The 48,664-nt window shown below is 32.2% G+C and carries 48 protein-coding genes and 2 tRNA genes; 9 read left to right on the forward strand and 41 right to left on the reverse strand.

Annotation, left to right across the window (positions count from 1 at the left end; genetic code table 11):
• Positions 1-336: 336 nt before the first annotated feature.
• Together CD035_RS08530 and CD035_RS08535 are read right to left on the reverse strand one after the other, a co-directional pair.
• Positions 337-819 carry a DUF456 domain-containing protein gene (locus tag CD035_RS08530; RefSeq protein WP_048541239.1) on the reverse strand — a complete coding sequence of 161 codons (483 nt, stop codon included), beginning with the start codon at positions 817-819 and terminating at the stop codon, positions 337-339.
• An 11-nt stretch (positions 820-830) separates the two neighbouring features.
• Positions 831-2,042 carry a sugar efflux transporter gene (locus CD035_RS08535; RefSeq protein ID WP_048541241.1) on the reverse strand — a complete coding sequence of 404 codons (1,212 nt, stop codon included), beginning with the start codon at positions 2,040-2,042 and terminating at the stop codon, positions 831-833.
• Positions 2,043-2,176: 134 nt separating this feature from the next.
• On the opposite strand from CD035_RS08535, the gene CD035_RS08540 reads away from it, so the two are divergent.
• Positions 2,177-2,824, forward strand: a complete 648-nt coding sequence (locus CD035_RS08540) for an MOSC domain-containing protein (RefSeq protein WP_048541243.1) — start codon at positions 2,177-2,179, stop codon at positions 2,822-2,824.
• A gap of 54 nt (positions 2,825-2,878) precedes the next feature.
• On the opposite strand, the gene CD035_RS08545 is transcribed toward CD035_RS08540, so the two are convergent.
• Positions 2,879-3,754, reverse strand: coding sequence for a LysR family transcriptional regulator (locus CD035_RS08545; RefSeq protein WP_048541244.1), 876 nt, complete (start codon positions 3,752-3,754; stop codon positions 2,879-2,881).
• A gap of 162 nt (positions 3,755-3,916) precedes the next feature.
• On the opposite strand from CD035_RS08545, the gene CD035_RS08550 reads away from it, so the two are divergent.
• On the forward strand, positions 3,917-4,738 hold the full coding sequence (locus CD035_RS08550; protein WP_048541246.1) for an undecaprenyl-diphosphate phosphatase: 822 nt from the start codon (positions 3,917-3,919) through the stop codon (positions 4,736-4,738).
• A 76-nt stretch (positions 4,739-4,814) separates the two neighbouring features.
• Here CD035_RS08550 and CD035_RS08555 read toward each other — a convergent pair whose 3' ends face one another.
• From CD035_RS08555 to CD035_RS08565, 3 genes are all read right to left on the reverse strand, one after another.
• Entirely contained in the window at positions 4,815-5,354 is a 540-nt protein-coding gene (locus CD035_RS08555; RefSeq protein WP_048541247.1) for a ribonuclease FAU-1 family protein, read from the reverse strand.
• A 203-nt stretch (positions 5,355-5,557) separates the two neighbouring features.
• Positions 5,558-7,450, reverse strand: coding sequence for a DHA2 family efflux MFS transporter permease subunit (locus tag CD035_RS08560; RefSeq protein ID WP_048541248.1), 1,893 nt, complete (start codon positions 7,448-7,450; stop codon positions 5,558-5,560).
• A gap of 12 nt (positions 7,451-7,462) precedes the next feature.
• Positions 7,463-8,110: an HlyD family secretion protein gene (locus CD035_RS08565; RefSeq protein WP_025907364.1), complete on the reverse strand. Its 648-nt coding sequence runs from the start codon at positions 8,108-8,110 to the stop codon at positions 7,463-7,465.
• 209 nt (positions 8,111-8,319) lie between these two features.
• Between CD035_RS08565 and CD035_RS08570 the strand changes: the two genes are divergently transcribed.
• On the forward strand, positions 8,320-8,871 hold the full coding sequence (locus CD035_RS08570; RefSeq protein ID WP_048541250.1) for a TetR/AcrR family transcriptional regulator: 552 nt from the start codon (positions 8,320-8,322) through the stop codon (positions 8,869-8,871).
• Between the two features lie 96 nt (positions 8,872-8,967).
• On the opposite strand, the gene CD035_RS08575 is transcribed toward CD035_RS08570, so the two are convergent.
• A complete protein-coding gene (locus tag CD035_RS08575) occupies positions 8,968-10,482 on the reverse strand; it encodes a phospholipase D-like domain-containing protein (RefSeq protein ID WP_048541251.1) in 1,515 nt (504 codons plus the stop codon).
• 127 nt (positions 10,483-10,609) lie between these two features.
• On the opposite strand from CD035_RS08575, the gene CD035_RS08580 reads away from it, so the two are divergent.
• Positions 10,610-11,719, forward strand: a complete 1,110-nt coding sequence (locus CD035_RS08580; protein ID WP_048541252.1) for a 5-methyltetrahydropteroyltriglutamate--homocysteine S-methyltransferase — start codon at positions 10,610-10,612, stop codon at positions 11,717-11,719.
• A 57-nt stretch (positions 11,720-11,776) separates the two neighbouring features.
• Here the strand turns inward: CD035_RS08580 and CD035_RS08585 are convergent, their stop codons facing one another.
• The 3 genes from CD035_RS08585 to CD035_RS08595 all read right to left on the reverse strand — a co-directional run bounded on the left by CD035_RS08585 (position 11,777) and on the right by CD035_RS08595 (position 13,752).
• Entirely contained in the window at positions 11,777-12,256 is a 480-nt protein-coding gene (locus CD035_RS08585) for a cupin domain-containing protein (RefSeq protein ID WP_048541254.1), read from the reverse strand.
• A gap of 12 nt (positions 12,257-12,268) precedes the next feature.
• Positions 12,269-12,982, reverse strand: a complete 714-nt coding sequence (locus CD035_RS08590; RefSeq protein ID WP_048541255.1) for a YebC/PmpR family DNA-binding transcriptional regulator — start codon at positions 12,980-12,982, stop codon at positions 12,269-12,271.
• Between the two features lie 122 nt (positions 12,983-13,104).
• A complete protein-coding gene (locus CD035_RS08595) occupies positions 13,105-13,752 on the reverse strand; it encodes a Bax inhibitor-1/YccA family protein (protein ID WP_048541258.1) in 648 nt (215 codons plus the stop codon).
• A gap of 309 nt (positions 13,753-14,061) precedes the next feature.
• Between CD035_RS08595 and CD035_RS08600 the strand changes: the two genes are divergently transcribed.
• Complete coding sequence (locus CD035_RS08600; RefSeq protein ID WP_048541260.1) at positions 14,062-14,874, forward strand: LysM peptidoglycan-binding domain-containing protein; 813 nt, start codon at positions 14,062-14,064, stop codon at positions 14,872-14,874.
• A gap of 579 nt (positions 14,875-15,453) precedes the next feature.
• Here the strand turns inward: CD035_RS08600 and CD035_RS08605 are convergent.
• The 7 genes from CD035_RS08605 to CD035_RS08635 form a co-directional block, all read right to left on the reverse strand.
• Entirely contained in the window at positions 15,454-16,452 is a 999-nt protein-coding gene (locus CD035_RS08605; protein WP_048541261.1) for an inorganic phosphate transporter, read from the reverse strand.
• 13 nt (positions 16,453-16,465) lie between these two features.
• Complete coding sequence (locus tag CD035_RS08610) at positions 16,466-17,083, reverse strand: DUF47 domain-containing protein (RefSeq protein WP_037590003.1); 618 nt, start codon at positions 17,081-17,083, stop codon at positions 16,466-16,468.
• A 209-nt stretch (positions 17,084-17,292) separates the two neighbouring features.
• The gene (locus CD035_RS08615; RefSeq protein ID WP_048541262.1) at positions 17,293-19,227 is read right to left on the reverse strand and encodes an FtsX-like permease family protein; all 1,935 of its coding nucleotides are present in this window, start codon (positions 19,225-19,227) and stop codon (positions 17,293-17,295) included.
• Positions 19,217-19,978 (reverse strand): ABC transporter ATP-binding protein, encoded by a 762-nt coding sequence (locus CD035_RS08620; RefSeq protein WP_048541263.1) that lies wholly within the window; start codon positions 19,976-19,978, stop codon positions 19,217-19,219. Before CD035_RS08620 ends, CD035_RS08615 begins: the two co-directional genes overlap by 11 nt.
• A 49-nt stretch (positions 19,979-20,027) precedes the next feature.
• On the reverse strand, positions 20,028-21,089 hold the full coding sequence (locus CD035_RS08625; protein WP_048541265.1) for a sensor histidine kinase: 1,062 nt from the start codon (positions 21,087-21,089) through the stop codon (positions 20,028-20,030).
• A 1-nt stretch (position 21,090) separates the two neighbouring features.
• On the reverse strand, positions 21,091-21,774 hold the full coding sequence (locus CD035_RS08630; RefSeq protein ID WP_048541267.1) for a response regulator transcription factor: 684 nt from the start codon (positions 21,772-21,774) through the stop codon (positions 21,091-21,093).
• A 9-nt stretch (positions 21,775-21,783) separates the two neighbouring features.
• Positions 21,784-22,710, reverse strand: a complete 927-nt coding sequence (locus CD035_RS08635; RefSeq protein ID WP_048541268.1) for an NAD-dependent epimerase/dehydratase family protein — start codon at positions 22,708-22,710, stop codon at positions 21,784-21,786.
• A gap of 118 nt (positions 22,711-22,828) precedes the next feature.
• Between CD035_RS08635 and CD035_RS08640 the strand changes: the two genes are divergently transcribed.
• Complete coding sequence (locus CD035_RS08640) at positions 22,829-23,332, forward strand: GNAT family N-acetyltransferase (RefSeq protein ID WP_048541269.1); 504 nt, start codon at positions 22,829-22,831, stop codon at positions 23,330-23,332.
• A gap of 44 nt (positions 23,333-23,376) precedes the next feature.
• Here the strand turns inward: CD035_RS08640 and CD035_RS08645 are convergent, their stop codons facing one another.
• The 5 genes from CD035_RS08645 to CD035_RS08665 all read right to left on the reverse strand — a co-directional run bounded on the left by CD035_RS08645 (position 23,377) and on the right by CD035_RS08665 (position 28,091).
• On the reverse strand, positions 23,377-24,411 hold the full coding sequence (locus CD035_RS08645) for an alpha/beta hydrolase (RefSeq protein WP_048541270.1): 1,035 nt from the start codon (positions 24,409-24,411) through the stop codon (positions 23,377-23,379).
• Positions 24,412-24,458: 47 nt separating this feature from the next.
• Positions 24,459-25,523 carry a YkvI family membrane protein gene (locus tag CD035_RS08650; RefSeq protein WP_048541271.1) on the reverse strand — a complete coding sequence of 355 codons (1,065 nt, stop codon included), beginning with the start codon at positions 25,521-25,523 and terminating at the stop codon, positions 24,459-24,461.
• Between the two features lie 134 nt (positions 25,524-25,657).
• Complete coding sequence (locus CD035_RS08655) at positions 25,658-27,088, reverse strand: MDR family MFS transporter (protein WP_048541273.1); 1,431 nt, start codon at positions 27,086-27,088, stop codon at positions 25,658-25,660.
• A gap of 73 nt (positions 27,089-27,161) precedes the next feature.
• Positions 27,162-27,659, reverse strand: a complete 498-nt coding sequence (locus CD035_RS08660) for a hypothetical protein (RefSeq protein WP_037590018.1) — start codon at positions 27,657-27,659, stop codon at positions 27,162-27,164.
• Positions 27,660-27,776: 117 nt separating this feature from the next.
• Entirely contained in the window at positions 27,777-28,091 is a 315-nt protein-coding gene (locus CD035_RS08665) for a CHY zinc finger protein (RefSeq protein WP_048541275.1), read from the reverse strand.
• Positions 28,092-28,228: 137 nt separating this feature from the next.
• Between CD035_RS08665 and CD035_RS08670 the strand changes: the two genes are divergently transcribed.
• Together CD035_RS08670 and CD035_RS08675 are read left to right on the forward strand one after the other, a co-directional pair.
• Positions 28,229-28,528, forward strand: coding sequence for an ArsR/SmtB family transcription factor (locus CD035_RS08670; protein WP_025907403.1), 300 nt, complete (start codon positions 28,229-28,231; stop codon positions 28,526-28,528).
• Positions 28,529-28,547: 19 nt separating this feature from the next.
• Positions 28,548-29,492, forward strand: a complete 945-nt coding sequence (locus CD035_RS08675) for a cation diffusion facilitator family transporter (RefSeq protein WP_048541277.1) — start codon at positions 28,548-28,550, stop codon at positions 29,490-29,492.
• 307 nt (positions 29,493-29,799) lie between these two features.
• Here CD035_RS08675 and CD035_RS08680 read toward each other — a convergent pair whose 3' ends face one another.
• From CD035_RS08680 to CD035_RS08695, 4 genes are all read right to left on the reverse strand, one after another.
• A complete protein-coding gene (locus CD035_RS08680; protein WP_048541279.1) occupies positions 29,800-30,681 on the reverse strand; it encodes a nuclease-related domain-containing protein in 882 nt (293 codons plus the stop codon).
• 92 nt (positions 30,682-30,773) lie between these two features.
• Positions 30,774-31,508, reverse strand: a complete 735-nt coding sequence (locus tag CD035_RS08685) for a metallophosphoesterase family protein (RefSeq protein WP_048541280.1) — start codon at positions 31,506-31,508, stop codon at positions 30,774-30,776.
• Positions 31,509-31,526: 18 nt separating this feature from the next.
• Complete coding sequence (locus CD035_RS08690; RefSeq protein WP_048541281.1) at positions 31,527-32,174, reverse strand: SDR family oxidoreductase; 648 nt, start codon at positions 32,172-32,174, stop codon at positions 31,527-31,529.
• A gap of 14 nt (positions 32,175-32,188) precedes the next feature.
• Positions 32,189-32,722, reverse strand: coding sequence for a CHAP domain-containing protein (locus tag CD035_RS08695; protein ID WP_053076875.1), 534 nt, complete (start codon positions 32,720-32,722; stop codon positions 32,189-32,191).
• A 179-nt stretch (positions 32,723-32,901) separates the two neighbouring features.
• On the opposite strand from CD035_RS08695, the gene CD035_RS08700 reads away from it, so the two are divergent.
• A complete protein-coding gene (locus CD035_RS08700) occupies positions 32,902-33,861 on the forward strand; it encodes a hypothetical protein (RefSeq protein WP_048541282.1) in 960 nt (319 codons plus the stop codon).
• Between the two features lie 50 nt (positions 33,862-33,911).
• On the opposite strand, the gene CD035_RS08705 is transcribed toward CD035_RS08700, so the two are convergent.
• The 15 genes from CD035_RS08705 to CD035_RS08775 all read right to left on the reverse strand — a co-directional run bounded on the left by CD035_RS08705 (position 33,912) and on the right by CD035_RS08775 (position 48,607).
• On the reverse strand, positions 33,912-34,568 hold the full coding sequence (locus CD035_RS08705) for a haloacid dehalogenase type II (RefSeq protein ID WP_048541283.1): 657 nt from the start codon (positions 34,566-34,568) through the stop codon (positions 33,912-33,914).
• Between the two features lie 143 nt (positions 34,569-34,711).
• Positions 34,712-35,566, reverse strand: coding sequence for a Cof-type HAD-IIB family hydrolase (locus CD035_RS08710; RefSeq protein ID WP_048541285.1), 855 nt, complete (start codon positions 35,564-35,566; stop codon positions 34,712-34,714).
• Positions 35,567-35,642: 76 nt separating this feature from the next.
• Positions 35,643-36,422, reverse strand: a complete 780-nt coding sequence (locus CD035_RS08715; protein ID WP_048541287.1) for an ABC transporter ATP-binding protein — start codon at positions 36,420-36,422, stop codon at positions 35,643-35,645.
• A 104-nt stretch (positions 36,423-36,526) separates the two neighbouring features.
• Complete coding sequence (locus tag CD035_RS08720) at positions 36,527-37,312, reverse strand: VOC family protein (RefSeq protein ID WP_048541289.1); 786 nt, start codon at positions 37,310-37,312, stop codon at positions 36,527-36,529.
• Between the two features lie 133 nt (positions 37,313-37,445).
• Entirely contained in the window at positions 37,446-37,895 is a 450-nt protein-coding gene (locus CD035_RS08725) for a GNAT family N-acetyltransferase (protein WP_048541324.1), read from the reverse strand.
• Positions 37,896-37,917: 22 nt separating this feature from the next.
• Positions 37,918-38,526, reverse strand: a complete 609-nt coding sequence (locus CD035_RS08730; protein ID WP_048541291.1) for a DedA family protein — start codon at positions 38,524-38,526, stop codon at positions 37,918-37,920.
• Positions 38,527-38,769: 243 nt separating this feature from the next.
• Entirely contained in the window at positions 38,770-41,154 is a 2,385-nt protein-coding gene (locus tag CD035_RS08735) for a heavy metal translocating P-type ATPase (protein WP_048541293.1), read from the reverse strand.
• A gap of 13 nt (positions 41,155-41,167) precedes the next feature.
• Positions 41,168-41,470 (reverse strand): metal-sensing transcriptional repressor, encoded by a 303-nt coding sequence (locus CD035_RS08740; protein WP_048541296.1) that lies wholly within the window; start codon positions 41,468-41,470, stop codon positions 41,168-41,170.
• 360 nt (positions 41,471-41,830) lie between these two features.
• Positions 41,831-43,633, reverse strand: coding sequence for a glutamine--fructose-6-phosphate transaminase (isomerizing) (gene glmS, locus CD035_RS08745; protein ID WP_048541298.1), 1,803 nt, complete (start codon positions 43,631-43,633; stop codon positions 41,831-41,833).
• A gap of 471 nt (positions 43,634-44,104) precedes the next feature.
• On the reverse strand, positions 44,105-45,457 hold the full coding sequence (gene glmM / locus CD035_RS08750) for a phosphoglucosamine mutase (protein ID WP_048541300.1): 1,353 nt from the start codon (positions 45,455-45,457) through the stop codon (positions 44,105-44,107).
• 21 nt (positions 45,458-45,478) lie between these two features.
• Positions 45,479-46,414 (reverse strand): CdaR family protein, encoded by a 936-nt coding sequence (locus CD035_RS08755; RefSeq protein ID WP_048541305.1) that lies wholly within the window; start codon positions 46,412-46,414, stop codon positions 45,479-45,481.
• Positions 46,415-47,221: a diadenylate cyclase CdaA gene (cdaA, locus tag CD035_RS08760; RefSeq protein ID WP_025907437.1), complete on the reverse strand. Its 807-nt coding sequence runs from the start codon at positions 47,219-47,221 to the stop codon at positions 46,415-46,417.
• Positions 47,222-47,363: 142 nt separating this feature from the next.
• Positions 47,364-48,269, reverse strand: a complete 906-nt coding sequence (gene rocF / locus CD035_RS08765) for an arginase (protein ID WP_048541307.1) — start codon at positions 48,267-48,269, stop codon at positions 47,364-47,366.
• A 186-nt stretch (positions 48,270-48,455) separates the two neighbouring features.
• Positions 48,456-48,528 (reverse strand) — tRNA-Lys (locus tag CD035_RS08770).
• Positions 48,529-48,532: 4 nt separating this feature from the next.
• A tRNA-Gln gene (locus CD035_RS08775) sits at positions 48,533-48,607 on the reverse strand.
• Positions 48,608-48,664 lie beyond the last annotated feature (57 nt).

Below are 48,664 nucleotides of genomic sequence, written 5' to 3' on the forward strand. Positions count from 1 at the left end.
GGGTGATCACTTGGCTTAATTAGGGAGTTAAGCTAAGACTTGGACGATCTCTTGGCTTAATTAGGGAGTTAAGCTAAGACTTGGACGATCTCTTGGCTTAAGTCAGTAGTTAAGCAAAGACTTGGATGAGTTCTCGTGTGTTTACTTCTCCTTTAACTCACATCTTTCCACATCCATATTCAACAACACTCTGCACCATACCCAATACACCTTCGCCCCCATAGGTCCATACTCAACAAACCTCCACACACAAAAACAAACCCTTACCCCCATATTCCTCATTCCACAAAAAAGCCTGATACAGCTATTGAACTGTACCAGGCCATCCCTACTATATTAAATAATAATATCAATAAAGAACCATATGATCATGACTACCATAATCAATGCTTTTGCTATTGAGCTTGTTAAGAATCCAAGTAATGATCCTACACTTGCATTTGTTGCAGCTGCGATATCACCTTTTTGAATAATTTCTGTTACAAATACTAATACAAATGGAACGATTATGATTCCAAATGGAGGAAATACGAAACAACCGATGATGACACCGACTGCTGCCATTGTTTCTCCTAATTTAGAACCTCCAAATTTCTTAACGAAATAACTATTCATAATAATATCTGACAAGATCATAAATATTGTAAATACAATCATTACTACCCAAAATATCCAAGACAATTTGCTTGAATCAATTGCAAAGTGATAAATGAAATACCCTACCCATATAAATAATACGGATGGAATAATAGGTTTAACTAATCCTATAAATGCAATTACAAACATTAAAATAATTAATATCCAACTTATTGCTGTCATTTTTATATCTCCTAACTTACTTTAGTTTCGTTATGTGTCGTATGTTCTACTGTGAATATAAGTAATACAAATGCTACTGCTATTGATAAACTTGAAACAAAGAATACATTGCCTAGTCCAACTATATCGCTCATAATACCACCTAATAAATTTCCACCTAACTGCCCGATGACCATTGCATTGGCAAACAATGTCGATGCGTATCCAGGAAATTCTGGTAAAATATCTTGAAAATAACTAATACCTAAGCCTAGTAAAATAGCTAAGAAGAATGCTAACGCTAGTTGTCCTATTAACATTGCTACGAAACTATCAAACACCCCGATGCTAAAGTAATAACCGAATCCAAAAATAGAACCAACCATTAATAATGTTTTTGTTTTGAACTTACTTGCAATAATACCAAGTATAATCATAAACGGCACTTCTAATCCCGCACATAAACTTGCTAAATATCCGACATGTGATTCATTATCTTTAAGATATTCTGTTACATATAATGGCATATTCAGCGTATACATCCACTGACCAACATGTAACAAAATGAATGCTAAGAATGGTATTAATAATGTCGGTTCTTTCATTAAGTTTGGTGCTTTCTTTTCTGTAAAATTACCGATAGCATTTTTAATAACTTTTTTCGGTTCTTTATAAAATATAATTAATAATACTAAAACTGTTAAAAATAGTGCCACCGTTCCACCAAACAATCCATCATATCCAAAGGTACTTAACAATACTGTACCAATTAAAGGACCAAATAAAAATCCTAATGAAAATGTAGAACGTAGAACTGTATTAGCAAATATACTTCTATCTTTATAAGCTGATTCATTAATTGATTCACGTGCTGAGGCATACATTTGAGGCATTGCTGGTGCAGCTAAACCTTGGAACATTGCGTAAAGTGCAATAAACACCCAAATTGTATGTATGTAGAAATAAATGGAGAAACATAATGCACCCATAATAAGAGCGGTAATGATAAGATATTTACGATTAATTTTGCCACTATCTGAAAATCTAGCAACAATAGAGTTCACTGTAAATGAAGCTCCTGCTGCAAGCGCCATTAACAACCCATATTGTCCTTTCGTCATGCCTAAATGTTGCGTCGCATACAACACTAGGAATGGAACAGTAATCGCAACTGCCATACCAAGTAAACCCATATTTGCTGTAAAGAGTTTATAATTTTTTATTTGAAATAATTTCAAAAACATGAATTCACAACTTCCTATATTTTATTATATGCTTGTACTTTAAAGCTTATCCTCTGCTACGTCAATGCTTTATTGCTATAATTCACATTAACCGGTAAAATCATTATTAAATATTGAAAAAAGGAGTCATTCTAGTGAATTACAAAGTAGATTATATATCAGTCGGAAAAATTGCTAACATCACATTTAGCGATCAAAAATCTAAAAAAACTGCCATTTTCAAAGAACCTTTTAAAGATAAAATGTACTTAACACATACAGGCTTTGTTGAAGACGAACAGCAATACAAAGGACACGGTGGACCTGAAAAAGCACTCTGTTTTTACAGCAAAGATAACTACGCATATTGGGATGACATTATTGATTTGTTACCAAAGTATGCAATTTTCGGAGAGAATATAACCGTTTCAGGTTTAACAGAAAAAGATTTAAACATTGGTGACACGTACGAACTTGGTGAAGCAATCATTCAAGTTTCATGTCCAAGACAACCTTGCGCTACAATCGCACAACGATATGGCATTAAAGATTTAGTTAAACGCATGGCTGATAGTTATAGAACAGGCTGTTACTTTAGAGTTTTAAAAGAAGGTTACGTTGCACAGAATGACAATATGAGATTAATTGAGCAAACTGAGCCTAAACTATCCATTTATGAATTGAATGAAACACGATTTAAAGATAGTAAAAATCTACAACGTATTGACAATATTTTAAACCACGAAGCGATTAATGATGAAACTCGTGAAATATTTACGAAGTTAAGAAAGCGTCTGTCATAGAAATCAATATAACGAAAGCAGAAAAGAAATCCATACAGATTTCTTTTCTGCTTTTTATTTTTTTCCTATCTCAAGTTGATTAATATAGTTCTTTAAGACTTCTATGAATGATTTCACTTGTGGTAATTGTAATACGTTATGTTCATAACATATATATGTAGATCTTGTCAGTGGTTTACGCATGACATTTAATTTCTTGATTTCAAATTTATTTGTATCGATATCACCTATAACGAGTTCAGGTAAGACTGTTACACCTACACCATTTAATAATAATGCTTTACATGTAGCGATTTGATCGACTTTAATCAGTGCATGGTATTCTTGTTGTAAGTAATCTGTATACCATTCTTCTATTTGTTTTAAGTAAATGGGTTCTGCTTGAAACTCGATCATTGGTAAAAGGTGTAGATCTTGTTTTCTATTTTTAGGATATATAAAGTAATGCTGCTCATTAAGTAGGAGATCATTTTGAACATTCATAACTTCGTTGCCTCTTACGACCATGATGTGAAAGTCATTCTGATATTGTTTAATGTGTTCACTTGAACCAATTTGTAATTGTATATCTACATTAGGATATAAGTGCGTGTATTCTCCTAATACTTGTGGGAGAATGGTCTGTCCAATTAATGAAGATACCCCTATTGAAATGCTACCATTTACTTCGCCTATTTTAGAACTGATTTTATCTAATAATAAACGTTCTTCTTTTAACATTTTTCGAGCGTGCTCAATTACAAGTGAACCTTCATTTGTTGTAATAAGTTGCTTCTTTGTTCTTATAAAAATATCTATACCGAAAAAGTTTTCAATTGTTTTTAACCTTTGACTTACTGCCGGCTGAGATATATATAGAATGTCTGCTGCCTTCCTTAATGTCTTTACGTCTTCTAATGTTACCAGTAACTTATAATCGTCTACTTTCAATTGACACACACTCCTTACTTTCATTATATTATAACACGATTTGCATACACGACCACGCCTACAACTTTAGACCGAAATATAAATTTTTTTATTTCATAAATTGAAAGTCGATTCATAATTCGTTATAGTTGAGCATGTACATTAAATAGGAAGGATCATATCATGCTTATTATAGAAATTATTAAATATGTTTTTCTTGGGTTACTTCAAGGTATAACTGAACCGATTCCGGTTTCTTCAAGTGGACATCTTGTGATGGCACAAGAATTTTTAGGTTTACATACGGACGGTCTAACGTTTGAAATTGTTGTAAATACTGCTTCATTAATTGCCGTGCTTATCTTATTTAGAAAAGATATTATCACGCTTATTGTTGATACACTTAAATATATTAAAGGTGACCGTACCGAATCTATTAAGAAAAATTTCCAACTTGCTATGTACTTAGTCATTGCAACGATTCCTGCAGGTGTTCTAGGTATTATCTTTAAAGATATTATTGGAGATACTAAAAGTGTGATTATGGTAGGTATCATGCTTATCGTCACTGGTATCGCATTGTGGTTTATTAAGAATAAACGTGGACAAAAGCTTGAAAAAGATTTGTCACTTAAAGATGCTATTATCGTAGGTTTATTTCAAGCAGTTGCCTTAATACCTGGACTAAGTCGAAGTGGTGCAACGATTGTTGGTGCATTAGGTGTAGGTATGAACCAAAAAACAGCATTTAAATTCTCATTCTTACTATATATCCCGGTAAGTTTAGGTACAGCTTTACTTGGTATTAAAGATATTGTTGAAACACCCCCCGATACATCATTGATGATTTCATATGTATTTGCATTTATTGCATCTCTTGTAGCAAGTTATTTCTCTCTAAAATGGTTACAAGGCATTATGGAACGTGGTCAATTAGGTATCTTTAGTAAATATTGTTTCATCGTAGGTCCATTAGCAATTATACTAGCGCTAATCTTCTTATAATAAAAAAACGAGGAATTCCAACTTTAAAGGGATTCCTCGTTTTTATATAGAAATATGCCATAACATTGTGGTTAAATCACTTCGCATTCATAATTTCGTGAAAACAATATCTGATTTTCTTTTCAATTCCTTTGAAATCCGTCTCTAATTTAAACATAATTTCATGAGCTGTAACATATGCCTTATGGAATTGGGCTTTGGATATTTTCTTCTCTTTAAGCATTCTTTCTAAATCATCTTCATCAACAAGTTCATATTCACCCGACTTCGGTATCACTAAAACATCAAGACATAAATCTAATGTTCTAGCATTTCCAAGTTGTGTGATATTCCTCAAATTCACATCAAAATAGTATTGTACTGGTTTATTTTGTTTATCGTACATTACAGTAATACTATACGGCTTCTTTTCAGGTAAGATTTGCATCCACTTATATCCATTATCCGCAACTGTAATTTCCCTGCCGACCACATTTACTTGTAAGGGCTCTTTTACTTGTACCATTGTTACTAATCCTACAAGCCCTTGAAAATGATTGGTGTCCAATACAACTTCTTTATATTCGCGATTAAGGAGACGTCGCCAATGACGTTTGTCAATATACTTAACTTTCATAAGTTACCAACTCCTTTTTTACATTATATAAAAAACCATGTCTAATTCAAAGCATTCAATATAGAATTTCATAAATTAAATTACTATTCTAAAAAAACACTACAAGAAACAGTGCTGTTTCTTGTAGTGTTTAAACAATTAAACATTAATATATAATTTAAAAATACAAAATGAATTTATATTTTTATATCTAGGAGTCGTTACTATTCTTTTGATAAATAATGAGATTTACCTTTTAAGAATAAACTTAAAATTAAAGCAATCACACTGAATAAAGTTGCAATCCAGAATGCATCGTTAATACCTTGAACTGTAGCCAGTTTGTTGAAGAATGTAAATAGTGCAGTTGTACCTGCTTCTTCTCCGCCAACAGATTCTGATAAAGCTTTAATTTGTTCTTGTATCATTGGATTTGTTGAATCCATATTATCTGACATATTTGCCAAATGTGTTGTCGTATTTTGAGTCATAACTGTAACAAGAATGGCTGTACCGATTGACCCTGCTAATTGTCTTACAGTATTACTAATTGCATTACCATGCGGAATTAATCGTTGTGGTAATGAATTCATTCCTGCTGTCATAATTGGCATCATGATGAAACTCATACCAAATGAACGGACAATATAAATAACAAGTATTGTTGTATATGGTGTATCCATATTTAACTGTGTCAATTCCCAAGTAGCAAATGTCATAATTGTTAAACCAATTAAAGCGAGTGGTTTAATACCAAATGAATCTAACATTTTACCAGCTATAGGACCCATGAAGCCCATTATAAGTGAACCCGGTAATAGTAATAACCCTGAATCTAGTGGTGTGAAACCACGTAAGTTCTGTAGGTAGATTGGTAATAAAATCATACCACCGAATAAACTCATTGTTACGATAACGTTAATGATTGTAGTCAATGTAAAGCCTGAATATTTTAATGCTGACATATCAAGCATTGGATTTTTCATTCTGACTTCACGAATAACAAATAATGCTGTAAAGATTACACCGATAATCAATGATAATGAAACTGTTAAAGAAGTCCATCCATCGTTACCCGCTTCACTAAATCCATAAAGCAATAATCCAAATCCTAAAGTACTAAAGATAATACCTTGAACGTCTGGTTTTGGATTAGATGTTTTTTGATAGATTCTAAACCAGAAGAAACTAATAAATATTGCCACTAAACCAATCGCAAACATACCATAGAACATGATGTTCCAATGATAATTTTGGACAATCCAACCTGATAATGTTGGTCCAATTGCTGGCGCTAGAATAAACGCAATACCTAAAGTACCCATTGCCGCACCACGTTTTTCTGGTGGGAATATTGTCATAAATACATTTGAACCTAATGGCATTAACACACCTGCACCAACTGCTTGGATAACACGGCCTGTCATCATCATTGGGAAGTTAAATGATAGCGCACATATAATTGATCCAATCGTAAACAGCGTCATTGCTATAAGAAATAGTCTTCTGTATGAATATTTACTTATTAGAAATGCACTGATTGGTATTAGAATACCATTCACTAACATAAATCCTGTCATTAACCACTGTCCTGTAGACGCTGAAATACTAAACTCATTGTTAATAACCGGTAAAGCAACATTTAATAATGTTTGGTTTAAAATAGCTATAAACATACCAAACATCATCGCAACTAAAATTTTGTTTCTTGAAATACCTTTGCCATATACGAAATTGACATGATGTTTTTTAATTTGTTCATTAATTGGTTCGTCTTCGTTTAATTCCATACCACGATCAGATAATTCAGTATGCTCATGTGATTCATCTGAATCTTTATCCTGACCTTCAGAAGACATATTGTTAGAAGTCGTTTCATTCATCTCTGAATCAGATGACTTACGTTCAGCTTCCATTTTCTCAATATTTGAACGTACTATTTGATGATCAACATCATCATCTTTTGATTTCAATTGTGTTTCTTTATTCTCTGTTGTTTCATCAGTTACTTGCTTAGAAACTGATTTACTTTTTTTGCGTTTTAAAACAAATGCATTAATTCCAATCCATAATAGGATTGCTACAATTATATAAGCCACCGTAAAGGTTGATGTCATAATACACCCTCCTTAATTCTTGTGGATTCGAACTTCAACATTCATTCCTGGAACAACATTTGTTGATGGCTTAGAATCAAATGTGATTTTCACTGGAACAACTTGTGTCACCTTTGTATAGTTTCCATTACTATTTGATGAAGGCATCAATGAGAAACTTGATGCAGTTGCTAATCCAACTTGAGACACTTTACCTTTAACACTAGCTTCTTGTCCGTCGATATACACGTCAACAGCTTGTCCTTTTTCAACATCTTCTACATCTGTATCGTCAATGTTTGCTGTTACATATAAATCATCAAAGTTATATGCATATGCAATTGGTGATCCAGCTTGAACTAAACTGTTTTCTGTTGCAGAAGTTTTTACGATTGTACTTTTAGATGGTGCTTTAATGTCCATTTCTTGAGACTGTCCATCTTCACCTTTACCAGCTACTTCTCCGATTTTGTCGCCTTTGTCATAAGTTTTACCTTCTTTAGCGTCGAAGCTTGTTAAGTTACCTGATACTGGGCTAGCAATTTTGATTTGCTCACCGTCAACTTTTGCATTTTCTGTTTTTACATAATCTGTTGCTTCACTATAATAATGGAATCCTACTAGACCGATAGCCACTAAAATTACTATAGTGATAACATTTACAAGCACTATTTTTTTCATTACTTTATTTCCTCCAAATTTCAATGATTTATTCATTATACGGCTCTAGAATGATGATTTAAACCAACAAATTAAATAAGTTTGTCGGGTTAAGATGACGGAAAAATCAGATAATTATTCATAATATCTACATATTTAAATGGTATATGAATGTATCTTTGAACGGCTTTTTGTTAAAATATTAGGTATGTATTTATTCGAGGTGACCTATGAAAAAACATGCGAGACAACTAATCATAAGTAATATGGTTTACTTATTAGAACATTATCATTTTGATGAAATCACAATAAAAATGTTATGTGCAGAATGTGGTATCAATCGTTCAACATTTTACGCACATTTTAAAGATAAATATGAAACGTATGAAGAAATTAAACAGTTTCATATGACGAACTATGAAACATTAATGGATAATATAGAGCGATCTATTCTTGAAACCCCTGATAAAAGAAGAAAGTATGTTAAACAGTACTTTACGAATGTCTTTTACTACATATCAAGACATCAGAGATTTTTCACAAGCGTCTTCGTTGTCCATCCAGAAAAAGAACTCATCATCAGTTTTATCAAACTTATTAAATTAAGATTTGAAAAATTGATTACACAAATAGGTACACTTCAAGACGTCAATTTCTTCCTAGACTATACAGTCGGTGGTCAAATCGCTACCATTTATAGTTGGCTAAAAAACGGCTGTGTAGAGAAACCAGAAAAAATGGCAGATATTATGTATCGGAACATTATTAAGATTAATAGATAATGATGCAATCTCTCTGTCTTCGTGCGTTATACCCTGCTCTTCCTACTTATCAAAAAAGACATTCACCTTAACGATGAATGTCTTTTTTATATACTGTTAAAAGCTTGATAAACCTGTACTTTCTTGAATTCTATATAATACTTTTTTCCAAAGTGCTTCGTCTTTGAATTCATCGTATTGTGCAGTCATATCGTGTTCACTATTATTCCAAGATTGTTTAAAGTTATTGGATAATTTTTTAAAGGCTGCATCATTTTGTTTACCTTTAATGATGATATCTGATTCTAAATTATAATCTCCAATGTTTCTTCTTGTTAAATTGGATGACCCTAATATCATTGTGGCACGATTGTTTTCATTTTGCTCAAACAACATATATTTAGAGTGATATTGTTCGCCATTTGATCGAGCCCATCGTACTTTAATGCTTCCTTTTGAGCGATTGATTAATTCACTTGCAACCGGCTTATTTGGTACGCCTGGCTTTTCTTTACCAAATGCTTCTTTATTAATATCAAGTATCAATTTGATATCTATATTTCTTTTAGAAGCTTTAATCAACTCATCAATCACATCTCTGTCTGAAAGATAAAACATACCTATTGAAATATGGTCTTTAGATTGTGCTTTTTTAATATTTTGAATGACTTGATTTTTAATTTTACCTTCAGTTGCTAATTGCACACTATACTTCGCGTTATCATTCCAGCTATTGTTTTTAATTTTGAAATCACTTGGTGAGTATCGACCACCACTCATATTCGCAACTGCAATTTCTGATTTAATAATTGCATTTTGAATTGGACCTGATACTCTAACTCCAACATTTTGATGATAACCACTTGGATCATGTGGATTACTAGATAAGATCATGCCATGTTTTTCTGTAACTAAAGTCTTTCTATGATTTGCTTTCATATTTAAAATATTTAAATAACCTCTAATCGTAACGTCTGGTGCTTCAGGGCTTAATGGATTACTTAACTTACCATTTTCACTATTACCAAACCATTGGAAAAATGTTCGATACATACCTGAATAAATCAGGTTAGAATCTCTTAATTCATTAAGATTTGTATAATAGACGTCTATATTATTGGCTTTTAAATTCTTAATATTATCAGGCGTGTATGAACCGTAGAATGAATTAATCGGATCTGTGATCACAATAATTCTCATATCTGGGTTTTCTTTTTTCTTATCAATTAAAGATTGCGTAAGACGTTTAGATATTTTTGGATAAGTCTTATCTCCCGTTTGATAATGATTAAATAAGAACATATCCATAATAATAAAATCATCCGCTTCTTTAATCGTCTCATTTACTTTATCAAATATTTCTTGATTGTATTGCATCTTATTCCCGTTTTTATAAGTGACATCTGTTAATAGTTCCACATGGTCTGTCATCGTTTCTGAGCTCAATTTTGAAACGCCATGTGGTAAAGGTTTAAACACATGATAAATACTCATAGCTATCACAATTCCAATAATCAATAAAAGGAATCCATAAATATATTTCTTTTTATTTTTACGCTTTGACTTATCATTTTTCTTTTTTCTTTTTACAGACTGACTTTTCTTTTTGATATTTTTCTTTTTATTAGCCATGTGTTTAATCCCCTCCTTTTTATTTATTATATCAAAACTAAATTGACATCGATGTATTACTTTGGTATTTTTAATTAATATTGAATTTTTCAGAATTTTTAGAGTATATATACAGGAGTGAAGTAAATTGACAGAACAATTAAGACCTTTCCGTGCCGACCATGTAGGTAGTTTACTAAGAACTGAGCCTTTAAAGAAAGCTCGTCAACAATTTTCAGAAGGTACGATTACACAAGAAGATTTTACGAAAGTAGAAGATCAAGAAATTAATAAAATTATTGAAAAACAATTAGAAGTCGGATTAAAAAGTATTACAGACGGTGAATTCAGACGTTCATATTGGCATTTTGATTTCTTAGAAAATTTAACAGGCGTAGAAGATTATGAACCAGAAATTGGTTTAACATTTAACGGCGTAGAAACTAAAAAACATGACGTAAGAGTTGTAGGAAAAGTCCAATACAACCCAGATCATCCTCACTTCGCTCATTTTGATTATTTACATAAGCAAGTAAACGGAAGAGCTGTTAGTAAAGTATCTATACCAAGTCCAAATCAGTTATTCCATCCAAACATATTAAACCATGACATCTACCCAGATATTTATGATTACGCGAAAGATGTTTCAGAAGCGTATCGCCAATCAATCCTTAAATTCTATGAATTAGGTTGTCGCTATTTACAAATTGATGATGTATATTGGGCTGGATTAGCAGCAACAAAACAATTAATTAAAAATAGAGAGCGTTCTGAAGAAGAAAAAGCAGAAGCTATCAAACTAGCAGCAAAAGTTGTCAATGATGCATTAGCTGATTTACCAGAAGATTTATTGATTACAACTCATATTTGCCGTGGTAACTATCAATCATCATGGGCAATTACAGGTGGTTATGAACCAATTGCGAAAGAACTATTCACTGAAAAGCTACAAGGCTTCTTCTTAGAATATGATGACAATCGTTCAGGAGACTTTGAACCATTAAGACACTTTGATAGAAACGATGCATATATTGTATTAGGTTTATTCACATCAAAAACTGGTGAACTTGAAGACAAACAAAATATTCTTGATCGTTTAAACGAAGCAACAAAATACGTTTCGAAAGATCAATTATGCTTAAGCCCTCAATGTGGTTTCGCTTCGACAGAAGAAGGAAACATCTTATCTGAAGATGATCAATGGCGTAAATTATCTTATGTTATCGAAACTGCTAAAGAAGTATACGGAGAACTATAATTCCACAAAGAAATCCCAATCCGACACATTCGGATTGGGAATTTTTTATATTAAGCTTTAAATTGTTTCGAAAGCGTATTTTTCAATTACTTCTTGATGCTGTGGATACTGTTCAATCAATTGAGCCTGTGTAAACAGTTCGAATTTTTCAAACTGGAATCCTGGTGCGCACATACAACCTACAAGTGCATAGTCATTGTCACCTTCAACAGTTGAAGCAAATATAACGCCTTTTGGTACGAGCGCTTGTAATACATCTCCCTCTTCAATATTTGGGCCGACTTTCACTTTTTCATAATGACCATCCGGATAAATCATATGCACAGTCAATGTTTGTCCTGCATGATAATACCATACCTCATCAGATTCTATTCTATGAAAATGCGAAATATTATTTTTTTCTAATAGAAAATAAATACTTGTATATAACGCATTGCCATCATTTAAAGCATGTTCTGATTTAATCGTTTCATGATAGAAACCACCTTCAGGATGTGGTATTAAATTGAGCACGTTTATCCATTTCTCTTTATTCATCTAAACACTCCATTACAAGTCAACATTGTGGAATACTTGTTGTACGTCTTCTAAATCCTCAATTGCATCGACTAATTTTTCAAACGTTTGTAAATCTTCTTCTGATAATGTTACTTCTGATTGAGCTAACATTGAAAGTTCAGCAACATCAAAATCTTCTACGCCATTTGCTTTAAGCACATTTTGAACTTGTGCAAATTGATCTGGTTCTGCGTATACAATTGTTAAATCTTCTTCTTCGATAACATCTCTCACATCTAAATCTTCTTCTAATAATAGTTCGAAAACTTCATCAGCAGATTTCCCTTTAAATGCGAATACAGCAGTATGATTGAACATGTATGCAACTGAGCCTGATACACCCATATTACCACCATTTTTACCGAACGCTGCACGTACATCACTTGCTGTACGGTTTACGTTATTTGTTAATGCATCAACAATTAGCATTGAACCACTTGGACCGAAACCTTCATATCTTAACTCATCAAAGTTTTCTTCTGATCCGCCTTTAGCTTTTTCAATTGCTCTATCTATAATATGTTTAGGAACAGAATAAGTTTTAGCTTTTTCTAATACAAATTTAAGATTTTGGTTTGATTCTGGATCAGGTTCACCTGATTTAGCAGCTACATATATTTCTCTACCAAATTTAGCATAGATTCTACTTGTATTTTTGTCTTTTTGGGCTTTTTTATCCTTAATATTATTCCATTTACGTCCCATATTTCCATCTCTCTTTCAAGTGAGTTATTTAACATACCTATTATACAATAATGATTACATCTGGCAAAGTTTACAAATCAAAAAATGTCTGAGACACGATAATTGCCTCAGACTTGTTATGTTTAATCTTTTAAAATACTTGCGAGTCTTAAAATGTGCATGATGATGTTGAGTAAATTAATAAACAAATTAAAGCCCATCTCTCTTGGAGAGAAGTTCCCTAATTTCATACGGTTAAAATCATACACAGTATAAAGTAGAAACAGTCCAATACCTATTACAGATAATACTGTATGGAAAATAGGATTATGGATGAATATACCTAATAAACTTGCGAAGATTAATGCGATTAATGTTACAAATAAATATTTTCCTAAACCTGACGCGTCATCAATCATAAAGTAACCGAGTATACCAAAAGCAGCAAACGCGCCAATTGCTAATGCAATATTGCCATAAAAGGCTTGTGTACCTAATGCGCCTAAATAATACATAAAGGCCGTATATGAAATTACACCGATAAAGAATGCATATATATTTGAAATTAGGCCGCCAAATTTTCTAGACGATTTTACAAATAACGAAATCATAATGAGTACAAATAACCCAATTGTAATTGGTAAGTGTAATGCAGGTGGTACGAATTGACCTACATATGTGCCAACTCCAAAGATTATCCAATAATATAAGAAGTATAGCCATGTTTTTCTAATGGCGGAACCATGAGTATCTGTTTGTTGATAAGATGCATATTGGTTATCATAATTCATCTTTAATCATTCCTTTTTATAACGTAATACCAACATTTTACATGCTATTTCTCTATATATCAAACGTCATGTCTTCGATAAATTGTAACATTCATCATACATACATAAATTACCATATTCCATATAGAAGCGTTCACAACGGTTTTAGCGAACTTCAATCAATGTAAAAAAGCAAAAAATAATTATTGTGTTTTTATTACAAAGTGATTACATCTCGTACATACAATATTATTTTTGTTACCATTACGTGTATAGAAGAAGGTTCATTTTAGTATTCTGTTTTTATATATACCTAAGGAGGATAAGCCTTTGAAAAAATTTGCATTCGCAGTAACAGCTGTTTCTGGTGTTGCAGCTATAGCAGCTCATAACGACGCCGAAGCTTCAACTCAACATACTGTAAAAAATGGTGAATCTTTATGGATGATTGCAGACCAATACGGTGTATCTGTAAATCAACTGAAATCAAGTAACAATATTTCAGGAAATATGATTTTCCCAGGACAAGTCATTACTGTAAACGGTAGTAGTTCAACAGGAGGAAGCGGTTCACAAGAAACGTCAGCATCTTCAGGCTCTACTTACACAGTTAAAAGCGGTGACTCATTAGCAGTAATCGCACAACAAAACGGTGTTACAGTTGACCAATTAATGAAATCAAATAATTTACAAGGTTATATTATCTATCCTGGTCAAACTTTAAAAATTGCTGGTGGAAGCGGTAGTGACACTTCAACTGCTCCTTCAAATAACACACAACCTACTCAAACAGGTGGCAATCAATCATTCAATGACCAAAACTTATATGACTGGGGTCAATGTACATATTATGTATTTGATCGCAGAACACAAGCTGGTAGTTCAATCAGCACATACTGGGGAGATGCTAAATATTGGGCAGGCGCAGCACAAGCTGACGGTTTCCGAGTAGACGGCACACCTGAAGTAGGTTCAATTATGCAATCTACAGCAGGACAATATGGTCACGTATCATATGTAGAATCTATTAACGCAGACGGAAGTCTATTAATTTCAGAAATGAACTATAATACGCCTCCAGGAGTTAAAGATTACAGAACAATCCCAGCATCACAAGTATATAACTATTCATATATTCATTAATAAAAAAACCAGTTCAGAAGATGAACTGGTTTTTTCTATGCAGAAAACTAGATTGTGGTTGTTAGAGTTCGCTAACTATCATTATTCTGAATTGTGGTAATTAGAATCCGCTAACTTCCATTATTCGGAATTGTGGTAGTTAGATGAGCACTCATTTAGAGACATTTCTCAGAATTCTGTCTCTAACAACGCCTCTTACGGACATTTCTCGGAATTCTGTCCCTAACGACACCTCTTACGGACATTTCTCGGAATTCTGTCCCTAACAACGCCTCTTACGGACATTTCTCGGAATTCTGTCCCTAACGATACCTCTTACGGACATTTCTCAGAATTCTGTCTCTAACAACGCCTCTTACGGACATTTCTCGGAATTCTGTCCCTAACGACACCTCTTACGGACATTTCTCAGAATTCTGTCCCTAACGACACCTCTTACGGACATTTCTCGGAATTCTGTCCCTAACTCAGAACAACTCCCCACAAAAAATTCACCTATCAATTAATTACGCCTATCCTTCTCAGTTTTTCCATACAAAAAACATCCAAACTTAACGAGTTGGATGTTTTGATGATTTATTATACGAATAAAGCACAAATATGATAAATAATGAAAGAAAGGATAATTGATACTGGTAAAGTTATAATCCAAGTAATAATCATTCTTTGTGCTGTTGTCCATTTAACACCTTTAACACGTTGTGACGAACCTACACCTAAAATAGATGAAGATACGACGTGTGTAGTTGATACAGGTAAGTGAATGAATGTAGCACCAAAAATAACGAATGCTGATGATAAATCAGCTGCTACACCGTTAGCTGGACGGATTTTCATAATGTTTCCACCAACTGTTTTGATAATTTTCCACCCACCTACTGCAGTTCCAAGACCCATTGCAGTAGCACAACTTATTTTAACCCATAATTCAATATCTGTTGTAGATTGCATATTAGCTGAAATAAGTGCCATTGTAATGATACCCATTGCTTTCTGAGCATCATTTGTACCGTGTGAGAATGCTTGTAAAGCTGCTGTACCAATTTGGATAAATCTAAAATTTCTATTAGTTCTTGTTAAATTATTATTTTTAAATACGACTTTGAAAATAGAATATACAATAAAACCAACTATAAACGCTAAAATTGGTGATGCAATTAAAGCTAATATAATTTTTGAAAATCCTTGGTAATGTAATATTCCAAATCCTGCAGAAGCAATAGCTGCACCTGCAATTGACCCTATTAATGCATGTGAAGATGAACTTGGAATCCCGAAATACCAAGTAATAAGGTTCCATGCTATAGCAGAAATCAATGCTGCTAAAATAACGATTGAACCATTTTCTAATTTAAACGGATCGACAATATCTTTAGCAATTGTTTGTGCTACACCAGTTGCCATTAATGCCCCAACAAAGTTCATAACCGCTGCTAAAATAATTGCATGTCGTGGTTTAAGTGCTTTTGTAGATACTGCTGTAGCGATTGCATTGGCTGTATCATGGAAACCATTAATAAAGTCAAAAAGTAACGCACACACAACAATAGCTACGGTAATAATGAGTAAACTATCCATTTTTTAAAACTCCTTAGCTATTTTTCATAATAATTTGTTCTAATTTGTTTGCTACTAATTGACATTTATCTGCTACATCTTCAAGAGATTCATAAATATCTTTAATTTTTATTAATGTTACTGGATCTGTTTCACTATTGAAAATATATTTAATAGATTGTCTTAAAATACCATCACAATTCGTTTCATATTCTTTAATATTGATAGAATGTACACGAATGTGTGAGAATTTCTTCTCAGCTACTAAAGTCACGGCTATTTCAATTTCTTTAATTGCTGCTTGTATATTTTTCACGAATTCTGCCATGTATTCATCTGAATAACTGATAGAGTACATTTCAAACATTGCTGAAGTTTCTTCCATTTCATCTAATACATCATCTAATGCATCACATAATTCTAAAATATCTTCTCTTTCAATAGGTGTAATGAAAGTTTGATTTAAATCAGTAATCATTTGGTGCATAAGATCATCACCATTAGACTCATAGGCTTTAATTTTATCTGAATAAGCTTTTAAGTCGAAATCTGAATCAAAATCCATTTCTCCAAATTCAACTGATGCGCGACTTAAATTCTCAGCTATAGCTTCTAACTGAATACCAAACTTATCCTTTTTCTTATTAAACATTAGTAATCCTCCCAAAATTTACATCATAATTTATGTAATTACTCTTTCATTGTACTCTTTCAAAATGAATTCGACCACAGTTTATTAATTTATTTTTGAAAATTTAACTTGTCTGTAAACTTTACGTAAACACAAAGTTCACATTGGTACTTTATAACACAAAAAAAGGCTAATGACAAGCACTAGCCTTTATTTTAAATATTTAATTTTTAAAGTACTCTTTGAATCACGCGTTTAGAGTGGATATATGCTAAGAAGGCAAACAGAATATAAATTAATGAATAAAGTGACATCACAATAAGCACTGGTGTATAGAACGATTGTCCCATAAAGAACCAAGCTGATTTAGCCGCGAAATATCCATGACATAATCCAATGATTAATGGTAACGCAAAGTTAAAGCCAATTTTTAGTGCGATACCTTTAGACATATCTTTAGATGTATAACCTAACTTTCTTAAGATAATATAGTTTGATGTTTCATCTTCTGTTTCGTCAATTTGTTTAATGTAAATGATACATCCTGTAGAAAGTAAGAATGCAATACCTAAGAAACCAAGAATGAATAGCATAACACCGAGGCCACTTTTAGAATCATTGTAAATCTCGTAATAAGACATTAAAGAATCCGTTTCACTTTTCACCTTACTAAAGATTTTTTCTGCTTTCTTAACATCTTTATCATTTGTTAAGTTCACACCATATTGCTGATTCAAATCATCATTTTTAGGTTCATGCTTTTTCATTTGATCAAATGTGTGATCTGATACAACATAAACAGGTGCATTATAAGTTATTATTGTAGCCAAATACGATTCTTTGCTAATAGATTTCATTTTAAGATGATGTGTTTGATTGTCCATTTTGTAAGACATTTTTCCTTCATCATTAACAGTAATGACTTTATCAAGAATATCACTGTATCCTACGATTGCTACTTCATCATCTTTCAATTTTAAATCTTTAAATTCAGATGCTTTAGCAACTGTTGAAGGTGAATCAGGAGCTTTACCAGTTGTTTCATCAGCATTCTTCAGCACTTTTCTATCATCAATGATATAACGCGTGACGCCATAATTACGCTCTTTATATTGGATATGTTCAGCATCTAAGGCTTTTTTAAATTGTTGATTAGCATCTTTATTTACAAAAATATAATCGTCTGGTGCCGAACTTCGAGCTGTTTCTTCGGCATTGTAATATTGTACGTAACTTAACGCTAGTAGACCAACTGACATAGCTGACACAATTGCGATAATTGTAAGTGATAAAGCATTTGTTTTCATTTTGTGCATAATAGATGAAGTTGAAACAACATCTGTTACGCTCAACATACCTTTTTTATATTTACGAATAGTATTAAATATCAGTGAAATTGAACATCTGAAGAGCAAGTATGCACCCACTATTGTTAAGAATAAAATTGTAAGCATCCTTATATATAATGTTGTCATCCCAGCACTACTGAGATTATCGAACATGACACTTGATAAATAGTAACCACTTATAATCATTACGATACCAATTGCACCAAAAATTAATTCATATAGTTTAATTTTCTTAATTTTAGTATCTGTAGCATTATATTCATGCATAAGTGCTAAAATTGTTTTTCTCTTAATAAATATTGCATTTTGAAAAGCGATAATGATATAAATCGCGATCATAAGTACAATAGTTTGAATGAATGCTTCTATGCTAAAATTCAAATGCGCTTCTTGTTGGATGCCGATGATTTTATATAAAATCATCAATAATATTTTAGATGAGAAAAATCCTAAAATAGATCCAATCACAGCTGTTAATGTGAATAATACAAAGTTTTCTAAAGCAAATATTTTAAAGACTTCACGCTTAGTCATACCAATTAATTGGTACAACCCAATTTCTCTAGATCTTCTCTTTATAAAGAGTTTGTTGGCATAAAGTAGAAATATAACGATGATAATTGTCAGTATTGTTACACCTACTTTAATAGCAGCGCCAACTCTTATACCAGATTGAACACTATTTAAATCTTCAGAGTATCTTAACGTAACAAATCCGAAAAAGAGCATGACACTCATTGTTATTGAAAAGACATACATACTATAATGTCGAATGTTGCGTCTTAAATTCTTAATAACAATTTGATTAAAGCTCATTTACAACACCACCTAACACACTTTGTGTTTTGATGATTTCTTTGTAAAATGTCTCTCTATCATCGTCTCCTTTATAAAGTTCAGAGTAGATTTTACCATCTTTTAAAAATATGACTCTATTTGAATAACTTGCTGCTGATGAATCATGTGTAACCATTACAATTGTTGATTGTGTTGTCTGATTCATTTGATTTAATTTGTTCAGTAAATCTGATGCAGATTTAGAATCTAATGCACCTGTAGGCTCATCAGCAAATATAATTGATGGCTGTGCTATAAAAGCCCTTGCTGCTGAAGTTCTCTGCTTTTGACCACCAGAGATTTCACTAGGATATTTATTTTGTATATCTAAAATACCTAAAGCTTTACTAATTTCTTCAAATCTAATTTGAGCTTCTTTTTTAGAAACTTTTTGAATCGTTAATGGTAACATAATATTTTCTTGCACGGTAAGCGTATTAAGCAAATTATATTCTTGGAATATAAATCCGAGCTCTTTTTTTCTGAAATTAGACATTTGTCTATTATTCATGTTTTGTAGTTGATGACCATTTATTTCAATTTGCCCTGTTGTCGCATAATCAATGGAACTTAATACATTTAAAAGTGTCGTTTTTCCTGAACCAGATGGGCCCATAATACTAATGAATTCACCTTTTTCAACAGTCATATCTATTTGCTTCAACACTTCTTGTTGATTTTTTTTAGAACCATAAACTTTAACGAGTTGTTCAGTTTTTAATATACTCATATTCAAAACTCCTTTGAAATTTGTTTATGATTCCATAATATAGCCTTTTTTACGATTCTTCCTTTGATTCATCGTACATTTTTAAGTTTGATGTGACATTATTGTCACTTGCCTGTTCTATTGTTGTTAAATCATTTGGTTGAGGAAAAATAAGCAATACAGTCGTACCTTCTCCATGAGTAGATTTAACATTGACTTTAATACTTAATCCTTCAGTAATCTCTTTAACTAAATAAAGACCCATTCCTGTGGCTGTTGACTCACGTCTATTAGTCGTCGAAGTAAAGCCCCTTTCAAAAATACGTGGTAAATCTCTCGCTTTAATACCTCGCCCAAAATCTTGAATTTTCAAGTATGTTTGACCATGCTGCTCATAAGTTGAAATGATAATATCTTTATTCTCAGTATATTTCAGAGCATTACTTATCAGCTGTCTAATGACAGTACGACACCATTTTTCATCTGTATATACTTTTTCATCTTCAATTTGAATGTCATACCCTATGCCTTTTGCCATGCTGATATTACGTGCATGTTGAATTTCTTTAATAACCATCTCTTTTAAATCATAATGACCAAAATAAAAATCATTACTTTTAGAGCTTAAACGTCTAATATAAAGTTGCTGATCCAGTAAGTAGTCGATTCTGCTCCACTCATATAATAAATTCTTTTTTAGAGCTTGTTCTTCGATTTGATCTAATAATAATTTCATTGCCGTGATGGGCGTTTTGACTTCATGTATCCAATCTAATAAATCATTTTTAGTCGCTTGTATTTCTTTATTTTGATTGTGAATAGTACGTCTCGTACGCTCATCATAAAGTTGAATATAATCAAAAACAATCTTTTCATATGTTGATTGATTCAATTCTTTATGTTCAATTTCTTTAATCGGCATATCATTTTTTAATGCGCTATAAAATCTTGTTTCTCGCGTGTAAATCAACCATATAAACACGATAAAAATAATCAAATTTATACCAATTAAGTATAAAGCGCTTTTAAAAGAAAAGGCTACATCTAACCAACTCGTCAACAGTATGGTAGCTTGCATAATTATAAACAGTAATATCCAAATCCATCTTTCTTTCAGAAACGACTTGATCATTTTATCCCTCCGGCTCGTGCGCTATATAGCCTTTACCTACTTTAGTTTCAATTAAATCATTGAATCCAATTTCAGTAAGTTTCTTTCTTAATCGATTAACATTAACGGTTAATGTATTGTCACTCACAAATTGTTCATCATCCCATAAAGCAGTGATAATCTTATCTCTACTCACGATTTCATTTTTATGATTCAACAGAATTTCTAAAATAAACATTTCATTTTTAGTTAACGAAATTTCAATGTTATTCTTTTCAATAATATGTTTACCGTAATCCACTCGCGCTTTATGCCATAATTTGATTCTAGGCTCATCTTTATTATATTGATAAACTCTTCTATAAATTGCTTGTAGTTTAGCAACTAACACTTCCGTGTGAAATGGTTTCTGTATAAAGTCATCAGCACCCAGTTCCATACTCATGACTTGGTCCATCGGGTGATCCCTTGAAGATAAGAATACAATCGGTATGTTAGACTGTTTTCTTATCGCACGACACCAATAGAACCCATCATATTGAGGTAACTGTATATCTATAATGACCATGTCTGGTTGCAATATTTTATATTCTTCAAACACGGCACCAAAATCATTTATGCCATGTACTGACCAATCCCATTTTTCTAGTTGTTGCTTCATAGCATTAAATAAAGTTTCATCATCTTCAATTATTAGTAATTCCATACTATCCCTCTACTTTGTATATTTTTTAACTTCTCCTGCTATACTGCGTAGTTGAAAATCTTTAATTCTACAATCAACTTCGAATCCCTTCATCGTTACATTATGAATAGGTGCTTGTGATAAATAATATATACTCCACGGTAATCTTGGTACGTAATTAAATAAATGAACTATAAATTCATTTTTTAACTTTAACTTTCTAAATTCTAACATGCCATTATCTTCATACAAATCTACAGTAAGTGAACCGCCAATAACTTTGAACTGTATAATATCTTCATCAATATTTGGATGTACTCTTTTTAATTTTAATAATGGTTTACTGCGATGTTGAAAATAAACATAATAAATATCTCCAATTAATTCTGTTCTTACTAACGTTCCACTAGTCTCTTGTAACCACTGGAAATAGTATTTCACAACATCCTCTAAATCCCATTTATATGGAATAGGCATTCTATCAACGCTTCTAACGTCATCAATTTTAGACTTCTGTAATTCTATCGATACAGCTGGTCGCTTAATAGATTGTTCTGTCACTTGAACTTCAATACCGGTTGAACTTAATATTTCCATCGTTTCTATATCAAAAGGCGAACCTTTAATGTATATAATTTTTTTAACATTATTTACTTTACATGCTTTCGCCATATTATGACTCGCAATGATGTTTAAATTACGGGCAGTACTTTGTGTTAACTTTGCTGATTTCTTGTTTGGATCTAAATAATAAATTGCAATATCTATATTTTTCAATGCTTCAATCATATCTTTAAGTACAAAAATATCACATTTTCTCCAAGTAACTTCATCATCTATCATCATATCTGATTCATACTTTGTAATCGTATAAAGATTTCCGATATCTTTTAACGTACTGATTAAATGCTTGCCTATATACCCTGATCCACCTGAGATGAGTACATTCGCTTTCATTTTAAGCACTCCTTTATATTCGGACTTTACATATGTGTTATACTGTTTATAAATTATTGTTTAATTAACATAAATATACCACTGTTTGTAATTTATAAATAGAAATAGGAGACATTTTATGAAAGAAATCATACGCGAAATTCGAATAAATGATGTTGAAGACTTTAATAAATTGTTAGATAGCGTGATTAACCAATCCGAATATTTACTATTTAATCCAGGTGAGCATCAAATATCTATACAGAACCAAACTTTATTTCTAGAAGAAATGATTACGACAAGTAACTCTACAATCATTGTTGCGGAATTAAATGACACATTAATTGGTTATGTAACTATTCAAGGTGGCAAAACGAATCGAAATCGTCATGCTGCTAAAATTGCAATGGGTCTACTCCCGACATTTAGAAATAAAGGAATTGGATATAAACTATTACAAGAAACTGAAGCTTGGGCAGTGAGAAGACAACTGCATAGACTAGAATTAACAGTCGTTACGGAGAATGAACCTGCATACCGATTATATGAGAAATTTGGTTTTAAAGTAGAAGGAAAGAAAGAACAAACATTGTATTTTAATGATAAATATTACGATGAATTTATGATGGCAAAACTATTATAAAAAAGGCAAACTCATCACGTATTTCGCGTAGTTTGCCTTTTTTATTATTCATCTTTTTTAATTACTGTTTCAGAATCTTGGTTTGCATTATTTTCATATGGTGACTGTTTCGTATTAGCCCCTAGAAACATCATGACATTATTGTAATTCTTCTTAGATTCCTTCAAGTTCATATGGAATTGGTATTGATGACGTAAACCGTGTGTACCATCAAAGAATGTTGTAGTCGTTTGAACACCTTGCTTTTTAAGGACTTCATCAAATTCTCTATTTTGTGGATCAAATGGGTCAGCATCTCCAACCGTTAAAAATGTAGGTGGATAATCTTTTGTCACTTGATCAACGGTAGATAGTTGATTAATTCTCGCAAAGTTCTGTTCCCATTCCTTAGTACCCGTATAACTCGTCATAAATAAATCAATTCTAGGAAATTCTGTAGCTCTCACCGTTTGCATATTATATAACCCACCAAAAAGAATGGCAGCTTTTAAATAGTCTTTTTTAATACTTGGCTTCATACGCATTTGTTGTTGCAATTTATCATTTGTTTGTAAAGCCACATATTGACTGGCAATTTGAGCACCTGCAGAATCTCCGCCATATACGATTTGTCTGTAATCGATATTAAATTTATTTCTATGTTTTAATGTATATTTTGTAGCTTGATCTAATTGCTGTATTGGTGTCGGATATTGGTAATCAGGTGCTAAAGCATAATTAACATTTACGATGATATATCCTTTTTCAGCAATTTGTGCTAAGTATGGATTCTTATGTCTTTTGTCTCCCGCAATAAAACCACCACCATGCGTCCAAAAAATAACTGGCAATTTCTCACCTTTTTTCATTTTTGAAGGCATAATAATATCCATTTGACTATTTGGTGCACTGTGTCCATAAGATACATCACGTATCAATTTTACTTTCTTATTGTTTAGTAATAATTGATTGGCTCTTTGAGCTTGTAATTGTGCTTCCCTTTGTTTATGTTCCTGATATTTGTTATAACCGTAAAATCCACTTACAACAACGATAATCGCTACAATCAAAATAAACAATCGTCGTTTTTTCCTTTTCATATGTTCACTTCCTCATGTAAGAAGATAGTTTAACATATTCAATTATTTTATGCGATATGTTCTTTGTTATCTCTTTTACGACTAATATATTTAACAACAATTGCAGCACAAATCACTAAACCTATAACACCCATAGCTGGATATAATTTATCAATAAGTGATGAAAAACCTACAAAGCTTAAGCCATAAGCGAGAACCATAGATATCGTCAATAATACAACGTATTTTTTAGAAAACGGTACAGTAAATCTTGCCGTAAATGAGTACATAAGTCCTAAAATCGTGTTGTACATAACCATAAGCATAATCACTGATAATGCAAACCCAATAATAGGTGAAATTGTTCTAGCGAGTTCTAACGTTGGTATCTCAATATCTTTAATATTAGGATATTCAACTAATAATCCAGCATTGATAAGTGCTAATAATATTAAATATATAATACCACCAATGATGCCACCTAAGCCTGAAATACGTCGCTTATCAGCATCTCCACCAATGGCAATTAATGTACTAAATCCTACTGAGAACGCTAAACCACCATAAATAAATCCTTGAACAATTCCCCAGAAAAGACTTGGTGATTCAACCGTATCGTTAATTTCAGAAATGCCTACTTGGCCATTCACAAAAAAGTAACCTGCTATTATTAATATCACAATGATTAAAAATGGTGTGACGACACCTAGTGCTTTTACAATTTTATCGAAGTCTAATAAAAGCGTGATATATATAACAATACACATAATTAAAGCGCCTAACCAAGTTGGCACCCCAAAGCTTTCATTAAATGCTGATCCTGCGCCAGCTATCATCGTTACTGATATACCAAATAAGAAAAATATTAATACATAATCTATAACGATACCTGCTTTACCAAATAAATAGTTAATTGTTGAGCTATGATCATCTGCATCGAGTGCCGTACCAATCTTGGCTACTTGTCTACCAAAAAACGCCAACATTATACCAGATATAATAACTCCTATATACCCGTATAAACCATAGTGGGTAAAGAATTTCATTACCTCTTGCCCTGTCGAGAACCCTGCACCAACAACGACCCCAACATAAGCAAACCCTATTTTTGTTGCTTCTTTCAAATTTGACACAAACTTTCCTCCTCATAATTTTGTTCAACATAATGATGTATACCCACTATTCACAAAATTATTCCAAAAAATTAGCGGGACAGAAATCTAATTTGTACAAATTAGATTTCTGTCCCGCTTTCTCTTTAATATCTTTATGAATTATCTTTAATTGATTGACTATAATTTGCTCTTGTAACTGTAAAGCCAACAATAACTGCTAGTGCAAGTAAAATGATACCAAACCAGTATGACTGATGAATACCTTGTGTCATAGCATGATTGATTTGATCAACTGTAGGGTTCTTAATACCTTCTAATGCTGCTCTTTGTCCACCGTTCATAATACTTACAAAAATCGCAATACCTAATGCGCCACCAATTGGCTGTAACATGTTAGATACAGCCGTACCGTGTGGATACATTTCTTTTGGTAAAGCATTCAATGCATTTGTATTAGCTGGCATCAATACTGCAGAAATACTAATCATTAATATAATATATACAACAACAAATATCCAAACCGAAATACCTGGATGAATTGTTGAATAAAATATTGATACACATAACAATATGATTAAACCTGGTACAATAAGTTTTCTAGGACCAATTTTATCAAATATGGCACCCATAAAAGGTGACAAGAAACCATTTAATAAAGCACCTGGTAATAAGATCAGTCCAGCAACTTTAGCACTGAAACCCATAGGACCTTGCAAATACATTGGCATTACAATTTCAGAAGCAAACATTGTCATAATAACGACTACGAAAATGATAACGCCTTTAGTATAATTGTGATATTTAAACACTTTTAAATCTAATAAAGGTTCTTCTAATTTAAGTTGTCTAAAGACAAATAGTATCATTGTAATGATACCGATGATGAGTGTGATATATATTGAAGGACTTGAGAATCCGCCTTCTGTACTACTCACAGAAGAAACACTATATATAATTGTTGCAATACCAATTGTTGATAAAATGATTGAAAAGACATCAATTTTTGGTCTTGTAACTTCTCCAACATTTTGTAAATATCTATATGCGAATATAAACGTAAATAGCATGAATGGGATAACGATTAAAAATAACCATCTCCACCCTAAATAATCAACAATAACACCTGATAATGTTGGACCTAATGCAGGTGCAAACATAATGACTAATCCGAATTGCCCCATAATTTTCCCGCGTTCATTTTCATTATAAAGCATGAGCATTGCATTCATGACAGTTGGAATCATAAGCCCCGTTCCAGCTGCTTGAATCATTCTTCCTACTAATAACATTGGGAAATTAATAGCTAACCCCGCAGTTAAAGTCCCGATAGAAAATATTGTTACTAACCCTAAAAATAACCGTCTCGTTGTAAACCATTGATTTACGACTGCAGACAATGGTGTTAGTACACCCATTACTAACATGAAACCAGTTGCCATCCATTGGACAGTTGGTGCATCAACATCAAATACTGACATTAATTCTTTTAATGCAATATTTAAGAGTGTTTCATTTAAAATCATGAAAAATGTACCAACTAAAAAGACAATCATAATTATTTTTCTTTTAAACTGATTCTCCATTTTTTTCTCCTAAATTTTATTTTGTAACTTGTCTATGATGACATAAAAAAGAAACCTAGTCAAAAGACTAGGTTTATGCATTTTGAGATTTGGATAGTTGTGAAAAATCTACCACTACTTGGTCCATTCTCTTCGCTGTTTCTTTCATAATATTTCTAGCAACTTTATTTTCTGGGTCTATCTTAAGTATTTGTTTACTTATATCAAAAGCTTGTTTGTCAGAAAGTAAAGGTTCCGGTATAGCATGTAAAAGAAGCATTTGTAATAAACTCTTAACTTCTTTATGATCTGTTAAAATCATCGATCTTTCAGCATGATAATAAGCTGAATGAAATGCGCCATCATGTTCACTATATGGATAAACGTGTAACAAGAACGCTAAGTCATGAAGTTCACTTGTTTCTTCCTTCTTAATACAGTCTAATATAAATGTATAAAACATCGTACTTTCTTCTTCGTGAGCTGCTGAAATAAAGTGTTCTTCAAATTCTAAGAAATCCACTTCGGACATCAATCTATATGCAGTATCAAATTCGCCACTTAATATATGACCTTTAATCAAATCCTTCATTCAATGTCCTCCTTTTCTCTCTATGCAACATTCACATTCTTTTCAATGTTAAAATTTTAAAGTCAAAAATATTATAACATGTTTTGTAATAAATTACCTTTAAAAAAGAAAACCAACTTAAATTTTAAAATATAAATGGTGATGATACTTGCATCGGTGATTAAATCGAGCATCACAATTAGGGCATACTTCTTTTGACATATAATCATTGATAGAAATTGTTTCTTTACAAACCCCACAAAGTATCGCATGTTCATTAAATTCAGATTGATCCCATCTTTTAATGTCATGCTTTTCACATTCATTATGGCACTTGTAACAAGGATAGAATTTATCACAACATTTAAATTTAATAGCGATGATATCAAGTGGCGTATGATAATGTTCACATCTAGATTCATTATCTACAGTTAAGCCATGTATTTTCACCATAGTATCCTCCAAAAAATTTACTTTAAGTGAACATCTCATAATTATAGCTATTTTGTCAATTTATAATGATTTGACATAAACGATAAATTTTAATAAAATTAACATATGAACATATATTCATATGTTAGGAGAATAATATGACTACAAATACTATTTTAGATGACGAAACATTATTACTTGTATCACAAACTTTTAAAGCATTAAGCGATCCGACTCGCGTAAAGATATTACATTTATTATGTACCGGTCGACATTCTGTAGGTTGTATAGCTGAAACACTTTCGCTAAGTCAATCTTCCGTGTCGCACCAATTAAGATTTTTAAAGAATCTTAGGCTTGTTAAATTTGAACGTGAAGGTAAAAGTATTTACTACTCAATAGATGATGATCACGTTATCTTATTATTAAAACAAGCCATCGAGCATGCCAAACATTAACAAAATAGGAGGTGTTTTCATGGGACATGAACATCATGGACATGACCACAATCATGTTCATACAAATAATAAAAAAATACTGCTCATTTCATTTATTATCATTTCTGTATTTATGATAGTTGAAGTGATTGGTGGATATATTACAAATAGTTTAGCTTTACTATCTGATGCTGGTCATATGCTAAGCGACGCCATTTCACTCTTTATTGCATTAATGGCATTTAAATTTGGCGAACGTGTTGCAAATAAGAATAAGACATATGGTTATAAGAGATTTGAAATTTTAGCTGCTTTAATTAACGGTGTCTTGTTAATTGTCATTAGTATATATATCTTTTATGAAGCCATTTCAAGATTCATTGATCCACCAGAAGTCGCTTCAACTGGAATGTTAATTATAAGTACAATCGGTTTACTTGTGAATATATTCATTGCTTGGTTAATGTTTAAAGGATCTGATACGAAAGACAACTTAAACATGCGTGGTGCATTCATTCATGTACTCGGAGATTTATTAGGATCAGTTGGCGCAATCGTAGCAGCACTCATTATGATTACATTCGGTTGGAAATTAGCTGACCCGATAGCAAGTGTTATTGTGGCACTTTTAATTATTAGAAGCGGATATGGTGTTACAAAGTCTGCATTAAATGTATTGATGGAAGGAACACCATCAAATATCGATGTTCATGAAATATCTGAAACAATCACTTCACACCCAGATATTATTGAAGTACATGATTTGCATATATGGTCCATTACAAGTGACTTAACAGCATTAAGTTGTCACGCAGTCGTAGATAAAGATAAGACTGTACAGGAATGCGACAATATAATAGAAGAAATCAATCATAAACTTATTCATAAATCTATACATCACGCAACAATCCAATTAGAAACACCAGATCATCAACATGACAGTTCCCTACTCTGTTGCATGGAACAAACAGAACATGTACATTAGAAAAGCTAGAACATTTAGGTAAATATACCTACTTTGTTCTAGTTTTTTTACTTTATATAATTTGGTATAGGAATATCTCTCAGCCTTCGTGCGATACACCTTGATTTTTTACCCTAGCGCACAATATCTCTTAGTCTTCGTGCGATACACCCTTATTTTGTACCTTAGCGCACGATATCTTTCAGTCTTCGTGCGATACACCCTTATTTTGTACCTTAGCGCACGATATCTCACGGTCTTCGTGCGCCATACCTGGATTCAGTACCCCAACACACTATTCAAACTCAAATTTATGATATGCATTAACTTACTTATAATATACTTTAGTATTTCCTTGTGTAATCATTTTAAAATGTCCTTTCATAATATATGAAAGTGTATTTCTATGTACACCATTACACCACTTCCTGGCTTCTTTCATATTGAATGGTGCTCCTTTCAAATACATTAATTCGTCTAAAGTATTTAAAATAAGTTCTTTTCTAGGTATCTCATTAAAACAGTTAGTGCAAGTAATTATTTTCTTTTTATTTTTCAGTGGTGTATCTATTATATTGTTACATTGTGTACATCTTATACCAGGTTTTAATTTGTTAAATTCATAATTCGGATATTGATGATAATCATCTTCAAAAGGTGTATGGAGATTTTGTAATGTGGTTTTTATTATAGAATTATTTGGAGAGTTATTATTGTTAAGGAGATGTCTTACTTTATTTAACTGGTTTGGTAAAATAATTGTTTCTTCATCTATTTTGCCTTTCATACTAAAATTTCCGTTAATAAATATTATATAGCTTTTTATTGTTCTTTCTATAACTAATTTATCAAGTACTTTATTTAGGATATAGTCATTTCTATCTAATTGAGCTAACGGATATTTAATTACAAACCCGTTATCACAAATCAAATTACCATTATTAAATTCATATTTACCAAAATAATTTTTGATTTCGAATTGATATATAACCTTGTCAGTGATAACTATAAAATCAAATTGATAATTTTGAGTACTTTGAAGTTGTAAATCATATATAAACTCTAATTGATCAATAGAGTTTAATATTTCCAAAAACTTCCTTTCAACTTCTTTTCTTTTTTTATATGTTTCATATTTTTGAATATCTTGAGGACTTATGTATGTTCTACCTATAAGAGATCCAATCACTGAATAATAGTTCTTTTTCAATGGTTCACCTTCTTTATAAGTTTATTCATTTCCATTTTAATCCATCTCAGTAAAAAAATCAGCCACAACATCACTGTAGTGGCTGATTTCTTCTATATAAATGATTCAAATATTAATTGTTTACCTGGCACTTTCTTATCATCGAATCCTTCTAAGAATGGTTGATTATCATAAGGTACTTTGACTCTTTCTACGTTTATAGCACCACCTTTAACTTCTACTATGCCATACACTGCGTATGCACCGTTATTTAATCCTACTGATCCTGGATTAAAATATATTGTTTCTATATCATCAAAGTGATGTAACACGTGATTATGTCCGAATGTGACAAAATCTGCATCTACGCCATTAAATAATCCGTGTACATGTTCTAACGAAGGATCTACAATTGGTTCAAATGGATCTTCACTAATATGCTTATCCATATTTTCTTCGAGTATTCGATAATGTGTGAAATAAAATTTTAAACCGTCTATTTCTTTTGTAACTTCACGTTTAAGTTCATTTAAAAAGGTATAATATTTGCTGTCTAAATGTTCTACTATCCATTGATGATGTTCATAAAACTTACTTTTCAAACTTTCAGGATATGGCTCGTTGTTAACGACTGACATAATCGCTTCGTCGTGATTACCAGCAATGTATGTCATATCTTTTCTACTTGTTACGGTTTCAAGAACTTCGTTAGTACAATGGCCAACACCAATATTATCAGCTAAGTTATAAATGTGATCTATATCCGTTCGATTATCGATATCTGAAAGTACCGCGTTTAATGCATCTATATTTCCGTGTATATCTGTTAAAATTGCGAATTTAACCATCATAATACTCCTTTATGATTATTGATTAAATTGATCAACTGCTTCTTTAATTTCAACATCTCCTGAAACGACTTGGAATTCTTGACCAATTTTCTCATCATTGTTTAATACTTCAACCAAGACAGTCGCTACATCTTTACGTGGTATTTTTCCACGTTCTACTTCTTCTGCTAAAGTAACTGTTCCAATAGCATCATCATTTGTTAGCGCACCAGGATGAACGATTGTATATGGTATATTAGCGTTTCTTAAATGTTCATCTGCATAGTGTTTAGCTATTGTATAAGGTTTTAAATCTCCTTCAAAAGCTGATCTTCTCGTATCAAATGAAGATACGAGTACAAAATGTTTCGTACCTGCTATTTTACTTGCTTCAATTGATTTAACTGCTCCGTCTAAATCAATAATAATTGTTTGGTCTGCACCAGTATGTCCACCTGAACCTGCTGTAAACACAACTTTATCTGAATCTTTTATTTTTTCAGAAATGTCATTGATATCGTCATATTCAAGATCTAGTGGTGCTGTTGTTGCTCCTAAGTCTTCAAAGAAACTTGCTTGACTGTTTTTTCTAATACCTGCAACAACTTCATTGCCTTCTGCTACTAAATCTTCAACTAAATGTCTTCCTATTTGTCCATTAGCGCCTATTACGAAAATCTTCATTATAAAACACTCCTCTAAATTTTTTCATGTATAAAACGATAGTTGTGTAATCTATCTGGTGTGATTAACCTTGAAGTCACTTCATATGGCTTTTTATAGTTCATATCAGAAACAACAATTGAACCATCATTTTTTACTTCTTCAACTATTGCGACGTGTCCTAGTTCACCATAATCTGTTTGTAAGATTGAGCCTTCACTAGGTTTTCCGTTCACTTTATAACCTTCTTCTTTGGCACGGTCATCCCAATGTTTAGCGTCACCCCAAGATGAACTAATTTTTTTATCAATTTTCAATCTTTCTTCAAATACATAAAATGTACATTGACCTTCTTGATAAAAATTACCAAGCGAACGGTCATCTGTTTTATCATTCTTTTTAATTTGTTCTGTGCGAATCGCTACTTCTTTTTCTTTCATCTGCTTCTTTACATCTTCAACATAATGATTAAAAAAATCGAATCCACCTTGGCTTTTAAACAGCAATACCATCGTTATGATAGCGACCCATGTTGCAAGGTAGATAATGAAGCGGAATAACTTTTTCATAGCTCACTCCTATAACTAATATACCTCAAATATATGAGTTATAACGTAGGATATCAAATAAAGTGCTTATAGCTCTTTACAAAAAATTCGCAAATGCAAGAAAGTTTTTGACAATTAAATGACATTTTCATAGTTTTTTATGGTACCCTAATGATACCAAAAGACAAGAGGTGAATCATATGTTCAAGTTCCAATTGGATTACTTTAGAAATGGACAGGGATTCCATTTAAAAACTATTTTATTTTCTATTTTAGCATCAATCGTTATGATTCTTATAATGTTAATACCGGGTGTATTATTCTTAATCGGTGGTGTCTCACTCGCTTCATCACAAGACTTTTCAGGTGAACCTTCTGGCGGAGGACTAGCGATATTCTTTGTCACTATGGTACTCGGCTTTTTATTAACACTTGGTTTATATATCTTTGTTTTAATTCCTTTAGCTTATGGCATGATTAAATACTACAAAGATACAGACTTAGGTATTGGGCCAAACTTTAGTGATTTATTTATGTTCTTACGAAAAGGAAACTATGTTAAAACATTAAAACTTACAATCATTATAGGTGTGATTAGTGTTGCAATGTATATAGCGATTTATATTGTCGTATTAGTTGTTGAACTAATATTCTTTGCGATATTTGGAACATCTATGGCTATTATTCAACCAAGCGGTTCAAGTGAAGCTTTTGGTGCAATGTCTATATCATTTGTAATCATCATGTTATTTATGATTTTAGTTCTATTCGCAGTGTTTATTCCATTATATTATTTAGTAATATTTATTATGAACACAGTACTTGTTCATATTGATCAAAGATCATTACCCACTTTAACTAAATTCTCAATTGGTTGGAACATTACAAGTAAAGGTCCTAATAATGCTTGGAAATTATTATTCAGTAACTTACTTTATGTTGTTGTTGCATATATTGTTTTAGCTATTGTTGGTATCATTGTTGCAGTTGTCGTTTCATTTATGCCAGCAGTATTACAAGTTATATTCGCGGTACTTGGATATATTGTGTACTTTATCTTTATGTTTATTGTTTCATACTTCATATACGGAAGTGTTATGAACTTCTATCATAAAAATAAAAATGCACTTTACCCTCCAAATAACAGTAATCCTAATTGATAACATATAAAGCGCTCAATCTAGATGCAATAGATTGAGCGCCTTATTTATTATATTAAATCTTTAATACTATATAAGGATTGTAATTCAAAGTCGGGTTTAACCTCTATATATTCAAAATCACTAAAATTACGATTAACCCATGCCGTTTGAAATCCAAACTTTTGTGCACCAACAATATCCCATTTATTTGATGATACAAATAGTACTTCATCTTTATTATATGGAATATTTTCTTCTAGCAATGCGTATCCATTAGAATCTGGTTTATACACGCCAAACTCTTCAAGAGACAAGATAAACTTAAAGTAACTCGTGATATTTGAATAATCTAGTACTTGTTCTATCATGTTTTTATTGCCATTACTAAATATTATTTGATCGACTTCTGATAGTTCTTTTAATGTATGTGCGACATCTGGAAATGGCGTTAATTGATTATATGCTGCCATACATTCGTTAATTTCTTTCAATGAGTAATCAAAATCATTTCTACTGAGCACATATTCAAGTGAATCACGAATCACTTTACTAAATGGTTTATATTCATCCACTAATTGTCTCACATGTGTATATTCAATTAATTTATATCGCCATGCTTTAGCAATCCTATCTCCATTTCCCGGGAATAACTTTTCACATTTTTCTCTTACACTATCTATATCAACAAGTGTTCCATATAAATCATATACAACTGTTTTAATCATTTCATCACCCCTTTAAAACATCACTCATTATATTATATCCAAATGTATATAAAACAATCACACAAAATATATTGCTGACAATATTTTTAGTTTATACAATAAAACCATGTCACCGCAAATCGGACATGGTTTCATAAATTGATTTATTTAATTAAAAACTTTTGACTTAAAAAGTCAGCGACACCATTTTCTACATTTGTACGTCTCGTAACTTCACTACCTAACGCTTTAATATGATCAGGTGCATTTTTCATAACAATTGGATTGTCTACAAACTCGAGCATTTGTCTATCGTTATCACTATCACCAATCGCAAATGTTTCAGTATCTTCTGCAATTCCTAAATAGTCTAAAGTCGATTGAATAGCTGTCGCTTTGTTAACACCTATAGGCATTGTTTCTAAATTACAAGTTGTTGAATGAGATATTGAAATATCTAATTCTTCTTTCATTGGTACGATAAGCTCTTCCCATTTTTTAATTTCTGATTCGTATTTTTTGAAGAAATAAAATTTAGAATAAGCATCTTTAGGTATATCATCAACCCAATTGATTTTTTCACTTAAAGCTTCTTGTCGTGATTTCCATTCGTTACGTTCTACATCACCTAATTCATCTGTTTGGATTTCAGAAAGTAATAACGTTTTATCACGTTTTAAGGCGATACGATTTTTATAATATGGAAATAACTCATAATAAATTTGATGTTGTTCTGCTAAATCAACAAGTTTACGCACTGTTTCCATAGGCAGTTGGTGTTTAAATATTTCTTTTCCATTAATATATCCTACTGCTCCATTTGAAGATAAGATACCATCAACTTCAAAGTTCTCTGGTACTAAATATGGAATTTCATCATATGCTCTTCCTGTCGCAATAAATACTTTAATGCCTTTTTGTCTAACTTCTTGAATAACATCATTTGTATGATTCGTGACTCTGTTGTCTTCATTTAAAATTGTCCCGTCCATATCTAAAAAAACTGCTTGATTCGTCATGTTGAATCCTCCATATCATTTATCAATATCTATTATTTCATGCTCACAGCGTAAAGGCAATTTTTTTAAATACATGTTACTTTTTAGATAAAATTGGTCTATTATTTTTAAACTCAACATCTACATCAATTCCAAATAAGTTACTCATATTATCACTGTTTAATAGCGCTTGAATATTACCTGATTTGAATACTTCACCATTTTTCAATAAAAGTATGTTTTTAAAGATTGGTAAGACTTCTTCTAAATGATGTGTCACATAAATAATGGTTGGTCCATCACTATCTTGTCCGATATACTCAATTCTTTCTAACAGATCTTCACGCGCTACAAAGTCTAATCCATTTGTTGGTTCATCAAGAATGAGCAACCTCGGTTCAGACATTAATGCTCTACCTATTAATACGCGCGTTTGTTCACCTTGTGATAGCGTTTCAAACCTTCTATTTATATAATGTGTAATACCTAGTGTTTCACAAATATGTTTCGCTTTTTCTTTAATTTCTTCAGTAGGTTCTTCATAAACACCAATTGACGCATAAGCACCACTAATGACTGTTGTAAAAGCATTGTCCTGTTGTCTCATTTTCTTAAATAAAGATGACGAAACATAACCTATTTGTCTTCTAATGCCATCTGCTGAATAACCTGGTCTTCCTTGTTTCATATCTAGTATTTCAAATTCCCCAGATGATGGAGCAGTATACGCGTTAATAATATCGAGAATAGTAGATTTACCTGCACCATTTAGTCCGTATAACACCCAATGTTCTCCATCTACTATTTCCCAAGAAATATCTTTTAATATGTATTTACCTTCTCTAATCCAATTAATATGTTTCAAATCAAGAAGCATACTTACATCCCCTTTAATATAAGAATTTAGAATATTCACTTATTGTACATGAAACATCTCTTATATTAAAGGTGATTGGACAGGAAGGCTAAATTTTATCATGCTTATTCTGGATTAATATCGAATCTTAATCCATCTGGCGAAATCAATACTTCAGATGCTCTATTCGGTATTTGCATATCGATATTAGCAAGTCCGTAACTATGATCTAAATCTTCACGTTTTTTATTAGATTGCCATGTATTAATCGCAATATGGTGATGATAATCTTTCGTTGACATAAATAATGCATTAGGGAAATTACCTACAACAATTTTTAATCCTAATGTATCAGTATAGAAATCTTTGCTTTCATTGATGTTGCTTGTTTTTAAATGTAAGTGGCCAATCTTAGCACCTTCAGGCATACCATTCCAACCTTCAGTTGAAACATGTTGGACTAATGCTTCTGCGTCTACTTCAAGTGTATCCATATTAACTTTTCCATCATTCCATACCCAAGTTTCTGGATCTCTATCTCTATAAATTTCTAGACCATTTCCTTCTGGATCATTTAAATACAATGCTTCTGACACGATATGATCCCCAGCGCCAAGTCTTACATTTAATCTTGAAGCATGTAATAAAAAGTCAGCTAAATCGGCAGTTGTTGGTAATAATATTGCTAGATGGAATAATCCAGCTTCTCTCATACTTGGTTCTCTACCATCCACTAATAAATTTAATGTAATAGTATGACCTGAGTTACCAATTTCAAATACAGTTTGCTTATCATCTTTACTTTTTATATTTAAACCTAAAATACTGTCATAAAATACAGTCATTTTTTCTAAATTTTTAACATTTAATGTAATGCCTTTTACTAAATTTGCATCTTTACCATGAAACATAACTTGCACCTCTTCTTATTTATTAATAAATAATAGTATACTTTATATACTATAAAAAGTATACTAGTTTGTTTCAAAAAGCAAAAAAACCTATACGACACAATTTAAAATTGAATCCGTATAGGTCCTTTTATTACAATTCCATTTCTAATCTCACCATATCTTTGCATTGTATATCATTCTCAAAGATAGGTTCTTCGTAATACTTTACAAAATAATCAATATCTATTGATTTCATTCTAAATCCAGCTTGTTGATAAAGTTTCAACTGCCCTATACTTGAGTTACCTGTTCCTACAGTTATAGTATGACAATGTAAATTTCTCGCTTCATTAATCATATGGTCAATTAATAATTTCCCTATACCTTGATTTTGAAAATGTGGATCAACTGCTAAATTAACTAATTCATATGTATTAGGTCTCGTTAATAACCCAACTGCAATTCCGATATCTTGATGATCTTGTTGATAAACATATACTTGTCCTCTAGTAGCATAATCATTAACAGCATGTTGATTTTCATCTGCTAAAGCTAATAATTCATAATGTCTATCATTTAACTGCTCACATAAAGTTATCATTGTATCACCTTCATTGTTTAAGTTATGAAACTTTCTTCTTTCTAATAAACCAAATGATAAATACAATTATACCAATTGCAATGACTGCATACATAAAGTGAGAATAAACATCCATATAATTGACGATTTGATGCCAATTATCTCCTACTTTAGCGCCTACCAGTACTAATACTAAATTCCAAATCAATGTACCGATTGTCGTTAATACTAAAAATAACCATTGATTCATACCGCTCATACCAGCTGGAACGGATATTAAACTTCGAATAAGTGGAATAAATCTACAGAAGAATACAGTCCATGGTCCATATTTATCGAACCAAGCATCTGCTTTTCTTACATCTTCTTTCGTTAACCTAAGATATTTACCCCATTTCTCGATAATTCTTTCGATTCTTTCAACATTTAGAATACGACCAATCCAATATAATATGACAGCACCGCCTACAGAACCTATTGTAGATGCAACGACTACACCTAAGACTGTTAGATCTGACTTAGTGGTCATGAAACCTCCAAATGTTAAAATAACCTCTGATGGTATGGGTGGGAAAACATTTTCCAATAATATCAATAAGGCAATACCAAAATAGCCAAATTGTTCCATTACACTTGTAATCCAACTCTCCATTGATTTGCTCCTTTAAGTTGATATCTTTCTCTTTTTATTGCTTTGTAAATATAAACATTCGATAATAATAAATAAAACATAATGATGAAACTTAATTATATAATATATGTTGCTGAATAAGTGTAAGACTTAAGTATGAACATGACAATTTATATTTATATGCATTGTCATTACTTTTTATTTTACAATAAAATGATTCATAAAAAAATTCACACCCATTTATATATGAGTGTGAATGAGTATTTATAATTTAACTTTTTTTAATCTTAATGCATTTGTGACGACACTTACAGAGCTTAATGCCATCGCAGCACCTGCAACCCAAGGTGCTAGGATACCTACTGCAGCAATTGGTATGCCTGCCGTATTATAGCCGAATGCCCAGAATAAGTTTTGTTTAATATTTTTAATTGTTGCATGACTTATTTTAATCGCTTTAGGAATAAGTAATAATTCTCCACCAAGAATTGTTACATCTGCCGCTTCAATCGCAACTTCCGTACCAGTTCCAATTGCGATACCAATATCTGATATTGCTAACGCTGGCGCATCATTAACACCATCACCGACCATTGCAACCTTTTTACCATTACTTTGAATATCTTTAATTTTATCGGCTTTTTCATTTGGTAATACTTCAGAAATGACTTTTTGAATACCTACTTGACTTGCGATAGCCTGAGCTGTTCTTTCGTTGTCACCTGTAAGCATCACGACTTCTAATCCTTCCTCTTGAAGCATTTTAATCGCTTCTGGTGCACTGTCTTTAATCGTATCCGCAACTGCGACAATACCTTTAAATGTACGATCCACAGCAACTAACATAGCTGTTTTACCTTCTAATTCTAAATTGGACATGTCTTGTTCAAAATCTTTCGTTTCGATACTATGTCTTACCATTAATTTTCGATTACCCACTAATATTTCTTTATTCTGAATAGTAGCTTGAATACCGTATCCAGGTATTGCATCAAAGTCGTCTACATCATTTAATGCGACTTCTTGTTCTGTAGCATATGCAACAATAGCTTCAGCAAGTGGGTGTTCTGATCCTTTTTCTGCACTTGCTAAAAGACTGAGTGTTTCTAAGTCGCCAGTATAATCCGTAACTTCAGGTTTACCTTTTGTAATTGTACCAGTCTTGTCTAGCACAATTGTATTTAATTGATGTGTACGTTCTAAATGTTCGCCACCTTTAAATAATATGCCATTCTCGGCAGCTTTACCCGTACCAACCATAATGGATGTTGGCGTAGCTAATCCAAGCGCACATGGGCAAGCAATGACAATCACAGCAATTGCTGCTACTAATGCACGTTCAAACTGACCTGGATCCACTAATGTTATCCATACAATAAATGTTAAGATTGATATCCCAACAACAATCGGAACAAAATAACCAGAAATAACATCCGCTAATCTTTGTATAGGGGCTTTAGATCCTTGCGCTTCTTCTACAATTTTAACGATAGAAGCCAGTGCCGTATCTTTACCTACTTTTGTTGCTTTAATATGAATTAAACCATTCTTATTAATCGTTGAACCAATGACTTCTTCATTTATCGTTTTTTCAACAGGAATAGATTCACCTGTAATCATAGATTCATCTATTGATGTACGTCCTTTTTCGATAATACCGTCCACCGGTATCTTTTCACCTGGTTTGATGTATAAAATATCTCCGACAACGACATCATCAATAGGTATCATGAGCTCTTTATGATCACGAATAACTCTTGCTTCTTTAGCTTGTAAATTTAATAAAGATGATAAAGAATTCGTTGTTTGACTTTTAGCGCGTTTCTCTAAATATTTACCAAACAAGATTAAAGTAATTAACACTGCACTTGTTTCAAAATATAAATGCGGCATATAAGATGGATTACCAATTGTTTTGATAGCTTCATATAAACTATAAAAATATGCTGCACTTGTTCCTAATGCCACTAAAACATCCATATTAGCGCCACCATTTTTCAAGTTCTTATAAGCACCAACATAGAACTGCCAGCCAATTATAAATTGAACAGGTGTTGCTAATATAAATTGAAACCAAGGATTCATTAAGATATGAGGCATAGGCATATTAAATAAATGCACAAACATCGTTAATAAAAGTGGTAATGATAAAATAGCAGAAATAATAAGTTTAGTTTTCATTTTCTGTACTTCTTGTTCTTTATGCGTTGTTTTATTTTGAACATCACTTTTAGTAGCAGCGTCATAGCCTAAATTTTTAATTTTATTAATGATACTTTTAACATCTATTATTTCAGGATTGTATTCAACATTAGCTTGTTCAGTCGTTAAATTAACTGTTGCTTGTGTAATGCCTTCTTGTCGATTGAGTACTTTCTCGATACGATTAGAACATGCTGCACATGTCATACCATAAACATCTAATTCAGCCTTTTCAGTTAAGACACCGTATCCGAGATTTTCAATTTTATTTGTTACATCGGATAAATTTGTAGCGTCATTATTGAAAGTGATGGATGCTTTCTCAGTCGATAAATTCACTTGAGCATCAACGCCATCCATTCTGTTTAACACTTTTTCAATACGATTGGAACAAGCTGCACATGTCATACCCGTTACACCAACAGTAACATGTTTAGATTCACTCATTTCGTTTACCTCCTTACTTAGAAAATTGTTTAAGTACACTCATCAATTCATCAATCATTTCTTCACCTTCACCATTTTGAATAGCATCCGTCACACAATGTTTAATATGTCTTTCCGTTACCGCAAGTCCAACATTTTTCAAAGCAGACTGTATTGCACTAATTTGTACTAATATATCCACACAATATCTATCTTCTTCAACCATACTTTGAATACCACGCACTTGACCCTCAATACGTTTAAGTCTATTGATCACTTTATCTTTTTCCTCTTTCGTTCTAGGTATTACAGTATGTTCATGTAAATATTCACTCATACAATCACGTCCTCTCTTTATTTATACTATACCCCCCTATAGTATATTTTTCAATATAAAAGCTCAAAAAATTTGTAATGAGATGTTGAATAACGGCAGTTTATTATTATGGGCTGCCTTAGTTACACTTCCCCGGACTTTTGTTACTATAGACTGCCTTAGTTACATTTCCTCAGACTTTTGTTACTATGGGGTGCCTTAGTTACATTTCCCCGGACTTTTGTTACTATAGACTGCCTTAGTTACATTTCCCCGGACTTTTGTTACTACAAGTCATCATACACGCCTATCCGTATATAATATATTCAAAATTTACATAAAAAAACACCTGAGCGAGTTGCTCAGATGTTTAATATCATTCTATTCAACTGTAACTGATTTAGCTAAGTTACGTGGTTTATCTACGTCACAACCTCTGTGTAATGCAGCGTAGTAAGAGATTAATTGTAATGTGATTACTGATACGAGTGGTGATAACATTTCATGAACGTGTGGTATTACATACGTATCATGATCGTGTTCTAAACCTTCCATAGAGATAATACATGGATTAGCACCACGTGCTACAACTTCTTTAACGTTACCACGAATCGATAAGTTAACTTTTTCTTGTGTAGCTAATGCAATGATTGGAGTACCTTCTTCAATTAATGCAATTGTACCGTGTTTTAATTCTCCTCCAGCAAAACCTTCTGCTTGGATATAAGAAATTTCTTTAAGTTTCAATGCACCTTCTAAACCTACATAGTAATCCATTGTACGTCCAATAAAGAATGCGTTACGTGTTGTTTCTAAGAAATCTTTAGCAATTTGTTCCATTTTAGGCGCATCGTCAACAATTGCAGTGATTGCAGTTGTTACTTTCGCTAATTCAGGAATAATATCTACGCCAGTATTTTTGTTATGTGCATTCGCAACTACTTGAGAAAGAATTGCTAATACTGCGATTTGTGCTGTGTATGCTTTTGTTGATGCAACAGCGATTTCAGGTCCAGCGTGTAAAATTAACGTATGATCCGCTTCACGAGATAAAGTTGATCCTGGTACATTTGTAATTGTTAATGCTTTGTGACCTAAACGTTTAGCTTCTACTAATACTGCACGGCTATCTGCTGTTTCACCTGATTGTGAAATAAAGATGAATAATGGTTTTTCAGATAATAAAGGCATGTTGTAAACGAACTCTGAAGCTACATGTACTTCGGTAGGAACGCCTGCCCATTTTTCAATGTATTCTTTACCTACTAAACCAGCATGGTAACTTGTACCACATGCAACGATATAAATTCTATCTGCTTGTGCAACATCTTCAATAATTTCTTTATCGATTTTAAGGTTACCCTCTTCATCTTGGTAGTTTTGAATAATGTTACGCATAACACCTGGTTGTTCGTGAATTTCTTTTAACATGTAGTGATCATAAGTACCTTTTTCAACGTCTGAAGCATCGATTTCAGCTTTATAGCTATCTCTTTCAATTACGTTACCTTCTTGGTCTTTAATGATCACTTCATCTCGTTTTACGATAACAATTTCGTTGTCGACTAATTCTTTATAAGTATCTGTTACAGCTAACATAGCAATTGCATCTGAAGCAATTACATTAAATCCATCACCGATACCAACTAATAATGGTGATTTATTTTTAGCTACGTAGATTGTGTCAGCATCTTGTTCATCTAATAAACCTAATGCATATGAACCATGTAATAATGATAATACTTTATTGAAAGCATCTTCTGTAGTTAATCCTTCGTTTGAGAAGTGTTCAATTAATTCAACAATAACTTCAGTATCAGTATCTGATTTAAAAGTGATACCTGATAAGAATTCATTTTTAAGTTGTTCATAGTTTTCAATGACACCATTGTGTACTAATGTGAAACGACCAGATGTTGATTGGTGAGGGTGAGCGTTCTCATAGTTTGGCACACCGTGAGTTGCCCAACGTGTATGTCCAATACCAATATTTCCATCAAAGTCATCAGAAGCTGCTTTACGTAATTCAGCAATTCTTCCTTTTTCTTTAAATACTTTAATTTCTTCTTCGTTTCTTACAGCAATACCAGCTGAATCATAACCTCTATATTCTAATTTTTCTAATCCTCTAAGTAATAATTCTTTAGCATTTGCTGTACCTATATATCCTACTATTCCACACATAATCAAAATTCCTCCAATTTTAAATAAGCGGTCAGACTTTAAAATTTTAGTCTAGTCGCTTTCAATACTCTGTTCAATTTATGGCTATTTCAATGTCTTTGGACATACAGTCACCTATATGCTTTAAACATTGAACTTCGAATGGGCCACATCCGGGATAGCATCCGCCGATAATTCGATAACTATCCTCCTCGTCAACAAAGTTCATAACACTCATTCAGCATGTATCTGATTATACGTGCCTCTTCAATCGTGTATACTCTTTGTTCAGGCGCTATAAGTTTCCTTATTTCGATAAACCTCACAATCCTCCTTAAGCAAGCTCTCTTCATTCTACAATGAAATTGTAAGTTGTGCAATTATAATACTATATTTAGTGCAATTTTCTCATAAAAATAAAATAATAACAGTTGTAATAAATAAAACAAAAAATCTGAGACATACAAAAGTTGTCTCAGATTAATAATATATTTATTCAATTCCCATTTCTTGTTCTACTACTTCTGCAATACTGTTAACAAATCTTTCAGCATCTTCTTCTGTTTTAGCTTCAACCATTACACGTACAAGTGGTTCAGTACCTGATGGTCTTACTAATATGCGACCTTCGCCATTCATTTCAACTTCAACTTTAGTCATGATTTCAGAAACTTTAGCATTTTCTTCAACACCATATTTATCAGAAACTCTTACGTTTACTAATTTTTGTGGATATTTTTTCATTTTGCTTGTTAAGTCACTTAAACTTTTACCTGATCTTTTAACGATACTTGCAAGATGCGCACCAGTCAGTAAACCATCACCAGTTGTATTATAATCCATCATAACGATATGACCTGATTGCTCTCCACCTAGGCTGAAAGAACCACGTCGCATTTCTTCTACAACATATCTATCTCCAACTTTAGTTTTGTTAGATTTAATGCCTTTTTCTTCTAGTGCTTTATAGAAACCTAAATTACTCATCACTGTTGAAACGACCATGTTATCTTTTAATTCACCATTTTGTGCCATATCTTCAGCTAACACATACATGATTTGGTCACCGTCAACGATTTGTCCTTTATCATCTACAGCAATGATTCTATCCCCATCACCATCAAAAGCTAAACCAAGATCTGCACCATGTTCAATAACAGCTTTTGCTAATTCTTCAGGGTGTGTAGAACCAACATTTAAGTTAATATTATAACCATCTGGCTTACAACCAATTGTTTCGCTAGTTGCTTCTAAATCACCGAATAAATATGGCGCAAGAGAATAAGTAGCACCATGTGCACCATCTAGGACAATTTTCAATCCATCTAAATCTCCATCAACAGTTGATTTAATATAGCTTATATATTTTTGTGCACCTTCAAAGTAATCCGAAATATGATTTAATTGGTTACCTGTTGGTCTTGGTAAATTGTCTTCTGTAGAATCTAATAAGTTTTCAATTTCTAATTCTTCATCATCCGTTAATTTGAAACCATCTGGACCAAAGAATTTAATACCATTGTCAGCTACTGGATTGTGTGACGCACTGATCATAACACCTAAATCTGCATCCACTTCTCTCGTTAAATAAGCTACACCTGGTGTTGAAATAACGCCTAATCTCATGACTTCTGCACCAATTGATGAAAGACCTGCGATTAGAGCTGCTTCTAACATTTCCCCAGAAACACGTGTATCTCTACCTACTAATACTTTAGGATTTTCACTACCATGTTTCTTCGATAATACATAACCACCAAATCTACCTAATCTAAATGCGATTTCTGGTGTTAACTCTGAATTAGCTACACCTCTAACACCATCTGTACCAAAATATTTGCCCATTATAATTCTCCTTTAATTCGATTAGTTTTTAGAAGTTTCTATTTTTGCTTCAACATTTTTAAATTCTGCTTCGTCCACACCATCAGGCAAGCTAAGATTTATTTTTTTAGTTGTATCACCGTCAACATTAGAAATATCGACAGGTACATCTATTGATCCTATACCATCAAGCACGTTTCTCGAACCATATATTTTAACTTCGTTTTTATCTAAAGTAATATCATCAATATTTATATTTTTAGATGCACTACCTTTTGTAACAGGATTTAATGTCACAGTTTTACTAGATCTTGCAACTTTAATATTTACGTTAACAGTATCTGGTCTAATCTGAACGTCAAGTTTATTTAAATTGCTATCAAGCACACTGATACCCGCTTTTTCGGTCGTATCATCTGTTAATTGCTTCGTTTCATCTAAAGTAGCTTTAACATAAGCAATTTTATTAAGTTCTTCTTGTCCACCTGTAATTGTTACTTGTGATGGATTAACAGTTTCTCCTACTAGCTCATATCCAGAAGCAATTCTGTTTTGGTTAATCTCTGCTTCAATTGGATATTTTTTAGAAACTTTGTCTTGTAACGTTACATTTGCGCTTTTAGGCACAACTGTCGCTTTAAGTTCATCACTTAGTCCTTTGATTTTAAAGTTTTCTTTATATTGTCCTACTGATTTATTTTTCAAATCCAATTCTACTTTAAAATTCAATAATTTTTCAGCCTGTAATATTGTTGATTGTGGACCAGAAACTTTTACATCTACTGTTTTAGGTGCGCCAGATAAATATAATTCTTTTGTATTATAGATTGTATCTACCGGAACATCTTCTATTACATGATCTGAACTTTTCAAAGCATTTTCTGAAAACAAGCTACCGAACACATTATTCACAGATAAGAACATGAGTAGCGCTAAAATTAAAGCTACAAAACGTAAACCCCATTTAGATTCTAGCATCTACTTCACATCCTTTCTGTTTTGAACAGAACCAAACCAATGCTCAACTAGTAACTCTCTAAAGGCTTCACTTGATATTTCTTTTCTTAACCGACCATCAATTGTTACAGATATTGAACCTGTTTCTTCTGATACTACAACTGTAAAAGCATCTGATACTTCTGAAATTCCTACAGCTGCTCTATGACGCGTCCCTAAACTTTTAGAAATTTTTTGACTGTCAGATAACGGCAAATAACTTGCTGCTGTAGCAATTTTTTGTTCACGTATAATCATCGCACCATCATGTAATGGTGTATTTGGAATAAAAATATTTGTGAGTAATTCTTGAGAAATATCAGCATTAATAGGTATCCCTGTTTCTATGTAGTCTTGAAGACCAGTTTCTTTCTCGAATACAATTAATGCACCTATTCTTCTTTTGGCCATATACTGAACAGCTTTATCAACACTATCAGTTAACCTTTCTTGTTCTGCTGATGTCGCTACATTTACTCGTTTAAATAGACTTCCTCGCCCTAATTGTTCCAACGCTCTTCTAAACTCTGGTTGGAATATTACAATGATTGCTAAAAATCCCCATTGCAATACAAAATCAAATAAAAGCGTAGTAGTCGTCAAATTCAAAAAATTACTTACTGTTCTACCAATTATGATGAAAAATATACCTTTTAATAGTTGTATCGCTTTTGTACCTTTAACGACAGTTATAATTAAGTACAATACATACCATACAATAATTAAATCAAGTATACCTGTTATAACTTTTAAGGCACTTAATTCACCAAAAATGTCAGGTAACTGCATAGTATCTCCTCCGTGTTTCATTTACCTAGTGCTTATTATAACAATTTTTGAGATATATTGTTAATTTAATTATATATAAAACAAAAAAAGCCTCTATAAAAGAGACTTCTTTATTAAAGTATATTTTATCCATGATTGTCAATTATAATAATTTCTCTCCAAAGAATGATCCCATTAATCCAATTGCTTGATGAGCCGTTTTATTATATTCATCGATAAGAGGATTTACTTCAACTAGATCAGCAGATACAATTAAGTTTGACTCATGAAGTAACTCCATAGCTAAATGACTTTCTCTATATGTTGCGCCTCCCGGTACTGTTGTGCCCGTACCAGGCGTTTCGACTGGATCTAATGCATCAACATCCAATGAAAGATGTACACCATCCGTTTTATCCTTTAAGTAATCTATCGTTTCAGATATAACTTGATTCATGCCAAGTTTATCTATATCTGCCATTGTATATGTACGTATGCCTGATTTTTTAATATATTCCTTCTCACCATCATCTAAATCTCTCATACCAATTAGAACGATATTTTCAGGTTTTACTTTATTCTTATAACCACCGATATTCATTAATTCATCATTACCTTCACCTAATAAGACTCTTAATGGCATTCCATGAATGTTACCACTCGGTGAAGAATCTAATGTATTTAAATCTCCATGTGCATCATACCAAATAACCCCAAGATTACTATAATGTTTACTGATACCAGCTATTGATCCAATTGATAACGAATGATCTCCACCTAAAATTAAAGGAAAGTTACCATTATTCATTGTTTCATTTACGGATTCATATAAGTTATTTGAAAATGAAATCACTTCATCTAAATTTCTTAAACCTTCTTGTTCGCTTTTATATTTTTTCATATCTATAATAGGTGATTCAACATTACCTTTATCTATGATATTATGACCTATATTTTCTATTCTCTCAATCAAACCAGCATATCTCAATGCATCTGGCCCGAAATTAACGCCTAATTTCCTTTGACCAAAAGCAGTTGGTGCACCGATTATTTCAATGTTCTTTTTCATAATTTCAAATCCCCCTTAATTTGCATTACTATTATATTCTAGTATATGTAAACACTTACATCAAGCTATATAAGGGTTTATGGATAATATTAATATATTCCAAATATTTATACGTATATACATCATTTTATGCATATTTTCATCAATAAAAAAAGAGACATTAGATTAACTAATGTCTCTTACATATGAGCCATAGAGGATTCGAACCTCTGACCCTCTGATTAAAAGTCAGATGCTCTACCAACTGAGCTAATGGCTCTTAATGGCTGGGCTAGCTGGATTCGAACCAGCGAGTGACGGAGTCAAAGTCCGTTGCCTTACCGCTTGGCTATAGCCCAAAGATGGTGGAGGGGGGCAGATTCGAACTGCCGAACCCGAAGGAGCGGATTTACAGT

Source organism: Mammaliicoccus sciuri (assembly GCF_002901825.1).
Taxonomy (GTDB): domain Bacteria; phylum Bacillota; class Bacilli; order Staphylococcales; family Staphylococcaceae; genus Mammaliicoccus; species Mammaliicoccus sciuri.

Bases quoted from the DNA above. Each gene is read 5' to 3' on its own strand.
- CD035_RS08625 (WP_048541265.1), bottom strand. From the start codon at position 21,089: ATGATCAAGTCGTTTCTGAAAGAAAGATGGATTTGGATATTACTGTTT.
- CD035_RS08630 (WP_048541267.1), bottom strand. From the start codon at position 21,774: ATGGAATTACTAATAATTGAAGATGATGAAACTTTATTTAATGCTATG.
- CD035_RS08665 (WP_048541275.1), bottom strand. From the start codon at position 28,091: ATGGTGAAAATACATGGCTTAACTGTAGATAATGAATCTAGATGTGAA.
- CD035_RS08640 (WP_048541269.1), top strand. From the start codon at position 22,829: ATGAAAGAAATCATACGCGAAATTCGAATAAATGATGTTGAAGACTTT.
- CD035_RS08655 (WP_048541273.1), bottom strand. From the start codon at position 27,088: ATGGAGAATCAGTTTAAAAGAAAAATAATTATGATTGTCTTTTTAGTT.
- CD035_RS08675 (WP_048541277.1), top strand. From the start codon at position 28,548: ATGGGACATGAACATCATGGACATGACCACAATCATGTTCATACAAAT.
- CD035_RS08550 (WP_048541246.1), top strand. From the start codon at position 3,917: ATGCTTATTATAGAAATTATTAAATATGTTTTTCTTGGGTTACTTCAA.
- glmS (WP_048541298.1), bottom strand. From the start codon at position 43,633: ATGTGTGGAATAGTAGGATATATAGGTACAGCAAATGCTAAAGAATTA.
- CD035_RS08740 (WP_048541296.1), bottom strand. From the start codon at position 41,470: ATGAGTGAATATTTACATGAACATACTGTAATACCTAGAACGAAAGAG.
- CD035_RS08575 (WP_048541251.1), bottom strand. From the start codon at position 10,482: ATGGCTAATAAAAAGAAAAATATCAAAAAGAAAAGTCAGTCTGTAAAA.
- CD035_RS08725 (WP_048541324.1), bottom strand. From the start codon at position 37,895: ATGATAACTTTATGTGAGCAGTTAAATGATAGACATTATGAATTATTA.
- CD035_RS08670 (WP_025907403.1), top strand. From the start codon at position 28,229: ATGACTACAAATACTATTTTAGATGACGAAACATTATTACTTGTATCA.
- cdaA (WP_025907437.1), bottom strand. From the start codon at position 47,221: ATGCAGTTACCTGACATTTTTGGTGAATTAAGTGCCTTAAAAGTTATA.
- glmM (WP_048541300.1), bottom strand. From the start codon at position 45,457: ATGGGCAAATATTTTGGTACAGATGGTGTTAGAGGTGTAGCTAATTCA.
- CD035_RS08610 (WP_037590003.1), bottom strand. From the start codon at position 17,083: ATGTTTAATAAGAAAAAGGATAAGTTTGGTATTCAGTTAGAAGCTATA.
- CD035_RS08705 (WP_048541283.1), bottom strand. From the start codon at position 34,568: ATGATTAAAACAGTTGTATATGATTTATATGGAACACTTGTTGATATA.
- CD035_RS08720 (WP_048541289.1), bottom strand. From the start codon at position 37,312: ATGTTTCATGGTAAAGATGCAAATTTAGTAAAAGGCATTACATTAAAT.
- CD035_RS08660 (WP_037590018.1), bottom strand. From the start codon at position 27,659: ATGAAGGATTTGATTAAAGGTCATATATTAAGTGGCGAATTTGATACT.
- CD035_RS08735 (WP_048541293.1), bottom strand. From the start codon at position 41,154: ATGAGTGAATCTAAACATGTTACTGTTGGTGTAACGGGTATGACATGT.
- CD035_RS08590 (WP_048541255.1), bottom strand. From the start codon at position 12,982: ATGGGACGTAAATGGAATAATATTAAGGATAAAAAAGCCCAAAAAGAC.
- CD035_RS08715 (WP_048541287.1), bottom strand. From the start codon at position 36,422: ATGCTTCTTGATTTGAAACATATTAATTGGATTAGAGAAGGTAAATAC.
- CD035_RS08570 (WP_048541250.1), top strand. From the start codon at position 8,320: ATGAAAAAACATGCGAGACAACTAATCATAAGTAATATGGTTTACTTA.
- CD035_RS08685 (WP_048541280.1), bottom strand. From the start codon at position 31,508: ATGGTTAAATTCGCAATTTTAACAGATATACACGGAAATATAGATGCA.
- CD035_RS08535 (WP_048541241.1), bottom strand. From the start codon at position 2,042: ATGTTTTTGAAATTATTTCAAATAAAAAATTATAAACTCTTTACAGCA.
- CD035_RS08710 (WP_048541285.1), bottom strand. From the start codon at position 35,566: ATGACGAATCAAGCAGTTTTTTTAGATATGGACGGGACAATTTTAAAT.
- CD035_RS08605 (WP_048541261.1), bottom strand. From the start codon at position 16,452: ATGGATAGTTTACTCATTATTACCGTAGCTATTGTTGTGTGTGCGTTA.
- CD035_RS08690 (WP_048541281.1), bottom strand. From the start codon at position 32,174: ATGAAGATTTTCGTAATAGGCGCTAATGGACAAATAGGAAGACATTTA.
- CD035_RS08530 (WP_048541239.1), bottom strand. From the start codon at position 819: ATGACAGCAATAAGTTGGATATTAATTATTTTAATGTTTGTAATTGCA.
- CD035_RS08560 (WP_048541248.1), bottom strand. From the start codon at position 7,450: ATGACATCAACCTTTACGGTGGCTTATATAATTGTAGCAATCCTATTA.
- CD035_RS08755 (WP_048541305.1), bottom strand. From the start codon at position 46,414: ATGCTAGAATCTAAATGGGGTTTACGTTTTGTAGCTTTAATTTTAGCG.
- CD035_RS08595 (WP_048541258.1), bottom strand. From the start codon at position 13,752: ATGAATTATGATAACCAATATGCATCTTATCAACAAACAGATACTCAT.
- CD035_RS08565 (WP_025907364.1), bottom strand. From the start codon at position 8,110: ATGAAAAAAATAGTGCTTGTAAATGTTATCACTATAGTAATTTTAGTG.
- rocF (WP_048541307.1), bottom strand. From the start codon at position 48,269: ATGAAAAAGAACATTGAAATAATCGGTGCACCAACTGCTTTTGGTCAA.
- CD035_RS08730 (WP_048541291.1), bottom strand. From the start codon at position 38,526: ATGGAGAGTTGGATTACAAGTGTAATGGAACAATTTGGCTATTTTGGT.
- CD035_RS08700 (WP_048541282.1), top strand. From the start codon at position 32,902: ATGTTCAAGTTCCAATTGGATTACTTTAGAAATGGACAGGGATTCCAT.
- CD035_RS08635 (WP_048541268.1), bottom strand. From the start codon at position 22,710: ATGAAAGCGAATGTACTCATCTCAGGTGGATCAGGGTATATAGGCAAG.
- CD035_RS08555 (WP_048541247.1), bottom strand. From the start codon at position 5,354: ATGAAAGTTAAGTATATTGACAAACGTCATTGGCGACGTCTCCTTAAT.
- CD035_RS08615 (WP_048541262.1), bottom strand. From the start codon at position 19,227: ATGAGCTTTAATCAAATTGTTATTAAGAATTTAAGACGCAACATTCGA.
- CD035_RS08645 (WP_048541270.1), bottom strand. From the start codon at position 24,411: ATGAAAAGGAAAAAACGACGATTGTTTATTTTGATTGTAGCGATTATC.
- CD035_RS08620 (WP_048541263.1), bottom strand. From the start codon at position 19,978: ATGAGTATATTAAAAACTGAACAACTCGTTAAAGTTTATGGTTCTAAA.
- CD035_RS08585 (WP_048541254.1), bottom strand. From the start codon at position 12,256: ATGAATAAAGAGAAATGGATAAACGTGCTCAATTTAATACCACATCCT.
- CD035_RS08695 (WP_053076875.1), bottom strand. From the start codon at position 32,722: ATGAAAAAGTTATTCCGCTTCATTATCTACCTTGCAACATGGGTCGCT.